Source organism: Mesorhizobium sp. f-mel (assembly GCF_053850215.1).
Window position 1 is genome coordinate 1 of sequence record NZ_JBSPTO010000026.1, and the last position, 56974, is coordinate 56974.

Below are 56974 nucleotides of genomic sequence, written 5' to 3' on the forward strand. Positions count from 1 at the left end.
TATCCTCAGGGTTTTCGATCAAGCGCGCCCAGGTTTCGGGCGTATAGCTGAATTGCGTGAGATACATCGGCATGGTTCGTCTCCTCCCAGAGCTGCCCCCAACGAATGTAGTAAAGCGCCCGATACAGGGAGAGGCGAGTCGTTTCCGAGGCTTAGTACCGCTGGCTTAGTTGCGGGGCCGCTAATGGAGCTGCTTCACTGGCTTTCTTCAGGGAGTAAGGCCAATGGCAGCGTATCTCATTGCTGATGTAGACATAACCGATGCCGCCGTTTTCGAGGAATACCGCCGGGATGTGCCAGCAACCGAAGCGCGCTATGGGGACGGTACATCGCTCGTGGCGGAGCCACCAAAGTGCTGGAAGGCGATTGGGAACCTCATCGCCTGGTCATTGTCGAGTTTCCGGACATGGCCTCCCTCATGGCATGGTACGGCTCTCCAGAGTACAGCCGGCTCAAAGCTATCCGTGAACGCTGCGCAAAGACGAGGATCATTGCTCTGGAGGGCGTGATCCCCGTTGGTTGAAGGCCGGGTTTGCTAACCGGATAATCGGCTTAAGAAAACGGGTTCAAACCGTGAACAAAGTCTGGCATGGTGCTCCCATGCCAATCATCTCGCCTATCTCTCTCAACCCCCTTATCGACGGCCGTCAGTCGGAGCGCGCCATGCTCGTGCGGCGCGGCGTGCAGCGGCTGCTCAAGGAGATGGGCGCGCATGTGCTGCCCGAACTGTCACTGGCGACCGGGCGTCGCGCCGACCTCGTCGCGCTGACCCGGCAGGGCGACATCTGGATCATCGAGATCAAATCCTCGATCGAGGATTTCAGGGTCGACCGCAAATGGCCGGACTACCGGCTGCATTCGGACCGCTTCTTCTTCGCCACGCATCCCGGCGTGCCCTCGGAGATCTTTCCCGAGGAATGCGGTTTTATCCTTTCCGACGGCTATGGCGCCGAAATCCTGCGCGATGCGCCCGAGCACCGCATGGCGGCGGCGACACGCAAGGCGCTGATGCTGAGGATCGCGCGGGCCGGTGCATCGAGGCTGCTCGCGGCGGAACTCGCCGGCGTCTCGGTGCCGGCGCTGGAGGGGGAGAGTGAGTAGGGTTTCAACGTCGGGCGCCTGTCCCTCACCGGCTCTGACTTCGCGGATGTCGCGCCCCCTCTCCGTCCCGGCTTCGCCGGGCCACCTCTCCCCCGCTTCGCAGGGGCGAGGAACCCAAGAGCTGCAAACCGTCTCTACTCTTCTTCCTCGTCCGCCCCATTCGCCGCCGGCGCGACCAGCAGCACGGCGGCGCCGAGTATCGCGGCGATGAAGGAGCCGGCGAGGATGCCGACCTTGACCGCGTCCTGCAGCTCGACATTGCTGGCGAAGGCGAGCAGGCCGATGAACAGGCTCATGGTGAAGCCGATGCCGCAGAGCAGCGAAATGCCGATCATGTGCAGCCAGCCAGCATTGACCGGCAGGTCGGCGAAGCCGAGCCGGATGGCAAGCGCGGAAGAACCGAACACGCCGACCAGCTTGCCGGCGACGAGGCCGGCGGCGACTCCCAGCGTCAGCGGCTCGACCAGGGCGGCTGCGCTCAGGCCGGCGAGCGAAACGCCGGCATTGGCGAAGCCGAAGATCGGGATGACGACGAACGGCACTATTCTGTGCAGGCCGTGCTCGAGCCGGTGCAGCGGCGAATGGTCGAGATCATGCCCGATGCCCGGGGAGACTTTCAAAGGTATGGTCAAGGCCAGCGCCACGCCGGCGAGCGTGGCATGGACGCCCGATTTCAGCACCAGCACCCACAGGACGACACCGAGCAGGATGTAGGGCACCAGCGTCAGCACCTTCATGCGGTTGAGCACGATCAGCAGAGCGATGACCGCGAAGGCGGCGCCGAGATAGGCGAGCGACAGGCCGGTCGTGTAGAACACCGCGATGATGATGACCGCGCCGAGGTCGTCGATGATGGCGAGCGCGGTGAGGAATACCTTCAGCGACCCCGGCACGCGGCTGCCGAGCAGCGACAGCACGCCGAGCGCAAACGCGATGTCGGTGGCGGTCGGGATCGCCCAGCCGGACAGAGCGGCCGGGTTGTCGCGGTTGATGGCGACATAGACAAGTGCCGGCACCAGCATGCCGCCGGCGGCGGCGATGCCGGGAAGGGCGCGCCGTGGCCAGGTCGAGAGCTGGCCATCCAGCATCTCGCGCTTGATCTCCAGGCCGACCAGCAGGAAGAACACGGCCATCAGGCCGTCATTGATCCAGTGCGATACGCTGAGCGGTCCGAGATAGGCGTGAAGGGCGTCGAAATAGGCTTCGGCCAGCGGCGAATTGGCGACGATCAGGGCCAGTGCCGCGGCTGCCATCAGGACGATGCCGCCTGCCGCCTCGCTGTCGAGGAATTCGCGAAGAATGGAGACCGGCCGTTGCTTCTGGTCCTGCATGTCGTCTCCGTCGCGTCGCCTACCCGCCGGCAGGGCCAACATCACCCGATGCGATGATGCGCAAACACCAATGACAGGGGCAAGACTCTACAGCGCTGCGTATCCTTTGGGGCGCGCAAAGCACGCTGTAGCACTTTGAGTTTGCGCGTGATCCCCAGCGAAAACCGATTCCGCCATTCGCCGACACGAACCTTCGGTTCGGTCAGGCGTCAGCGCGGCGCGCGCTTGGCCAGTATCCGCTGCAGCGTGCGGCGATGCATATTAAGCCGGCGCGCGGTCTCGGAGACGTTGCGGTCGCACATTTCGTAGACGCGCTGGATGTGCTCCCAGCGCACGCGGTCGGCCGACATCGGGTTTTCAGGCGGTGCGGCGCGTTCGCCCGCCGTGCGGGTGAGTGCGGCGAAAATGTCGTCGGCATCGGCCGGCTTCGACAGGTAGTCGATGGCCCCCAGCTTCACCGCCGTCACTGCGGTGGCGATGTTGCCGTAGCCGGTGAGGATGATGGCGCGGGCGTCGTCGCGCTTCTCGCGGATGGCGGCGACGACGTCGAGGCCGTTGCCGTCGGCGAGCCGCATGTCGACCACGGCATAGGCGGGCGGGTTGGCGCGCGCCTTGGCCACCGCCTCCTCGACGCTCTCGGCGGTCTCGACTACGAAACCCCTGGTTTCCATGGCGCGGGCAAGGCGCGTGAGGAACGGCTTGTCGTCGTCGACGATCAGCAGCGAGGTGTCCTCGCCTTCAACCATTGCGCCAATCGTTTCGTCGCCGTTCATCGTCTTCTAAATTCCTGCTGCCCGATTTTTACGCAGATATAGTTTTGGAGCGCTATTGTCCAATTCAAGCCGTGTCAAACATGGTGGCCGAAGCCGATTCAGGGTTGAGGAAGACGCTGCGCGGCCACGATATCTGCACGACGGCGCCCTCGCCCGGTTCGTTGGAATTGCGGAAATCAAGCGTGGCCCCCGAGCGTTCAAGCAAGGTCTTGGCGATGAAAAGCCCCAGTCCGAGGCCGCCGCCGGCCTCGGTGCCCTGGCGCGTCGACATATAGGGCTCGCCGATGCGGTCGATGATTTCGGGAGGGAAACCCGGTCCGTCGTCGGTGATCGAGAAGGTGACGGCGGCCTCGTTCCAGCTCCAGCGCACGGTGACGCTCTTACGGGCAAAATCGACGGCATTCTCGACCAGATTGCCGAGGCCGTAGATGACGCCGGGATTGCGCCGCCCGACGGGTTCGGGGCCAATGCGCTCGCCAGGGCGAAGCTTGATCGAGATGCCGAAATCGCGGTGCGGGGCAGTCATCTCCTCGACCAGCGAAGTTAGCGGCATGCGGGAGAGATGCGCCTCGCCCTCGGACGACAGGCTGGTCAGGCGCTTGAGGATTTCCCGGCAACGCTCGCTCTGCGAGCGCAGCAGCGTCACGTCCTCGCCGTATTTTGGATCGTTGCGGAGCGCCTTCTCCATCTCCTTGGCGACAAGCGTGATGGTGGCAAGCGGCGTGCCCAGCTCATGCGCGGCGGCGGCGGCAAGGCCGTCCAGTGCCGACAAATGCTGCTCGCGCTGCAGCACCAGCTCGGTGGCGGCAAGCGCGTTGGCGAGCAGCCGGGCTTCCTCGGCCACGCGGAAGGCATAGATCGCGGTGAAGGCGATCGAGGAAAACACCGCCATCCACATGCCGGCGACATAAATGAACGGCATCTCCAGCGGCGCGCCCTCGTACCAGGGCAGCGGCAGATGGAAGAACACCAGCAGGCTCGCCGCCACCATCACCAGCGCGCCGAGGATGGCGGTCAGGCGCAGCGGCAGCGACGTCGCCGAGATGACCACGGGCACGGTGACCAGCACTGAAAACGGATTGGTGAGGCCGCCCGTCAGGTAAAGCAGGCCGGCAAGCTGCAGGCTGTCGATGGTCAGGATGGCGAAAGCCGGCAGCGGGGTCAGCCGATGCGCCGCCGGATAGCGGAAGGTCAGCAACAGGTTCATCCAGGCAGAACAGGCGATCAGCGCGAAGCAGGGACTGACGGGCAGCGGGAACTTCAGCCCATAGGCAACGACGATAACCGCCAGGCTCTGGCCCACGATGGCAAGCCAGCGCAGCCTGATCAGCGTGTTAAGGCGCAGCCGCTGGCTTTGCTGGAAGTCGTGCGCCCGCAGGATGTTTATCATGGCCAAGGATTTATAGCTGGAAAAGGATAAAGGCTAGGTCCCCCGCGGTTTGGCGCGGCTGGTGGCTGTGGCGAGAAGCGGGTTCTCCGGCCAGACGTGCTTTGGGTAACGACCACGCATGTCGGCCCGCACATCGGCCCAGGAGCCGCGCCAGAAACCGGGCAGGTCGCGGGTCGTCTGGATCGGCCGGTGCGCCGGCGATAAAAGCTCGAGCGTCAGCGGCACGGTGCCACTGGCGATCGCGGGATGCCGGTCGAGACCGAACAATTCCTGGACGCGGATCGCCAGCACCGGCCATTCGCCATCATAGCGGATCGGAACGCGGCTGCCGGACGGAGCGTCGAAATGGGTCGGCGCCAGTGCCTCGATCCTGCGCTGGAGATCGTGCGGCACCAATGCCATAAGGCCGGCCGAAAGCATGCCCGGATCGATCGCCGCAAAGGACGCCGCGCCGGAGAGGTACGGCAGCAGCCAGTCGTCGAGGCTGTCAATGAGCGCGGCGTCGGAAACATCGGGCCAGGGCGGGCCGAGGCCGCGATGCAGCCAGCCGAGCCGTTGACGCAGCGTTTCAGCCTCCTTGCCCCACGGCAAAAGCGACAGCCCGTGTTGGCGCAAGGCGTCGAGGATGGCGCGATCCGCCTCAGTGCCGGCCGGCGGCGGCAGCATGCGTTCGGACAGCGTGATGGCGCCGAGGCGAACGGTTTCGCGCACGCGCACCGCGCGCCTGTCGCGGTCGAAGCTGGTTTCGCGGCTTGTCTCGATTTTTTGCGCAAGCGTAGCGCTAATGTCGGTCTCATCTATCGCCGCTGCTGCCGTGATGCGGGCGTTCTGCGCCTTGCCCTGCAGATCGGCGACGACGAGCCAGGCCGCGCCCGCCAGCGGGTCGGCGGCGTCGAGCATGGCGCCCGAACCGTTGGCCAGCACAAAACGGCCGCGCTCGCCGCGCGCCTTGGCGACGCGATCCGGCCAGGCATGGATGAGGAGCGCGCCGGCCCTACGCTCCCCCTCGAGGGGAGGGTCGATCCGCGAAGCGGAGCGGGGTGGGGTCGGATCGGGCACGCCATCGGCGATCCCACCCCGTCTCCCTCGCTTCGCTGCGCTCGGCTCGCTCGCCGGCCCTCCCCTCGAGGGGGAGGCTGAGGCCTGTTTCGCCAATCGCTCGGCGAGCTGCCGCGCGGCGGTGGCGCGCGGCGATCTTTCGGATCGGAACCGCATCAGCCGCCGTTCGAGGTCGGCGCCATCGCCGCCAAGGCCACGCTCGGTGAGCAGCACGGCGAGCATGGCCGCTTCGAACGCCTGGCCGGTCTTTGCCGCGTCGGCGACCATGTGGGCCAGCCGCACCGGCAGCGCGAGCCTGCGCATCGCAGCACCCGATTCCGTCAGGCGCCCTGCCTCGTCGATGGCGTCGAGCGCACGAAGCAGCGACCTTGCCTCGTTGAGTGCTGGGGCCGGCGGCGGATCGAGGAACGAAAGGCTCACCGGGTCGACGACACCGAAGGCGGCGCAATCGAGCATCAACCCCGACAGATCGGCTTCGAGGATTTCCGGCGGGGTGAAGGCGGGAAGCGCCGCCGTCTGCTCGGCCCGCCACAGCCGGATGGCGACGCCCGGCTGCGTGCGCCCGGCGCGGCCGGCGCGCTGGTCGGCCGAGGCTTTGCTGACCCGCACCGTCTCCAGCCGCGTCAGGCCGCTGGCCGGTTCGTAGCGCGGCAGGCGCGACAGGCCGGAATCGATGACGACGCGCACGCCGTCGATGGTGATCGAGGTCTCGGCGATCGAGGTCGCCAGCACCACGTTGCGGCGGCCGGACGGCGCCGGCTTGATCGCGGCGTCCTGCGCCTTGTTGTCGAGCATGCCGTAGAGCGGCACGATATCGGTGTCGGCACTGACGCGGCCTTGCAGCCGCCCGGCGGTGCGCTCGATCTCGCGCTGGCCGGGCAGGAAAGCGAGCACGCTGCCGCTCTCATCGGCAAGGGCCGTGCGGATCGCCTTGGCCATGGCGTCTTCGATGGCGATGCCGGCCGGCCGCTCGTCGTAGCGGATGTCGACGGGAAAGGCGCGGCCTTCGCTCTCGATCACCGGGGCGCCGGAAAGCAGCCGCGAGACTCGCCCGCCGTCAAGCGTCGCCGACATGACCAGCAATCGCAGCTCGGGCCTCAGCGCACCTTGCACGTCGAGCGCCAGCGCCAGCCCGAAATCGCCGTCGAGCGAACGCTCATGGAACTCGTCGAAGAATACCGCCGAGACACCGGGCAACTCCGGATCGTCGAGGATCATCCGCGACAGCACGCCTTCTGTCACGACGAGGATTTTGGTCCTCGCAGAAGTGCGGTTTTCCATGCGCATGGCGTAGCCGACTGTTTCGCCGGGTTCCTCGCCGAGCAGTTCGGCCATGCGGCGGGCGGCAGCGCGGGCAGCGAGCCGGCGCGGCTCGAGCAGAATGATCTTTCCCGTGCCGAGCCATGGCGCGTCGAGCAGCGCCAGCGGCACCAGCGTCGTCTTGCCGGCGCCGGGCGGCGCCACCAGCACGGCGCTGTTGCCTTGGCCGAGCGCTTCGCTGAGCGCCGGCAGCACGGCGGAGACCGGAAGCTCCGGCAAGGGTTTTCTGGTCATTGTTCCAAGGATGCATCCATCCAATTGCGGCGGATCCGCAGCGCCCGCATATCAGCGGTGGCGGTCGCCGCGCAACTCAAAGCCGGGTCCGCGAGAACGGTTCCAGCGCACCGTGCCGAGCCTCACATCCTCGCGCACCATCCTCAAAAGGCCGAAGCCGCCAATGACGGCGAGGCCGACAAGCGACAGAAGATCTGGCGACAGAAGATCTGGCGACTGAAGATCTGGATATTTCTGGAGAACGCGCCCAGGATCACTGGCCCGAGTATCTGCGAATAATGCGTCGGCGCGATCCGCCCAGGCTTTTGACAACGGCATCGTTGCATGAACAGCTTGCATAGGGGAGCTGGGCGAGCAGAATTCCGTTCGTCCACGTTATTCCAGTTCCAGGGAGAATGCAGAGTGAAGATACTGGCGCTCGGTGCGCATCCGGACGATATCGAGATCTTCATGTTCGGTACGATGGCGGCCTATGCCGCACAAGGCGCAGAATTGGTTTTTGCGATAGCCACGGATGGCGCCAAGGGCGGGAAGGGCGATCCGGAATTACTCGCCCGCGCCCGCCGCGAGGAAGCGGCTGTGGCGGCGGACCTGATTGGCGCGATGCCGCACTTCCTCGGCTTTCCGGATGGCGCGCTGGTTGCCGATGCCGCGCTAATCGCGGCGCTGAAGGCGCTGATTGGCGACGTGAAGCCAGATCTGGCGATCACCCATGCGCCGAACGACTACCATGGCGACCACCGTGCGCTGTCGGATGGCCTGCGCATCGCGGCATCCTTCACTGTCCCGGTGCTGCATGCCGATACGCTCGGTGGCACCGGCTTTTCGCCGACGCATTATGTCGATATCTCCGGGCATTTCGAGCTCAAGGCGATGGCGATCCGGGCGCACCAGTCGCAGGATCCCGAACGTTTCGTCGATGCGGCGCGCACGCAGAACGCGTTTCGCGCCGGCCAGTGCAATGGCGCGGCCGGTTCCTTCGCTGAGGCCTTCCGCTTCGAACCGATCTTCCCCTTCGCCGATATCCGCGCCCTGCTGCCGCCGGCCCCAGTGATCCGGCCGGTGACGGTAAGCACCAAAACGGTCAAATGAGCCGGCGCCCGCGCGCCGGACGATCTGACACCCGCCTTTCCTGAACCAAGCGACCCATGCGCCATGCTGCAGCGCAGCGACGAATTCGCTTGCCTTGTTTAGTAAAAATTGCATCACTAAACAAATTACTAAACACCCGACGCTCAACCGCGTCGCCATGTTTGGACCCCTGGGGAGGGGGTTGAGGTTTTGAAACCGTCATCCGGACGCGTTTCGTAAATGGGAGGAAGGCATGAAATCGACCTTGAAACTGACGTTGGGACTGACCTCGGCGATGTTTGCGTCGACCGCCGTTTCGAACGTCGCGCAGGCGGAAGATCTGACGCTTTGCTGGGCAGCTTGGGACCCGGCCAACGCGCTTGTCGAATTGTCCAAGGATTTTACCAAGGAAACCGGCATCGGCATGAAATTCGAGTTCGTGCCGTGGACCAACTATGCCGATCGCTTCCTCAACGAGTTGAATTCCAAGGGCAAGCTGTGCGACCTGATCATCGGCGACAGCCAGTGGATCGGCGGCTCAGCCGAGAACGGCCACTACGTCAAGCTGAACGACTTCTTCGATAAGGAGAAGATCAGCATGGACGACTTCGTGCCGGCGACCGTCGTCGGCTATTCGGAATGGCCGAAGAACTCGCCGAACTACTGGGCGCTGCCGGCCATGGGCGATGTCGTCGGCTGGACCTACCGCAAGGACTGGTTCTCCAAGCCGGAACTGCAGAAGGAATTCAAGGAAAAATACGGCTGGGATCTCGCCGCGCCGACGACCTTCGACCAGTTGAAGCAGATCGCCGAGTTTTTCCAGAAGCGCGAGATCGATGGCAAGACGGTCTATGGCGCGTCGATCTATACCGAGCGCGGCTCCGAAGGCATCACCATGGGCGCCATGGACGTGCTCTACAGCTTCGGCTTCAACTATGAGAATCCCGACAAGCCCTACGAGATGGACGGCTTTGTCAACTCCGAGAAATCGGTGAAGGGCCTGGAGTTTTACAAGGCGCTCTATGACTGCTGCACGCCTCCCGGGGCCTCGAACAGCTACATGGGCGAAGGCGTCGACGCCTTCAAATCCGGCCAGGTGGCGATGCACATGAATTTCGCCTTTACCTGGCCCGGCCTGCAGAAAGACGAGAATGTCGGCGGCGACAAGATCGGTTATTTCGCCAATCCCAAGGGACCCGACGGCGATCAATTCGCCCAGCTCGGCGGCCAGGGCATTTCGGTGGTGTCCTATTCCGACAAGCAGGAGGCCGCGCTCAAATACATCAAGTGGTTCGCCAACAAGGACGTGCAGGCCAAATGGTGGTCGCTCGGCGGCTTTTCCTGCCTCAACGCAGTCGTCAAGGATCCAGGCTTCCCGGCCAGCCAGCCTTACGCGCAGACCTTCCTCGACTCCATGGCCATCGTGAAGGATTTTTGGGCAGAGCCCAGCTATGCGCCGCTGCTGCAGGCGTCGCAGAAGCGCTTCCATGACTATGTCGTCGCCGGCCAGGGTTCGGCCAAGGATGCGCTCGACGGCCTGGTCAAGGACTGGACCGAGGTCTTCCAGGACGATGGCAAGATGTAGTTGGGGCAGATGTAATCGGCTCCTCCCGAGCCATGCCGCGTGTCCCGTGCCGCGCTTGGCACGGGACACAGTTCAGATAAATTTCCATTGTCGAGACGACCAAGTGACCGAAGCGGGACTGACCATGCTCAATCGGACTGCGGACAGCGTTGCCCGGGCTACGCCTGAGCCGTTGGCCCGCAAGGTCCGGGGCATCAGCGACAAGGGCCTCGCCTGGCTGTTCATCTCGCCGACGATCCTGTTGCTGCTCGCCATCAACATCTTCCCGCTGTTCTGGGCGATCTATCTCTCCTTCACCAATTACCGCGCCAATCGCCCCAACGAGGTGGTCAGGAACGTCGGCCTTGCCAATTACAAACGCATCCTCGGTGACCAGGACATCTGGATCGCCATGCAGACGACGGCGCATTTCGTGTTCTGGACCATCCTGCTGCAGACGCTGATCGGCTTCACGCTGGCTTGGCTGATAGACCGGAAGTTTCGCGGCCACGCCTTCTGGACGACCATCATTCTCGTGCCGATGATGCTGTCGCCGGCAGTTGTCGGCAATTTCTGGCGCTTCCTCTACGAGCCGCAGATCGGTCTCTTCGCCTATGCCGTCTCGTTCGTCACCGGCATTCCGGCAACGCAGATCGGCATGCTCTCCAACGTGTCGCTGGCGCCGTGGTCGATCGTCATCGTCGACACCTGGATGTGGACGCCTTACGTGATGCTGATCTGTCTCGCCGGGCTGCGCTCGATCCCCGAATACATCTATGAGGCGGCCGAGGTCGATCGCGCCTCCAACTGGCGGCAGTTCTGGTCGATCACGCTGCCGATGGCGCTGCCCTTTATCATGCTGGCGGTGCTGTTCCGCGGCATCGAGAACTTCAAGATGTTCGACATGGTCAACCTGCTCACCGGCGGCGGACCGGGCTCGACCACCGAAGTCGCCTCGATAACGCTGAAGCGGCAGGCCTTTGAAAGCTGGCGGACGGGTTATTCCTCAGCCTTCGCCATCATTCTCTTCGTCGCGGTGTTCGGGCTGGCCAATATCTACGTCAAGGCGCTCAACAAGGTGAAGCAGAGATGAGCCTGACGTCAGCCCATTCGGTCGTCGCACCCTCGGCCACGTCGAAGCGCGTCGCCGGCACGATCATCGTGCTTTACGCGCTGATCTCGATCGTGCCGCTGCTGTGGATCTTCGCCACCAGCTTCAAGACGCCGCCGGATTCGATCGCCTATCCGCCGAAGATCCTGTTCCAGCCGAGCCTCGAGGGCTACTGCAATCTGTTCTCGACCCGCACCCGGCAGACACCGGAATACATCAACTCGCTGGGACCGGCGACGGACGTCTGCGACGAGACAGTGCGCAAGCGCAACATGGTGATCGCCGGGCCGTCCAACTTCATGCCGCGCTTCATAAACTCGCTGATCATCGCCTTCGGCTCGACCTTCTGCGCGGTGTTCCTCGGCACAATGTCGGCCTATGGCTTCTCGCGCTTCAAGGTGCCGTTGGCCGACGATCTGCTGTTCTTCATCCTGTCGACGCGGATGATGCCGCCGATCGCGGTCGCTATTCCCATCTACCTGATGTACCGCGAGCTCGGCCTGTCGGACACCGCACTCGGCATGATCCTGCTCTACACGGCGGTCAACGTGTCGCTGGCCGTGTGGCTGCTGAAGGGCTTCATCGACGAGATCCCGCGCGAATACGAAGAAGCGGCGATGATCGACGGCTATACGCGGCTGCAGGCCTTCTGGCGCACCGTGCTGCCGCAGGCGACCACCGGCATTGCCGCGACGGCCATCTTCTGCCTGATCTTCGCCTGGAACGAGTATGCGTTCGCCGCACTGCTGACCTCGGGCACGGCGCAGACCGCACCGCCCTTTATCCCGACCATCATCGGCGAAGGCGGCCAGGACTGGCCGGCGGTCGCCGCGGGCACGACGATCTTCCTGGTGCCGATCCTGGTGTTCACCATCCTGCTCCGCAAGCAGTTGCTGCGTGGCATCACCTTCGGCGCGGTGCGCAAATGAGCCTGACCCAACCCGCAAAACGCAAGTCGCGCTGGCCGGCATGGGCGAGGCGCGGCCTGATGGAGAATATCGCGACGGTGATCATAGCCATTGGCTTCCTGATGTTGTTCCAGCCCTTCGCGCTGTCGCTCTATACTTATTCGTTCATCACCATGCTGGCCGGCACGGCGATGTTCATAATCGTCTCGAAATTTCCGGAGTAGACGATGGCGGAGATCGGGGTCGAGCATCTGAGAAAGGCATTCGGCGATTTCGTCGCCGTGCAGGATTCCAGCTTCGTCGTTAGAGATGGCGAGTTCTTCGTCATGCTGGGACCGTCGGGTTGCGGCAAGACGACGACCTTGCGCATGATCGCCGGCCTGGAATTGCCGACCGGCGGCAAGATCCTGCTTGGCGGCGAGGACGTCACCATGCGGCGTGCCCGCGAGCGCGACATCGCCTTCGTCTTCCAGCTGTTCGCGCTCTATCCGCATATGAATGTGCGCAGGAACATCGGCTTCCCGCTGCTGGCGCAAGGCATGCCAGGCATCGAAATCCGCCAGCGCGTCGAGGAGACGGCGAAGCTGTTGCGCATCGACCATCTGCTCAACAAATCAGTCTCCGGCCTTGCCGGCGGCGACCGCCAGCGCGTGGCGCTCGGCCGCGCCATCGTGCGGCGGCCAAAATGCTTCCTTATGGACGAGCCGCTCGGCACGCTCGACACCGAATTCCGCGATCTCATGGTCCATGAGCTGCGCGAACTGCACAACCGCATCCATGCCACCACCGTCTACGTCACGCATGACCAGATGGAAGCGATGTCGATGGCCGACAAGATCGCGGTGATGAACCACGGCGTCATCGAACAATTCGGCACGCCACGCGAAATCTACGATCGGCCGGCGACGATGTTCGTCGCCGATTTCATCGGCTCGCCGCCGATGAATTTTCTCGGCTTTGGCGGCGGGCTTTCAAAGGGCGCCAGGGAGATCGTGGTGCAAGGCGCCAAGGTGGCAGTGCCGGAGGTCCGCGAGGATATCGCGTCGACCGACATGGCGCTCGGCATCCGGCCGGAACACATCCGCTTCGACGACGGCTCGAAGCTGCGCGGCGCCATCTATGGCACCGAATATCTCGGCACCACGCAGATCGTTGCGGTGGAGACGTCAGGCGGCATCATCAAGGCGCGGGTGCCGGCCGAAATCCGGCTCAATGCGGGCGACCATGTCGGCCTGGCGCTGAGCAGCGCACGGCTGTCGCTGTTCGAGAAGGGATCCGGCCGCGCGGTGCGAACCGCAATCCATGAGGGGGCCTCCCAGGGAAAAGCGCATCATGGCTGACGTGCACATCAAAGGCGTGACAAAAGCCTTCGGCGAGGATGTCGCCGTGGACACTCTCGATCTGCACGTCGCCGATGGCGAATTCGTCGTGCTGCTCGGCCCGACCGGGGCCGGCAAGACGACGACGCTCCGGCTTGTCGCAGGATTGGAACGGCCGGATATGGGCTCAATCCATATCGGCGGCCGTGATGCGACAATGTTGTCGCCGGCCGAGCGCGACACCGCCTTCGTCTTCCAGCAATATTCGCTCTATCCGCATCTGTCAGTCTACGACAACCTGGCCTTTCCGCTGCGCTCGCCGGCGCGGCGGCTGAGCGAGGACGAGGTGCGCCGCCGCGTCGAGGATGTGGCCAAGATGGTGCGTATCCACCACAAGCTCTCCAACCGCTCCACCAAACTTTCCGGCGGCGAGATGCAGCGCGTCGCCATCGGACGCGCCCTAGTGCGCAAGCCCTCGATCTACCTGATGGACGAGCCGCTGTCGTCGCTCGATGCCAAGCTGCGCGCCGATCTCCGGCTTGAGCTGAAGCGCATTCAGGCCGAGGTCGGCGCTACCATGCTTTATGTCACGCACGACCAGATCGAAGCGATGACGATGGCCGATCGGATCGGGATTCTCGCCGATGGCGTTCTGGTGCAGATCGGCACGCCGCGGACGATCTATTCCGAGCCGGCAAACCTTCATGTCGCCGCAAGGCTCGGCCAGCCGGCGATCAATCTGTTGCCGACCGGCCTGCTGCCCGATGGCGACATGCCGGCGGGAACCAGGACGATCGGTGCGCGTACAGAACATCTGTCGATCGGCAAGGCATCGAACGGCCCCGCCGACGGCGTTGTTGACTGGGTCGAACATCTGGGCGACCAGAATCACCTGCATGTGACGGTGGGAAGCAAAAAGCTGGTGACGCTGACCGACCCCGACACGCAATTGGAAAGAGGCGACAGGGTGGCTATTCGTTACCGGGCGCCGCTGTTCTTCGACCAGGCCGGCAACAGGATTGCAAACCGATGAGCCTTGGGACGCTGGACAAGACTTGGACGATGGACAAGGTTGACCTGAATACGCTGATACCAGCCACCGCCGATACGATTGCAGCTCACGCGGACGAGTTGACCGCGCTCGACCAGGCGATCGGCGACGGCGACCATGGGCTCAATATGAAGCGCGGCTTTGAGGCGGTGCGGGCTGAGGCCGAGGCGTTCGCGGCAAAGCCATTGCCGGAGGCGCTGAAGGCGATCGGCACCAAGCTGGTGATGACGGTCGGCGGGGCATCGGGACCGCTGTTCGGGACGCTGTTCATGGCGCTCGGCAAGGAGATTTCCGCTGAGCCGGATCACGCCAATCTGGCGGCGGCTTTCGGTAAGGCAATCGAGGCGGTGGCAGCCAGGGGCAAGTCGCAGGTCGGGCAAAAGACCATGCTCGACGTGCTGAAGCCGGTGCATGATGCCCTGCTGCAGGGAAAAACCGGGGCGGAAATCGCCGATGTCGCGGACGTTGCGGCCGCTGCCACCGTGCCGATGAAAGCCTTGCGCGGACGCGCCTCGTTTCTCGGCGACCGCTCGATTGGCCATATGGATGCCGGCGGGCGCTCGGTCGCGCTTTTGGTGCGGGCCGTCGTCGAAAGCATCGAGGGGCAAGCATGAGCAATGTCGGCATCGTCATCGTATCGCATTCACCGCTGGTCGCCGAAGGCACGGCCGATATGGTGCGCCAGATGGTCGGCGACGAAGTGCCGCTTGCATGGTGCGGCGGAAACGGCCATGGCGGGCTGGGAACCAATGTCGAGGCGATCATGGGCGCCATCGACAAGGCCTGGTCGGAGGCGGGTGTCGCCATACTTGTCGATCTTGGCGGCGCCGAGACCAACAGCGAGATGGCGGTCGAGATGATCGGCGAGCCGCGCGCGCACAAGATCATCGTCTGCAATGCGCCGATCGTCGAAGGCGCGGTGATGGCGGCGACGGAGGCGTCCGGCGGCGCCTCGCTCAGGGAAGTGGTGGCGACGGCACACGAATTGTCGCCATCGTGAATGAACAGGAATTTTGACAGCATGTCCGCATCCGCCGAAGCCACAGTCCTGATTACCCATGAGGTCGGCCTGCATGCGCGCCCTTCGGTGAAGTTTACCAAGCTCGCCAAGACATTTTCAGCCAAAGTCGAAGTGGCGCTCGCCGCCAACGGGCCTTGGTTCGACGCCAAGAGCATCGTCAAGGTGATGGCGGCCAAGGCGCCGAAAGGCACGGTGCTGCATATCCGAGCGAGGGGTGACGGCGCCGGCGAGGCGGTCGGCGCGCTGGTCGAGCTGGTGCGGCGCGACTTCGACGAGGGCGTGGACCATGCCCGAACCGCTTAGGCTGAAGGGGATTTCGGCTTCGGCCGGCTATGCCGAAGGGCCGCTGTTCAACCTCGATCCGGTTGTCGCGCGCTATAACCGTAAAGCGACCGCCGCTGACGAGAGGCTCGCGCTCGGAACGGCAATCAAGGCAGCGACAGGCCGACTTGCCACGCTCGTCGAAGCGACCGAGGGCGATGCAGCCGAAATTCTCGAATTCCAGCTCGCCATGCTGGAGGACGATGCACTGACCGGCCCGGCCTTTGCCGCGATTGCCGTCGGCCAGCCGGCCGATACGGCATGGCGGCAGGCGCTCGACGCCGAAATTGTGGGCTACGAGACGTCCGATCAAGACTATTTCCGGGCGCGCGCCGCCGACATGCGCGACATACGCGACCAGGTGCTGCGTACACTGACCGAAGAGAGCGAGGCTGCGGCGCCGGCAGGAGCCATCTTCTATGGCGAGGACATCGCGCCGACGCGCTTTCTCGAAACCGACTGGAGTTCCGGCGGCGGCATTGCGCTGAAAGCGGGCAGTGCCGCCAGCCATGTCGCCATGCTGGCGCGCTCGCGCGGCGTGCCGATGATCGTGGGGCTCGGTGCTTCGCCGGCTCATCTTGCCGGCGTCGCCCTGCTTGATGCCGAGCATGGCGGCATCATATTGGCGCCATCAAGGGCAGAGGTCGAGGCGTTCCGGCGAAAATCGTCCTCTTTCGCGGCACGTCGCGACCGGGCGGAAACTTTTTTGACCCGGCCGGCAGTGACGAATGCCGGCACGGCGGTGAGGGTGCAGGTCAACATCGCCGATCCGTCCGATGTCGACAGCATCGATGTCTCGACCTGCGACGGCGTCGGGCTAATGCGGACCGAATTCCTGTTCGGCAAGAGGCTGCCGGATGAGGAAACGCAATATCGAGCCTACCGCAAAGTGCTCGAATGGGCTGAAGACAGACCGGTGACAATTCGTACCGTCGACGCCGGCGGCGACAAGCCGGTGCCGGGGTTCACCGTCGAGGAGGGCAATCCTTTTCTCGGCCTGCGCGGCATCAGGCTATCGCTGGCAAGGCCGGAGGTTTTTCGGGTACAGATCCGGGCGCTGCTGCGCGCCGCCATTCATGGCAATCTCAAGGTGATGTTCCCGATGATCGCCGTTGTGGACGAATATCAGCGTGCCGCCGCCCTGTTCGCGGAAGAGAAGGCCGCGCTTGCCGCGCGCGGCGTCGCGCAAAAAATGCCGCCGCTCGGCATCATGGTCGAGGTGCCATCGGTGGCGATCGCTCCCGAGGCTTTTGCCGAGGTCGCTTTCTTGTCGATCGGCTCGAACGACCTGACCCAGTATGTAATGGCGGCGGCGCGCGACAATGCTTCAGTTGCGCATCTCAATTCGATCAGGCATCCGGCCGTGCTTCGGCTGATCGCCTCGGTTGCGGCGTTCGGCCGCGCGCAAAAGATTCCGGTCAGCTTGTGCGGCGACGCCGGCGGCGATCCGGCGGCGATCCCGGCGCTGATCGAGGCCGGCCTGCGTGACCTTTCCGTGGTTCCCGCCCAACTCGCAATGGCCAAGGCGGCCATTGCGGACGTTTCGATCTAGGCGCGGGCATGGCCGAGAAGACACCCGAACCCGGCTCCGAAGAGGCGATCCGCGCCTATAAGATGATCCTGTCGCAGGTCCTCGACCAGCGCCCGTCCGGCATGCGCCAGCGCTTGGCCGATGCGCTCGGCAAGCACCGCAGCTTCGTCACGCAGATTTCCAGCCCGGCCTATTCGATCCCGATCCCGTCGAAACATTTGCCGGCTATTTTCTCCGTCTGCCATTTCAGCCCGGCCGAACGCGACCATTTTCTTGCCGCCTACCATCAGGCGCATCCCGGAAAAATGTCGGTGGCATCAGGCATGCGCAAGACGCGGCATGTCTCGCTGATCGTTCCCGATTTCGGCGACGACAAGCAGAATGCAGCGCTCGACCGGGCGGTCAACGATTTCATCCAGAAAATCACCAGCATCGCCGGCAAGGGCGGGACATAGTCGCGCCACGCCTGGCCATTTCGGAAGGACGGTCATGAAGAAATTTCTGAATTCGGTCGACACGGTGCTGGCCGAAAGCCTCGACGGCTTCGTCGCCGCGCACTCCGACATACTGGTGCTGGGCGACGATCACAAATTCGTTCGCCGCAAGGCGCTCAAGCCCGGCAAGGTGGCGCTGATTTCCGGCGGCGGCTCTGGCCACGAACCGCTGCATGGCGGGCTGGTCGGCCATGGAATGCTGGACGCCGCCTGCCCCGGTCAGGTGTTCACCTCGCCGACGCCGGACCAGATGCTGGCGGCTGCGGAGGCGGTCAACACCGGCGCCGGTTGCCTGTTTATCGTCAAGAACTACGAGGGGGATGTGATGAATTTCGAGATGGCCGCCGAAATGTCGGAGGGGGTCATGCAAGTGGTGACCAATGACGACGTCGCGGTCGAGAACTCGTCCTACACCACTGGCCGGCGCGGCGTTGCCGGCACACTGGTGGTCGAGAAGATCGTCGGCGCCGCAGCCGAGCAAGGCATGGCACTGAAGCCGTTGAAGGCGCTTGGCGAACGCGTCAATACCGCAACGCGGTCTATGGGCGTTGCGCTGACCAGCTGCACCGTACCGGCGGCCGGCAAGCCGACCTTCGATATCGGCGACGGCGAGATGGAGTTCGGCGTCGGCATTCATGGCGAGCCCGGCCGCCGCCGCGACACGTTGAAGAGCGCCGATGCCATCGCCGAGGAGATCTGCGCGGCAATCCTGGGCGATCTGCGCGACAGGGCGAAAGGCCCGGCGCTGCTTTTCGTCAACGGCTTCGGCGGCACGCCGCTGATGGAGCTCTATCTGATGTACAACAGCGCCCGGAAAATCTTCGGGAACAACGTGACGGTCACTCGCTCACTGGTCGGGTCCTATGTGACATCGCTCGACATGGCCGGCTGCTCGATCACGCTGACCATGGTCGACGACGAGACGACCGCATTGTGGGACGCACCGGTGCATACGGCTGCGCTGCGGTGGGGGATGTAGAACCGCCAACACCGCGCTGCCGCTTACGACAAAAAAGCGGCAGTCAAAAAGCAAAGCCCGCTTCAGTCTGCGAAGTGGGCCTTCGCAAAGACTCCCAACAAAAGTCGGTGACAAAACTGTCGTGCGCTATCCCGAGCATTATCAGGCCAGTGTGGTGAAGTTAGGCACAATGTTGCTTTGTTTACCTTTGGTAAGGTAAGGAATCCGGTGGTTTTGGGAGGGCAGAACATGCGTTACAATTGGGATCGAGCGCCGACGAGTTTCGAACGTCACAGAAAGGCGCTGGCCGCTGCCTTGCTGATCGCCGGCGGTGTCGGCCTCATGCTCGCGGCGCTGCCGCTTTAGAACCGTATTTGAGCGCAAGCAGGCGCTTTTCAACGCAGCTGGCCGGTCACGGCGATAAAGCGGCGGTCCAGTCCTTCAAATCCCTGGCTGAAGCGTTGCACGAGCACGGCAAGCACTGCCGGTTTGCCGTCCGGAGTGAATGCATAGGATTCCGACAGGCTGTAGGAGGTCGGGCAATTCCTCGAGGCGGGCACGGTCTTGTCCTCATGCAGCAGTTGGAACGGCCTGCCATCCTGTGCCTGCAGCGTCAGGCGGAAACCGAACGCCTTGCCGGCCGTGGCGCCTTGCTGCTCGTCGAAACTCGACGAGCAATCCATCGTGCTGTCGGCAAGTATCTGGTCGAGCTGGATGATCGAGATGCCGAGCTCGTCATAGGTCGGCGAAAGCCATTTCTGCGAGACCTGATCGAGGCGCGCAATGTCTTGGTAAGCGACCATGTGGTCCGGAAAGGTGAACCTGTCCAAGGCCGTCCGCTCGCCGCGCGCCGCTATGGCATAGTGGGCGAGGATCGGCGCCGCCTGCGCGGCAGCCTGTGCCCTCGCCTGATCGAGAGTGAGCGTCGCCTCCTCGGTTTCGTCGACGATGCGGATCGGTTTGCCGCCGACGAACTCATCGGTGCGCGTGTCGATGATGTCGATCTCCGACCAGCCAGAATCCGAAGCGCCGGCATCGAGCGTGCCGTACTGTTCGAAGGCGAAGTAGGTACCGTCCGGCGAAAAGCCGATAATGCGCCGTGCCGCCGCATCGCCGGCCTGAGCGGCGGAAGCGACCATCAACAGCATCGCGGCCAATAAGGCAGATCCAACCTTGCATCGCAACTCCATTGCGCCTTGCCCCAATTATGACCCCAGACCCCAATTATGACCCGAGACCATCGTGCCGGGTATTTGCGACGCCAAAAGACGAAATTGCATATGCTTGCAAAAACAGCATACGCTATTTCAAAGACAGCAGACATTCCTGGGGAGGAAGCCGGATGGCGTCACGCTACCACGAGGTCTATGACGGCTGGAAACGCGACCCGGAAAAATTCTGGGCGAATGCGGCCAAAGCCATCGACTGGTTCACACCGTTCGACACGGTCTTCGATCCGAATGCCGGCGTCTATGGGCGCTGGTTTGGCGGCGCCTCCTGCAACACCTGCTTCAACGCCGTCGACCGCCACGTGGCGGGTGGCCGCGCCGATCAGATCGCGCTGATCCATGACAGCGCGATTTCCGGCACGATCAGGAAATTCACCTATGCCGAACTGAAACGCGAGGTGGTCGCGCTGACGTCGGTGCTGAAGAACCGCGGCGTCCAGAAAGGCGATCGGGTCATCATCTATATGCCGATGGTGCCGGAAGCGGCGTTTGCCATGCTTGCCTGCGCCCGCATCGGCGCCGTGCATTCGGTCGTCTTCGGCGGCTTTGCCTCGCACGAGCTCGCCACGCGCATCGACGATGCCAGGCCGAAGCTGATCATTTCCGCCTCTTGCGGCCTGGAACCCGGGCGCGTCGTCGCCTACAAGCCGCTGCTCGACAAGGCGATCGAGATGTCGCGGCACAAGCCCGAGGCCTGCCTCATCCTCCAGCGCGACCAGCTGCCCTGCCAGTTCAGGGAAAACCACGACATCGACTATGCCGACGCCGTCGCCCGCGAGCGGGCCGCAGGCGCCAATGTCGACTGCGTTCCAGTGCTCGCCACCGATCCGCTCTACATCATCTACACCTCCGGAACGACCGGCCAGCCCAAGGGCATCGTGCGCGACAATGGCGGCCACATGGTTGCGCTGAAATGGTCGATGGAGAACGAGTTCGGCGTCAAGCCGGGCGAGGTGTTCTGGGCGGCTTCCGATGTCGGCTGGGTGGTCGGCCATTCCTACATCGTCTACGGCCCGCTGCTGCATGGCTGCACGACCGTCATGTTCGAAGGCAAGCCGGTCGGCACGCCCGACGCCGGCACCTACTGGCGGGTGATCGCGGAGCATGGCGTCGTCGCGCTGTTTACCGCGCCGACCGCCTTCCGCGCCATCAAGGGACAGGATCCCAAGGGCGAATTCGTCCCGAAATACGACCTGTCGAAATTCCGCACACTGTTCCTCGCCGGCGAGCGCGCCGATCCGGAAACCATTAAATGGGCGGAGCAGAAACTGAGCGTGCCGGTGATCGACCATTGGTGGCAGACCGAGACCGGCTCGCCGATGACGATCAACCCAGCCGGATTGGGCCTGCTGCCGGTGAAATACGGCTCGCCCGGGGTGCCGATGCCCGGCTACGACATCCGTGTGCTCGACGATGCCGGCCACGAAGTGCCGCGCGGCACGTTGGGCAATGTCGTGGTCAAGCTGCCGCTGCCGGCCGGCTGTCTGCCGACGCTGTGGAATGCCGATGACCGGTTTCGCCAAGCCTATCTCGATGAATTCCCCGGTTTCTACAAAACGGCGGATGCCGGCATGATGGACGAGGACGGCTATTTGTTCGTCATGGCCCGAACCGACGACATCATCAATGTCGCCGGCCACCGGCTTTCGACCGGCGCCATGGAGGAGGTGCTGGCCGGGCATCCAGACGTTGCCGAATGCGCCGTCATCGGCATCGCCGACGCGATGAAGGGCCAGGTTCCGCTCGGCTTCGTCGTGCTGAATGCGGGTGTCGCGCGTGACACCGGCACTATTGAGACCGAGGTGGTCACGCTGGTGCGCGAGCGGATCGGCCCGGTCGCCGCCTTCAAGACGGTGGTGACGATCAAGCGCCTGCCAAAGACGCGCTCCGGCAAGATCCTGCGCGGCACCATGCAGAAGATTGCCGACAAGGAAGAATGGACGATGCCGGCGACCATCGACGATCCGATCATTCTCGACGAAATCACCGCAGCGCTCAAGGGACGCGGAATCGGCCTGTAAAGACATCGGAGCATCGACAGCGCGGCAGCCAATTGACCATTGTGCAATGCAGCAAATCGCCATACAGTTTTGCCGGGTCGCCCACCGACGATTACGGCATGGCTCAGCAAAAAACCACATTTGGCGGCGTCGACATACTTCGATTTCTCGCCGCAGTCCTCGTGATGTTCTACCACTATGGTTACTGGGTGTGGGCCTTTCCCGCCGGCGTTTCGGCACGGGCCACCGGCGGCATCCCGCCGCATCCGGAACTGGAGATGCTCGGCTCCGGATGGGGGCGTACAGGTGTTTTTCGTCATCAGCGGCTTCGTCATCGCCTTCAGCGCCGAAAACTCGACCGCCTTGCGGTTTTTCGAGGCAAGGGTAAGGCGGCTGGCGCCGGCGGTCTGGATCTGCGCGCCGGTCACCGCGGCGGTGCTGCTCCTCGTCGGGCTCAGCTGGCCCACGGATGCCGTGACCCACGGCATTGTTCGCTCCCTACTCCCCCTGGGTCGACAGCGTCTATTGGACGCTCGGCATCGAGATCGCCTTTTACGCCGTCGTCTGGACCTTGCTATGGCTGGGCCGCTTCCATGTGATGGAGGTGGTGGCCATCGTGATCGGCCTGATCAGCACGCTCTTCTGGTGCCTGTATTATCCGCTCGACTGGTCGGAGTTTGCCGAGACGCGTTGGCTAGCCCTGCTGCTGGTGCATCATGGATGCTTCTTTGCGACGGGCGTGATGATCTGGCTGATGCGCTTCAAGGCGGTGACGCCGTTCCGTCTTGTCCTCTGCGCGCTGTTTCGTCCTGCAGATCGCCAGTTCGGTCGATGTTCACACCGTAGGTCGAAGAGCAGATGCCATACGCGCCACCGATCGTCTTCTTCCTGGTTGCCATAGCCCTGATGGCATGGTCGTTGCGGCTCGACCTGTCCTGGCGCGGCTGGCGCCGGATTGGCCTGATGACCTATCCTCTCTATCTGATCGATGATGTCGTCGGCGCGGCCATTCTCGGCGCCCTGATGCGTGCGGGAGTGCCGTACCTGCTTTCGGTGGTCATCGTCGGCGCGACCATGATCGCCGCGAGCTGGCTGATTGCGATCGAGGCCGAACCGCGAATCCGGCTTCTGCTCGACCACACGATCGTCCGCTACCGTCTCAAGGCGGCGTAAGCGGGCCCGGTTCCTGGCTGCAAACGTCCTGCGGTGGGAATGTGCGGCGCGAAGCATAGTGCCCACGCCTTTTGCGCGACCCGTTGCGGCTCGGCGACCTCTACTGGTCAAGCGAGGAGATCGACCCGCACCTAAGAGACATCATTCCCCGCCGATCTTACCGGCTCATGCGCAGGGCTGCCGGTCATGGTCTGTTCGAGGGGGGCATTCGTGTTCGCTCACGCCGGCTCAGGCCCGGTATCGGCCTGGCCGCGCAGGAAGCCACGATCTGCTCAACATCCCTTCCTAATATACCGGCCTCAGGTGTTTGCTTTCGTCCGCGCTTCCGATTTTTCCAGATAGTAGGACGAATATCTGTCGAAGAATTTTTCCGAGCCGCCGATCGATCCATACTTCGCCAGCTTCTTCAAATCGACCTTGTTGAGGACCACGCCGACGATCTTGTTGGCGATATAGGGTTCCGAACTCAGTATGGATTGCACCATCGCACGCGGTGTGCGCCCCCATTCGGTTACGAGCACGAAGCCGTCGGCAAGCGGAGCAAAGGCCTTGGCATCGACCACGGGGCCGAGCGGCGGCAGATCAACGATGATGTACTCGAAGGTCTCCTTGGCATTGTCGATGAAACGCCGCATCCCGGCCGACGATAGAAGCTCGCTGGTGTGCGAGAAATGACCGCGCGGCACAGCCGGGACAATCGCCAGCTTGGTCTGCCGGTCGATCTTGCCGACGGACTGCCAGGTCTGCCCGCTCACTACCGCCTCCATCAGGCCTTGCTCGGCCTCCATGCCAAGGCTGCGGCTGAGGCCGGGTTTGCGCAGGTCGCCGTCCACCAGCAGGGTTTTCGACCCGTTGGCAGCAAGCAGTCCGGCCAGATTCGCCGCCACGGTCGACTTGCCCTCACCGGGAAGAACCGAGATCACGCCAATGACCCGGCTGCCTTGCCCTTCCATCACGACGTCGAAGGCGATCTTGGCGCTGCGAAGCGTTTCGGAAAACATCGATGCCGGGGCGTCGATGCTCACCCGCATGCGCGCGCGTCTTTCAGCGGCCGACGGTGATTGGGCCGTTTTGATGTCCGCCTGACCGTCATCGCGCTTGTCGTCCTTGGCGACCTTGCTGCCAATGATCGGCAGGTAGCCGAGGAATTTGAGGCCGACGCGATCGCGAACGTCTTCGCCGGTCCTGAAGAACCGCTCCCTGAATTCATTCAGGCCACCAACCCCGGCCCCCATCATCACGCCAAGCACAAGCGAAAGTCCCAGCACTATGGACGTGCGCGGGGTTGCCGCGGACTGCGGCAGCGTCGCGTCCGAGATGACGCGGATCTTGCCAACCGGGAAGGATTGCTGCTGGGAGGCTTCTTCGTAGCGGCCAAGGAAGGTCTGATAGAGCGTCGAGAGCGCCGTTGCCTTTTGCTCGAGTTCGCGCAGCTTGACCTGCGACTGGTTGTCGATGGAACTCTTGCCCGCCGCTAACGCGACATTTGCGCGGAGCGCGGTCTCGCGCGCGAGAGCAACTTCGTATTCGTTGCGGTAGCTTTCGGTCAACTGCTTCAGCTCGCCGAAAATCTGCGCTGATATGTCGGCCTTTTCCTTGGCAAGTGCGACCGCCTGGGGATGCTCAGCCCCGAAATTGGTTTCGATATCCTGCTGCCGCTTTGCGACAGTGAGATAGCGGGTCTTGAGCGTTGAAATGATCGAGTTGCTTGGCTGGTCGGCGGATATGGCGGCATCCCTGAATGCGTTGTCCGAACCGCTTTCGACGATCGACTTGTATTGCTGGTAGCGGGCGCTGGCGCGGGCGGTATCGGCCTGCGCCTCAATGAGCTGGCCATTGAGGTCCGACAGTTGCTTGTCGCTGATCAACTGGCCGTCATCGACGGCCAATCCGTGTTCGGCCCTGAACTTCTCGACGGCGAGCGACGCTGCCTGGGAACTTTCACGAAGCTCCGTCAGCCGGCCTTGCAGCCAGACCGCCGCGCGCTCGGTCGCATCGAAGCTCGCATCGAGCTGATCCGCGAGGTAGGCGTCTGCGTAGGCTTTGGTGATCGCGGTCGCAAGTGCGGGATCCGTCGCTTGATAAGCGATGGAGATCACATAGCTTCGACCGATGCGCTCGGCCTGCACTTCGTTTTGCAGTTTGAGGATCGCGTAATCGCGGCGTGACGAGGCAATCATCGCGTCACGCGTCGCCGGATCAAGCTGGGTGACGTCGGTGGTGCCCACGGCGGGGCTGGGACGGAAGTACCGGATCACGCCGCGCACAAAGCCGGCCGCCTTCGACACGGCCGATGTGGGTGGATACAAGAAAGCGTCGTTCTGATCGAGCTTCTGCTTGTCGACGACCACCGCCGCCAACCTCGCCGAGTGAAGAATTTCGATCTGGCTCAGAATGGCGGAATCGGTCTGCATGCTGACCGACGCCGCCGACACCTCGTCAACGACCTTATTCAAGCCTTCGTCGATAAGCACGCGGCTGGTCGCCATGTAGGTGGGAGGCGTGGTCTGCAAATAGAGCACGCCCAGAAAAAGACCGATGGCAGCGCATGCCGCAACCACCTTTGCCTGCCTTGCTGCCATGCTGAGCAAGCGCTCGACATCGATGAAGTCGTCGGCGCTGACTGCGTCCGAACTCGGCAATGGTTTCCTCTTGTCGAGAGGAAAATTGGCATAATTCATCTTCGGTCCAATTCTACTTTGCATCTAGAGCGGCGGTCCCTCAAGTCGACCTGTGCCGCCGCTCTATCTCTTGTTTGAGCATCGGATTTCCCAAAACCGCCTCTACTTTTGGGTCCGATGCTCTCGTTTGCAGGCGCTGAAGCAAGATCGGGAGCATCAGCACATATACGACGCAAGCTTCATGCCAGACAACGCGAAACCCGGGCGGCCAAGCGCATCGGCATGTCTTGTGTCACCGTCCATATGCTAATGCTCCCAAAAAATGGGCATTATGCGGCTTCCACCCGGCGCTCATGCGACCGGACAAACTCCTGAAGCATCTCGAAGATCGGCCCCTTCATGTCGTCACGCGCCAGCGCGAAGGCGACATTGGCCTGGATGAACCCCTCCTTCGAGCCGCAGTCGAACATGCGGCCGTTGAAGGGCTGGGCAAAGAAAGCCTGGCTCTGCGCAAGGCGGACCATGGCGTCGGTCAGCTGGATCTCATTGCCGGCGCCGCGCTGCTGATTGCCGAGCAGCGCAAATATCTCGGGCTGCAGGATGTAGCGGCCGTTGATGTAGTAGTTCGACGGTGCATTGGCCGGAGCGGGCTTTTCGACCATGGCGTTGACTTCGAAGCCCGAGCCAACATCGGCGCCGCAGCCGACGATGCCGTATTTGCTGGTTTCGGTCGGGTCGCAGCGCTCGACGGCGATGACGTTTCCGCCGGTCTGCGCATAGAGGTCGGCAATTTCGGCGAGACATCCGCGCCCACCGAAGGACACCATGTCCGGTAGCAGCAGCGCGAAGGGCTCATCGCCGATGACCTCCCGAGCGCACCATACCGCATGGCCGAGACCTTGCGGCGACTGCTGCCGGATGAAGCTCGTGGCACCAGCTACGGGAAGCAGGCTTTCGAGCGCCTGAAGCTGCGCCGTCTTGCCGGTCTGCTCCAAAGTCCCGATCAATTCTGGATGCAGGTCGAAATAATCCTCTATGACTGCCTTGTTGCGGCCCGTCACGAAGACAATGTGCTCGATGCCGGCTTCGAACGCCTCGTCCACCGCATATTGCACGACAGGTCTGTCGACGACCGGCAGCATTTCCTTCGGCATCGACTTGGTCGCCGGCAGGAATCGCGTTCCAAGCCCCGCTACCGGTATGACTGCCTTCCTGACTTTTTTCATTGCATATTCCTTCTGAGGAGATCGACTTCAACCTGTCGCAGGCCGCGAAAACTGTTTTCACCTGCCTGCACCTTTCACCTCCCCCGCACCCACGGCAAATTGTGCCGCCACCCTTCGCAGCCGAACGGCGATCGGCATGCTCATATGCCGAACGGCCGCCGGATCGCTGAGCGCCGTCCACACCGCCTTGAGCGGGGACCGCGCCTTGATGTGCTGGACTAGCGACAGGAACGACGCCGCCTTGCGCAGGCTGCGTGTGCGCCTTGCGAAAGCGGCCTCGGCCTTGGCGTCCATCGAATGGGTTCTGGCGAAGGCGAGATCGGCCTTGCGCATCGCCTCGACGTGATGAAGTTCGAGCACGCGGGAAATGGAGCCGGTCCGGATATGGTAGACGTAGCCGGTCGTCGGCTCGACCACACATTTGCCGCCCTTGGCCAGAGCACTGGCCAGCAGGATGTAATCTTCGCCGATGATCAGGCCTTCGTCATAGCGAAGCCCGTTTTCGTTCAGGAAGCGTCGCTGGAAGATCGGCTTGAGATAGCCGAGATTGAACCTGGATTCGAAGACCACATTGCCGGCGATATAGTCCGCTAGCGAGATTTCACTTAAGCCCTCGAGATAGTCGGCCGGGAACATCGTCTCTTCGGCAACGCCGTCCTCGCGAACGACCTGGAGATTGTCGACCGCGATCTCGGCGCCCGCTTTCTCCGCGCGGTCAATCATGGTGCAGATCCGCCCGGGATAGATCGCGTCATCGGAATCGAGGACCGCGACCCACCGGCCGCGGGCAAGCTCAAGGCCGGCATTCCTGGCGCCGCCGGGACCACGGTTCTGTGCAAGGGCGACGACGCGCACGATATCCTCGGGGTAGGATCGCGCCAGATCGAGCGTCCGGTCGCGCGACTGATCGTCGACGACGATCACCTCAACGCTGACATCGCGCTGAGCGATGGCGCTGGCGATCGCCCGCTCGATGGTCAGCTCCGCATTGTAGGCGGCAATGACAAAGGTGACGTCAGGCTGCACGCTTGCCCCCTTCCTGCGGCGATGGCAGGCCGTATTGGCGGATTTCACGCACACCGACGAGACCGCTCACGACGCCGACATGCATGATGCCGCGAAGCACGCTGCGGTTCCTGCGCACGGGATTGATGGCGACCGGGATTGCCAATGCGAAACAGTAGACCGCCTTTGCCGAGGCGAGGCCGACTTGCCTGACCAGCGCGAGGCCACTCGCGTCGCGCCCCAGGAGGTGCCCATGCGTCTGCCCGACGCGGAACCGGCGGCGGCGGAGCCAGTCGAATGCGGCTCTGGCGCGCGGCACCACTTCATCGACCCAGGCTTGCGGCGAAAAGGCGATGCGACCGCCGGCCTTGACCATATGGTCGAAGAATTCGGTGTCCTCGCCGCCGGTCTGGCCACGCGCCAGGCTGAATCGCCGGCCGCGGAGGCTGTCGGCGCCCATCCTGAGCAGGACGTTGCAGGTGTAGCCGGTGCGGATCTCGCCGCCCACCCAGACCGGCAGGGTGGAGTGAAAATCGCCGCGGCGCATCCAGGCGGGCGCATCGGGCCGATAGCGCGCCCGCACCGGTCCGAGCACGGCGGCAGCGCCACTCACTTCCGCCGTCGCAACCAGTTCGGCGAGCCATCTGGACGATGCCGTTTCGTCATCGTCGAGGAAGGCGACGAAATCCGCCATGCTGGCGTCGAGGCAGGCGTTGCGGGCGATCGAGATGTTGCGCGCCGGGCAATGACGATAGCTGATCGGCAGCTTCAACGTCTCCGCCAACGTCGCCACCAGCAACTCGGCCGTCGGCCCGTCATCATTGTCGGCGACGATGACGCGGATGTCGAATCCCGAAGGCACCTCCAGGGCGGCTATGGAGCGAAGCGTGTCGGCAAGCTCCGGCCGCCGAAACGTGCAGACGCAGATGTCGATGCTGCGGTTTTTTTCGGCCACACCCATCACGCTACCCTCCTACTCTGTGATCGCGGTCCAAGCAGTTGCAGCCAGAAGCCAACGGACCAGCCGAAATGCATGACCATCGCCGAAATCCCAGCAAGCGCATTGTCCGGATTGCGCTGGCTGAGGGCAGTCCACACGCCATAGCCGAGACAAACCGACGCCCACACCAGAAGCGGCACGACCGCCAACCAATGCACGAAGAAAAAGGCAGAGAGAAGGACAACGGGGAACACCAGAAGCGGCACCATCTGCCGGACCTTCGGTATCATGCGGTGCTTGAGAACGTTCTTTGCGCGGCCGCGGCCATAGCCGAGATACTGGAAATACAGGCCGGCGAGCGACGCGCGCGGGTAATAGATCATTTGCGTCTTGCCGCTCATCCAGATTCGGTAACCGGCCTGACGGAGCCGATAGTCGAACTCCGCATCCTCGTTGTGGCTGAACGTCTCGTCATAGCCGCCCACCGCCTTGAAGGCCGATATCCGCATCAGCGCATGGTGGCCGTGATCGACCCACTCGCCCACTGAGAGATGCCGGTGCTTCGAGCCGCCCGTGCCGAGCTTGGAATTCTGTGCAGCCGCCACCGCTTTCTGCACCGTGCCGCTGCCGCTGGTCAGCATGGAGACGACGACCGAATCGGCGCCGGTGGCCAGCGCCTCCTCGACCAGCCGATCGCAATAGTCGGGGGGATAGCCGCCATGCGCGTCGATGCGAATGAGATATTCAGCCCCCTCGCCGTAACTGGCAACGGCGAGATTGATCGCCGCGCTCTGGAGGCGCTTTTCATTGTGAAGAAGGATGATCCGCGGATCTTTCCCGGCAATCTCCTCGACGATTGCCCTCGTGCCGTCCGTGCTGCCGCCATCGGCAACGACGATCCGGGCACCGAGCCTCTCGGCCGACGGTCGAAGCTCATGAACAAGCGCACCGATGTGAGCCGCTTCGTTCAGGCACGGAATCACGATCAGGCTGGGCGCAAGCTTTTCGGTTGGCATCATCGGCCCATGTCCATCGATAGCCATCCTAAGCCAGTGCCTGGGCAGCATACGGATCCTGCACAACCGTCAACCCGCGAAGCTTTTCGACGAGCGCCCGGCAATCGCTGCGATCATGGCTCCAGGTTCGCGGATTGCGGGCAAGAACACGCGCCCGCAATTTCCCGAAACGATGCTCGTCCATATCCCCCAGGGCGGCTTCGAGGGCCTCAGGCGTGGCTTGAGGCAAAAGAACGCCTATACCCTGCCCGTCGAGGAACCGGCCGGTTTCGGTGTTGGCCATCGAGATCGGCACGGCGCCGAAGCGGCAGCCCTCGTAGAGACGGTTGGGCAGCAGCCATTCGGAATTCAGCCCCTGCTCGAAAAAATCGATGGCCCAGGAGAAATGGACCTCGCGGTAGATCGTCGCCATATCCTCGGGGTTCCGATAGGGCCCGCCAAACGAAAGCCAGGGCTCGGCTTCGACAAAACCGTGAAAATCCGGAAATTCGGAAAGCGCCGGGCGGCCCCTGAGGATGATTTCGAAGCGACCGTCGAGCCGTCGGGAAAATTCGGCCAGAAGCTCCAGGGAGCGGCGGCACCGGAGCGCACCGAACCAGCCGATCCGCCAAGGCGGAGCGACGGGATCATCCGCCACCATGCGATCATCCAGCGCAACCGCGGCAGGCTCGAAATATTTGTTCTCGAGCAGCTCGACCGGCGCGGCAATCTGCCCAAACGGCTTGAAATAGTTGGCGATAAACGCCGGCGAACTGGTCACCAGCAGCATTACATCCCTGGCCAGATAGCGTTCCGCGCCGCGCATCGCCTTGCCCAAAAAGTCGTCGCGAAGCACAAGGCGATGAATGTCGAGGCACTCGTAGACGATCGGCACCGTCGCCTGGAAAGCCGATCTGGCACGCCGGGCAAGCGCCAGCATTTCCAGATTGCGCGCGATGATGAGGTCGGGTCTTGGCATCGAGCCGAGCTTCGAGCCGATCGAGACCGCCGCCTTTGTGACTGCTGCCAGCCGCTGGGCGAATCGGCCGTCGCGCGTCGCCCCAAGGTCGATCGGGCGCAAGCCTTCGACGTCGGCGACCGGGCTTGCTATCCGACGGAAGCCCGCCAGTGTGACCTGGGCGCCGCCTGCCTTAAGCATTATGATCCGCCGGCGCACTGCCGGGTCGGAGACGTCGTGTACCAAGTACAAGACATGCAGCATGAAAACTCGACCGCTGTTGGCCCGCCCGCAGGGATGCTAGTACAGCTCTTGCTGCATCGCAACATTTTTGGTGCTATGTAGCGGATTTAGCGGTTGTCGCGCACCCACAAACATTAGGCCGCGCGAATGTTCTATTGCGTTGCAGCAAAAAATCGGTTTTCATATGACGAGAAGTTGGTGAGAATTGGGGCCGGGGGGTTCATGCGCTTGTACTTGGTTCCAGTGGAATTGCAGGATTTGGCAGTTCTGCGCCCATAGGGCAGTTCGCTAAAATCCCCTATCCCGCTGTTTGGATACGGTGGTTAGGCATGGCCAAATCTCTTCGTATTGCCGTCTATAACGACAAATATCCGACCAGTTTCGTTACGCCGCGCGTCTCCAGACATACAATCCTGCGCAAGCGGTTCCTACCGTTCAACCTGGTCTCGTCGAAGTTGGAAGGTGTGACGTTGATCGAGCCTGCCCTGTCCGTCGACGTGGTGCATGCGTTCAACCGGATCCCGGTCAATTCTTCGAAATTCATCATCTCGTTCGAATCCCATTTGCCGCGTCAGTTCGCCCTTCGCAAGCGCGGGCCGATGGCTCGTTACCTGGCGTCGCGGATTGCGAACCCCGGCTGCCGCCGCATTATTGCCTTGTCGCATTTTGCCCGCAGGTGTTTTCTGGGTCAGCACGCCGACAATCCGAACGTAAGCCTTCTGACGGAGAAGCTGATGGTCCGCCATCCGAACATCGTCGTGCCTGCCGTGGAAGATGCGATGCTTGAGAACACCGCGGAGGAACTTGTGCTGACGTTCGTCGGCGCCCATTTTGGCCGTAAGGGCGGCTGCGTCGCGGTCAAGATCGCGGAAAAAGCAATAGAGCAGAATTTGCCTATCCGAGTGAACATCGTTTCGAGTCTGCAGGTAGGCGGCGGCATATGGACGGATCCGACAACTCCAGGATTCTTTGACCAGTATATCAAGTTGCTCGACCTGAAGAATGTCCAGCATTATAGCGCGTTGCCAAACCATTCGGTGCGACGATTGTTGCGCCATTCGCATTTTGGCATCCTAGCCACCTTCGGCGATACATTTGGATACTCGGCGATAGAATCGATGTCGGAACACACCCCGGTTCTCGGAACGGGGGTCTGTGCCCTGCCTGAATTCCTGGAGGATGGTGTTAACGGAATCTCATTACCCATGAGACTCAACGATCTCGGCAATTGCTGGAATCCGGGATACAACTCGCGCGGCGAGGCGAAATTTGCCCAATATTTCCAGGATGAGGTCGAGCGCCTCGCTTGCCTGTCCATCGAACGATTGAAGACATATATCGGTCAGCCGAAGCTGATGGCGCCACTGCGACGTCAAGCCCGGTGGACGGCAGAGATCATGTTTGCCGCGGAACCGGCGGGCGCATTCCTCGATGCGCTTTACGACCGTGTGGCGTTGGAGCGAACCAAAGAACCTGTGCAACTCGACCCGGCCCTTGATGCTTCATCTCCGGAAGCCTTGCCGCTTGAACCCGACAAGCAGAAGATATCCCCGCGCCACGGTGGCACGCCGGCAGCATCGCTCAGCGTCTTGCCACCCCGGATGGCCTGGCGTGCATGAACGCTCGACGGCTATCGCAGTCGTACCTCACGAGAGCGTGAGAATCGGATTGGGTTGCCATTGTAATTGGCGTGCTGAGCGGCGGAGATCGTGCTCCTTCCTGGGATTCGGATAGCCTACTGTCGCTCCGAATTTCCGGGCTGTTTTGTTGCGTTGCAACATTTTGATGCGGTGTCGGGAAAATGGCCATATCGTTGTGGGAAGCTGTGAAGCTACTGCCGGCGCGGACGCCGCCCGCGCCGGCACCGAGCGAGGTGAAGTGAATGCGCGCACCGGCAAAATCACCGCTCTGCACACTGAAAAACCAGGTCGACGACGGACCCGCATACGAGAAATTCCTGAGCGAGGCGCTGCCGCTGTTTGGCCCGACCCGCAAGATCGGATGGCTGGTCACCAGCCGGCTTGAGAAATACCGCAACCACACGGAAGCATGGCTCCAAAAGCACGACATCAGATACGACAAGCTGATCATGCTCGAACTGCCGAGCAAGGCGGAGCGGCAGCGGCTTGGCGTGCATGGCAATTTCAAGGCCGATTTCTAGCGCAAGTCCGATGCCATGCTGTTCATCGAAAGCGAGCACCAGCAGGCCCTCAAGATCGCCGAGCTTTCCGGCAAACCGGTGCTGTGCGTGGAAACGCATCTGGTCATTTATCCCGACTCGCTGTCGCTGCCTGCACTTGGACGGATCGCCCGCAACTTTCCAGGCAGTTTGAAACAGATGAATTCGCAGGAAGGGCGCAAGACGGCCATCAAGATCGTCGCGCGCAGGCTGCTTGGCGAACGCGGCTATGAGACACTGAAGAGCCGGGTCAAACGACCGGCTTAGATGTCGAGCCAAAACTGTGGCCAAGGGACATCATGCCGCCGATTTCACCATTTACGGTGTGGTTCGCCGGTCACCACGAACGGCCATCATGAGCCGTCGGGAAAGCTGGAATCTGCCATCGGAGATAGACGCATGAATTTCACACGCAGACAACTGTCGGCTCTTCTTGCTACCTCGGCAGCATTGCAACTGGTTCATAGGCGAGCCGTGGCAGAGAGTGTTGCCGCAGGAGACGCGGAAGCTGCCGTTGACAAGCTTCCGGATTGGTCAGCGGTCAAGCTCCAACTTTGGAAGTATAACAATCCCTTCGTGCCATCGCAGTGGGGCGAGCCCAAGCTCGGAGGTTATGACTGGAAGGCGGCGAACGCCAAAATCGTTGACGGCGCGCTTCAGCTTACTGTCAGCGAGAAAGCTTCCGCACAGGTCGTAGCCGGCGGTAAATCGGACTTTTCATCGGCAAGGTGGGAAGTGGATGTCACTCTCCCGACGATGAAGCCAGGGCTTGTTGCAGCTCCGCTTTGGACTTTTAACGACAAAGCCCATGAGGAAATCGATTTTGAATTCGTGGGCACGAAAGGACTACAGCTCAATGTTTGGGCAAACGTCGACAATCAGCACAAGAGCGTTTGGCTAAAGTGGATCCAACTCGGCGACCTCTCGGGGAAAAGATACCGCCTTGGCATAGAATACGAGGCGGGAAAACGGGTTGCTTTCCTCATTGACGGCAAAGAAGCTGCCGTGGTTACGCCGGCTGACACTCTGGGCGGTGCCTTTCCGAACAAGCCCATGAAGGCGTACTTCGATCTATGGGTTGCGGCAGGCGCGGTGATGGACGCAGGTTGGGCCGGCAAATGGGAGCCGATGCCGGCGTCGGACAAACTGGTCATGACAATTCATGGCTACAGGCGAACTGATGTCGATCAGTGAGATTGCAATTCATCCGACCGCTGCGCAACCTCGGTTCAAGCCTCAAGGGCATGCTTTTGGGCGACATGCATTAATCAGGCGGCTTGGCGCGAACCCTGCTGGGCCGCCCGGTCGAGCATCGAAAAGAAGGTCGCGAACTGACGTTCAGGATGCAGCGCCGGCCGCTCGGAAAATTCACGTGCCGCCGCCGAGAGCCGTTCATATTCCTGGCTGTCGTTCCACAGCCGCCTGATCGCCGCGACCCAGTCGTCGAGCGGTGCGTCATAATCGAGCACCACGCCGCCGGCGCCAATCGCTTCCGGCAGGCCGCCGCGCCGGGACCCGACGACCGGAATGCCGCTGCAATGGGCCTCGGATGCCACGCGCCCCCAGGCCTCTTCCCATTTGCTGGGCGCCAGCAGGATCTTGGTCCGGCTATAGACCGTCTTCATGTCGCTGGTGCGGCTTTCCAGCCTAACATTGCGCAGCGGCGCGATGGTCCGTTCGATCTGTGCCCGGTGGTCGTCGTCGAGCTTCCAGCTTTCGACGAACAGGAACGGAATTTCGGAGCATTGGCCGGCAATGCGCACCGCGAGTTCGAACCCTTTTTCATTGTAAGGGTTGATCAGCGTAACAAACTCGCCTGTCGTCGGCGTGCTGTAGAGCTCGGGATTGATGGTCGGCGGTATGACCGTCGAATCGATGTCGAATTTTGCCTTGTAGGTGCGCGCCGTGAACTCGGAATTGGCGATATAAAGCGCCGAATGCAGCTCTCGCAGATCCCCGCCCAATTCGTGGAATTCGACGTTCCGCAGATAGACGACCAGCGGCACGCCAAGCGCCTGCAGCGCCTTTCCGATCGGCACCGATTTGTGGCACTGCACGACGGCGACGTCGGGATCGAGCCTTTCGACGGCAAAGCGCGCCGCTTCCCAGGGAAACCACGCCCGCACCACAGGGTAACCGGGATAGCTGTCGATGACGGCGCGCTGCCTCAGAAGCTTCATCTTGGCGCGCGCCTTGTAGCCAAAGACGCCCTGGCCGAACAGCGCGGCAAGCACTGATGCCTCGTGGCCATGTTCAAGCAACTGTTCGGCCAGATGGTGGGTGCTGGATTGGACACCGCCGCTGAACTGGGGAGTGTAACCGTTGCCACCTGCAAAAAGGACTTTCATGGGTCCGGCTCCTTGTCGCATTCTGGGTTTGTTCAAAAGCGGTTTACGAAGGCAGAAGATATCCATCAGTTCCCGCCAGCCTCCGTCGTGTCCCGCTGTCATGGCAACAGGCTTTCCCGCATGATCTCACGCCGCCATCCTGCCGATGCTGTGATATTCGATGCCGTAGCGAGCGATGACCTTGGGGTCGTAGAGATTTCGGCCGTCGAAGATGATCGGCGTGATCAGCGCATCCTTCATCGCGTCGAACGACGGCGCCTGGAAGTTCTTCCACTCGGTTGCGATCATGAGCGCATCGGCGCCACGCAGCGCTGCCTCCTTGGTCCCGCACAAAAGCAGATCCTCGCGCAGTCCGTAGATGGCCTGGCATTCCTGCATCGCCTCGGGATCGTAAGCCTGCACTTTGGCACCGGCCTTCCAGAGCGCTTCCATCAAGACACGCGCCGGCGCCTCGCGCATGTCGTCGGTATTGGGCTTGAAAGCGAGGCCCCACAGCGCAAAGGTCTTGCCCTTCAGATTGCCCTTGAAATAGCGGTTCACCTTGTCGAACAGGACCGACTTCTGTTCGTTGTTGCGTTCCTCGACCGCGCGCAGCAGCTTGGCATCGAATTTGACGCCTTCGGCGGTCTTGATCAGGGCGCGCACGTCCTTGGGGAAGCATGAGCCGCCATAGCCGAGGCCCGGATAGATGAAGTGGTAGCCGATGCGCGGATCGCTGCCGATGCCCTTGCGGACCTCCTCGATGTCGGCGCCGAGTTCCTCGGCCAGGTTGGCCATTTCGTTCATAAAGCTGATCTTGGTCGCCAGCATGCAATTGGCCGCGTATTTGGTGAACTCGGCGCTGCGCACATCCATCACGATCATCTTTTCGTGGTTGCGGTTGAACGGAGCGTAAAGCTCTCGCATCACCGCCTCGGTATCCTCGCTGTCGGTGCCGACGATGATGCGGTCCGGCTTCATGCAGTCGGCCACCGCGGAGCCTTCCTTGAGGAATTCCGGGTTGGAGGCGACGTCGAAACCCAGATCCTCGCGGCCGCGCGCCTTCAGCGTCGCGGCGATCCTGGCCTTTATCTTTTCGCAGGTGCCGACCGGCACGGTCGACTTACCGACGACGATCTTGGGCGCGTCCATCTCCCGGCCGATGGCCTCGGCAACGGCCAGCACATATTTGAGGTCGGCCGAACCATCCTCGCCCGGAGGCGTGCCGACAGCGATCATCTGTATCTGGCCATGCTTGACGGCGGCCGCGGCATCGGTGGTGAACTTGATGCGGCCGGCCGCGTGGTTCTCCTTGACGAGGTTTTCGAGCCCGGGCTCGAAAATCGGGATGAGGCCCTGATTGAGCCGCTCGACCTTTTTCACGTCGATGTCGACGCACACCACCTGGTGTCCGACTTCGGCAAGCACCGCCGCCTGCACGAGACCGACATAGCCAATTCCAAAGACCGTCAAATTCATTTGGTTTCATTCCTGTTCAAGACTTCGGAGCGCTTTCGGTCCGGCCGGTTCAGATTAGTCTTTACTTTATGCTGCATGCCAGCGATTCCGGAAACTGGCATGGCTGACCTAGCGCCGTGAATGCGACACGGTCCACTTGCATGATGAGTTTTCGACCCGGATCCGAAAACGGTCCCATCCAGTTCTTCAGCGTGTCGCTGCCCCACAGGCTGAAGAATATCTTTTGCGCATGAGTGGGCAGCTTTGCCGGATCTTTGATCGTGTTCACCAGTTGGCCGTTGACGTACCAGCGCAGCCTGTCCTTCTCCCAGACGAAGGCGTAGTCGTTAAAAGCCTTGTCGGTACCGCCAGCTACATCCACCAATTTCTCGTTCTTGCCCTTGCCGGCTATGTAGGCGTTGACCTGCACCTTGGAGGTGTGCTTCGTCAGCACCTCGAAGTCGATTTCGTCATGCGGCTGCTTGTCAGTGGGGCCGATGTAGGTGAAGAAGGCGGCATTGATGCCGGAGCCCGCATCGGTTTTCATCCGCGCCTCATAGGTGCCATAGCCGAAGCGCTGCTTGGTCTGGACCTCGCCGCAGGCAAAGTCGCGATCCTTTAGCTTCCGCTTTTCGAAACCGAGCGTCAGCATGCCGTCGGAAAGCCGGACCTGGCTTTTGGACCAGGTGCAGTTCTGGTGCTTGCCGTTCGTCCAGCCGTCGGCAATGTACCAACGCGCACGATCGAAGCTGGTGAAATCGTCGACGAACGATGGCGCAGTCGGGATGTCCTGCGAATGGGAAGGGGTCGGGCCTGCAACCAGGCTGCCGAGTGCGAGCAGCAGAAACGCGCCCCCCGAACATAGCTGCCTCAGGTTCCCTTGCCTGATCGAGCGCGTGAGCGGCCTGCCGCCGGTTGCTCGGGTGGACGTGCTTTTCGGATCCGCGTTCATACCAAACTCACCTTTGTGCTGCGCCCCCAACCCAAAGTCGACGTTCAAACCATGACGAAACGAGCTGACCTTGACCTTCTGCCAGTACCTTCCTTGTGCTTGCCTTAACTTGCCCAGTGACACCAAACCTCCTGCCTGTAGGCCCATCCAGGGATCTTGAAGTTCACCCCGTGCCGTCGGCCGGCTTGGCGAAATCTGCCTTGGCGGTCGAGCTACGCTGGGCGCTTTCGTCGAAGATTGCATCCAGCGAATGACGGAGATCCTTCATCAATTCGTTCTGGCGCGCGAGCGCCGCGATGCGCCGCTCGTAGTTCAGGATCGACTTCGTCAGCTCGCTGACCTCGGAGGATCTGCTGGAGGAGGCCGCCCCATTCTCCATCGCCTCGACCAGGAAGGCCGCGTTGGTGGCCTTTGTCCGGTAGCGATTCTCAAGGCCGTTTTTCTCCGCCTCGACCTCGGCTGCGATCTGGTCTAGCAGCTTTGCCAGGCGGTCAAGGCGCGAGATGTCGGTCTGCCTGTCTCGAGCCGGATCCCTTGATCTGAAGCCAAATATCGAGGCCATGCGCTTAGTTTCCTGTCATAGCCAGCCTAAGGCTGTCCCTGTGCCCGTCCGGCCAAAAAAGTCTTGTCGCATCGTCCAGCTCCTCTGACAGGAGGACATTTTCGTGCCGATTCAAACAGCCAATCAAAATTGCTGCACCGCAACATACATGCCATCCCCAAAGCGAGTAGGCAACCACCTATCCGGCGAATCGGCAATTCGCATCACTTTGAAGCGTGGTAAGGCCCTGTTGACATGATCGGCATGGCGCCGGTTGCGGACCAGCTCAAGGCTTGCCGACCGGGCTGGTTGCGGCCATGAGAAAGCGCAGCGGCGGCACAGGCTGCTTCGAGGCAAAGCCGGCGCGGCGAAACAGCGCATCCAGCTTGTCGGCGGCCACGCCGCGAAGGATGGGGATGAGGTTGGATTGGCTGGCCAGGGCGTAGGCCGCAGCCGATGTCAGCCCCTGCTCGTTCTTCACGTCGAGGAAGTTTCGCAACCGATATTTGTCGCGTACCTGCCGTTCGTGCCTTCTGAGCACGGCCTTAGAGCCTTCCGGCAAACTATCGATCGTCAGCAGCGCCAGATCCGCGTCGGCCAGACGCTTGAGGTCCTGCGTCTTGTGCTGGCCGCTCAGCGAGTCCGCGCGAACGATCGCGCCATAGCCGCAGGACCTGATGACTTTGAAGCGCGCCCCGCAAGCAACCGCGCGCGCGTAGAGTTCATAGTCTTCGCCCAGCCGCAGGTTTTCGTCATAGCGCAGTCCATGTCGGTCAAGAAAAGCGCGGCTGATCACCGGTTTGAGGAACCCCAACTCACCTCTCTGCACACGGCGACTGGAGATGTTGCCTTCGATGAAACGCTCGAAATCGAGAAATTCCGGATCGGCCGAAAACCGCGGAGCGGTGATTTTCGAGATGTCGGTCGCCGCATCGTCCCTGATCATCATGATGTTGTCGGCAGCGAAATCCCAATCGGCGCTGGCGAACAACTCGCGAAATCTGCCCTCGAGAAAAAAATCGTCGGCGTCCAGAATGCTGATGAACGGCGATTTGGAGCTGGCGATCGCGGCGTTGCGGGCGAAAGAAGGACCACCGTTGACGTCGAACCGGATGACGGAAAGCCTGCCGCTGCCATCGTCGGCCGCCCGAGCGACTTTCGCGGTATCGTCAGTGGAGGCGTCATCGACGACGACGAGTTCGGCCACCTCCCGCTCGCGCAATGCCGATGCAATGGCAACTGGAATTGTCCGCGCCGCGTTGCGGGCGGCGATGATCACGCAGACCCGGGGTTCTGTCATCAATTCGCCTCTCGACTGCACAGGTAGCTCCGAATTTCTCGCCGCCCCCGGTTTGATGTCCAATGCAGCTCTCGTTCTCACTGACTGTCCGGCTGTTCGAAAAAAAGCGCCAGCCGGCCCTTATGCTGCAAATGCGAAGCAAAGCATCGTTAAAATCATTCGCGCCGTCCAGTCTTTCCTGTCGTGTCGTCATGGCGCAAATCGATAGAGCGGTGAAATGCCCGCGGATAGACGGACCGCTTCGCAAACCGTCCCTGCCCATTCTGGATGGAGCCGTCAGCGCAATCGAATCGCTGATCACCAAGTCGATCGACAGAGTTTAGACAATATTAGGATCCGCGGCTGAAGGAAAAATCCGGAAGCCGGTTGTCCAGGATGCTGTCGGGCGAGCAGTCCGCCAGCAATCCGGCCGACGCTTTCTGTCGTCAGGTCAGTGCAGGCTTCTCCTGGCACTGAACTTCTCGCCGTCGGCCACTTCGGTCGAACTCAGCGTTCGCTCGGCATCGCGAATCTTAGCAGCCGAGGTCGGGGAATTTCTGACAACCATCACGAAAACCAGCAGAAAGTAGCCCAGCTGGATGACAATGGCGCAGGCTATAGCGCGAAAAAGCGTTGTGCCTAGCGAAGCGCCGTCGAGATAAGACCAGGCGACCACAATCGCCAGAGCGAAAATCATGCCGACAATGAATTTTGGTAGCGACATACCCGACAGCCCGTCACCGTGCTCGGGCAAAAATCGATGATCGACCCGCCCGAGCCCCCTTCGCCATGCGAGCTTGTTGAGGCCGCTCGCTTATTTGGCCGGTTGCTTCCGGCCTTCCCACGCTGTCCATACTCTGACAGAAACAATTTGCAACTCTATTAAGGTGTGCAATAGCGGGCAAGGCCAACCGCAAATTATTTTGGATAAGTTCGCGGGATCGACTCTGCCATGTTGCGATGCACACATCGGCATCGCGACCAATCACTCGGTATGGACTCAATCCAGTAAGAGCTACAATATTAATCAGTACTTTACTTTAAAGTCGCTCTATAATTTACAAAACTACAGCACGACAATGCTCAAAGACGCGGCACAAAGAGCGATACGCCGCAAATCAGCCTCAAAAAGGCACTAAATTTTTCAATATTGCCCAAAATTTGCCTCGAACTCGCCACAAAGGCCAAAATTTGTGCAGGATCGGTTTATTATTTAGTCAATTCATGACGTGATTATTTCAGGCGCTCAAGAAATTGTGTGTTGCGATGCAGCATTTTTTTGATATCGTGCGGTAAACCATCCGTTCAACGTATGGAGTTTACGCATGAGGGACGCAGCCAAGCCGGCCGACGCGAATTTTTCGCAGGCCGGTATCGATTTTCCACCGATCGGCGGCCTGCTCAAACGCAGCTTCGATATCGCCGGTTCACTGATTGGCCTGGTTGCTCTCAGTCCACTGTTTGTAATGGTCGCGCTGCTTGTCAAATTTTCCGACGGCGGGCCGATTTTCTACGGTCACAGCCGGATCGGTCGGGGAGGACGGATTTTCCCGTGCCTCAAGTTTCGCACCATGGTTCAGGATGGCGAACGGGTGCTGGCGGCATATCTTGCCGCCAACCCGGAAGCCAACGCCGAATGGGTAGCCACCCGCAAGCTCAAGAACGACCCGCGCGTCACGCGCGTCGGGGCCGTGCTGAGGAAGCTCAGCCTCGATGAACTGCCGCAGATCATCAACATCCTCCAGGGTGACATGAGCCTTGTCGGTCCTCGCCCCGTGGTGCGAGACGAGCTCGAAATTTATGGCAGTTCGGCCGTTTATTACCTGAAATCGCGCCCCGGACTGACCGGACTCTGGCAGGTCAGCGGCCGCAATGACGTTTCCTATGACAGCCGCGTCGCATTCGATCGACACTATGTCGAGAACTGGTCGCTGGTAGAGGACATTCGCATCATCATCAAGACCGTGCCTGCCGTCTGGATGTCGCGGGGCTGCTACTGACCGGCCGGGAGCCGGTTCTGTGTGGAAGAGTGACTGTCCAGATGCCAACCATTCTGCAGCAAGTTTCATCGGGCGGGGCTAAAGCGGATCGGAAAACGTACAGTTGAAAACAGATATCTTCGAAATCTCCTGCGCCGGCATTGCTAGCAATCGCATGCGGCGGATGCGGCTTATGACCATTTGCCTCGCGCTGGCGCTCACCATTCCCCAACTCGCCGCCGCCGATGAGTATCGCCTCGGATCGCAGGACAAGCTGACCATCCGCGTGGCCGAATGGCAGACCGTTGAAGGCACGTTCCGAGACTGGACGGCCGTCAACGGAGAGTACACAGTCGGCCCGGCCGGAACATTGTCCGTGCCGTTCGTCGGCGAAATGCCGGCATCCGGCAAGACCACCTCCGAGATCGCGGCAGCGATCGGCCAGGCGCTCCAGCGCAAGCTCGCCCTGGCGGACCGGCCGGAAGCCTCCGTCGAAATGGCGGAGTACAGGCCATTCTACATTTCCGGGGAGGTCCAGACGCCTGGCCAGTATCCCTACGTGCCTGGTCTGACCGTCCTGAGGGCGATGAGCATCGCCGGCGGTGTCCGGCGGGCCCCCGAAGGACAGCGGTACGACCGCGACATGATCAATGCCAAGGGCGATTTTGACGTTCTCGAAGACCAACGGGTCCGGCTGATCGTCAGGCGCGCGCGCATCGAAGCGGAGATGGCGGACAAGCCGACATTCGACGTGCCGAAGGAGGTGGCCAACGATCCGAAGGTGGCAAGCGTCGTCGCGGACGAGATGGCGATCCTGACGGCCGATCAAAAGAAGCTTAAACTGCGCCTTCAGGCGCTCGACGATTTGAAGAAGCTACTGCAGAGCGAGATCGATTCGCTGCAGAAAAAGATCGTCAACCAGCAGCGGCAGGTCGACCTGGCAAAGGAACAGCTCAGCGGCATCGGCTCGCTGGCGCAGAAAGGCCTTGTCGTCAACACGCGGGTTCTGACTTCGCAACAAACGATCGCCGACCTGGAAGGCCAGATCCTGGATTACGACACGGCCATCCTTACCGCCAAGCAGTCGATCAGCAAGGCCAATCAGGATGCCATCGACCTGGAAAACACTCAGAATGCGAGCCTCGCCGCCGACCGGCAACAGGTAGAAGCCGATCTCAGTGCGACGATGCTCAAGATGAACATGCAAACCGGCCTGATGGCCGAAGCCATGTCGGGGAACCCGGCGTTACAACGCTATCGCGACGGCGAAGAGCCAACGATGTCCTTTGCCCTGGTTCGGGTGGTCGACGGCAAGACCAGCGAAATTGCCGCCAGTGAAGACACGCCCGTGCTGCCCGGGGACGTGATCAAGGTGAAGCTGGCGCCAATGGCTAGCCAATAGAACTCGAGCGATCGAATACCCCAACGTCAGCTGACGCTCAAAGGGAGCGTCATGCCGAGGCCGTCCGCATAGATGCACGCTTCTCGGCGAGAAGTGCCAATCGGTGGGGGAAGCGTGGTGAATATCTATCGTGCTAGAAGGTATATTAAAGGCGCAATAATTACATTCATTTGGGCAGTGAGGGGTATCGAAATATCCGATCGAGTTTCGGTACTTGGTGTCTCGCCTCATATAGCAGGAAAAGGCAATTTTAGATTTGGCTCTCGCGTTTCGTTTCGAGGGCTTGGGTCACGTTCCTGGTTTCATGCACGCCGGAACGCAAGTCTGTCAATTGGCTCTAGATCTTTTATAAACAGCGGAGTTACGATCGACGCATCTGTCGCAGTAAGCATCGGAAAAGGATGCCTTATTGGCGATTCGGTTGTAATCCAAGACTCAAACTATCATGAGGTCGAAGAGGGTGCCGGTGTTAAAGCGAAAGCTGTCCTGATTGGGGATAATGTTTGGATAGGCCGAAATTCAATAATCCTGCCTGGGGTCGAAATCGGGGATCATAGCGTAATTGGAGCCGGCTCTGTGGTCACCAAAAGTGCACCCCCGCGAAGCCTGGTTGCAGGAAATCCCGCCCGAATAATTCGCGAAATTGTGGCGCCCCAAGATTACATTCGTTTTTGACGGTAATTTTAACGAACGAAATCAAGGTGACATTCTGCGCTTTTCTTAGCCCTTTGCGGTTTCTGGTTCCGCGAGGCTCGCCGCCGTCCACCGAGGGCGGGCGACAGGCACCTTCACCAGTTTGAAGTAGCTGTAATACAGAAGGAAGGAGCCCATAATGTAGGGGTTGAGGGTCTCGACCTCGACGAAGGACCGGATGAACAAAAGCACCATCACGCCGGCAAGAATCACAGATTCGGCCTGCCACGTCCTGAATATCAACGCCGATATGTGGCCCCACAGCGTGCGCACGATGATCAGCGAAATCAGCGTCGCCCCGACATAGCCAAGCTCGACGAGCGCTTCGACATAGGTGTTGTGGAAGTGGAAGCCGCTTCGGGTCGTGATGTAGAATTCGTTCCAAAGCCGTTCGGCCTCCGCGAAACCCTGCACCCAGTAGCCCGCGTAGCCGACGCCGAGGATCGGCGCTTGCTGCGCCGCACGCCAGCCCTGCTCCCAGAGATAGGTCCGTCCGGTGAGCGTGGAGTCTTTTCCGAAGACGCCAAGGACGAAATCCAGAAGCCCCGCAAAGGCAACCGCGGTGACCGCGACCAGCCCGCATGCGCCGACCAGGAAAATCACCCGTCGGTAGCGGAGCGAAAGCTTCTTCGCCATGGCAAGCAGAGCGACCAGAGCGAGAACTGCCGGTATCGAAGCCATCGAGGTGGCTGAATGCGAAATGACCAGCAGATAGGCCGACAGGACGAGGACGGGCGCCGTCAAGAAAAGGCTGATCCGGCCGCGCCTGAGAAAGGTCAGCAAGACAACGCAAAAATAGATGCCAAGGGAGGCGACAAAGCCGATCTGGTTCTTGGAGCTGAATGCGCCGACGAAATTATACGTCCCGTCGAGGCCATCATACGAATAACCCCCGACCATAAGCGAGTAGAGCAGGACGAGAAAGATCCCGATCAGTGAGCCTATTGTCAACGTCCGAACGCTGACGGTGCGCGCGGCGATATAGGCGCAGGCGATATGGGAGCAATACTGGATCGCCGTCCTCAACGTGATGCCGGGAGCATCCGACCAGAACACCGAGAGGCAGACGTAGATTGCAAACGCCAGTGGCAGCCACGCGCTGGAGGCATGTCGCAACAGCCGCCGGTAATCTACCATGATCAGGGGAAGCCAGACCGCATAATAGGCCAGGATCAGGATCTGGCCGAAAAGGGAGGAGTAGGAGAACGCCCAAATGGAGATGGCGACAGCAAATGTGCCATAGACCGTGCTCTTCTCCGGGTCGACCAACAGAGATTTTGGTATCTTCATCTCGGTAGCGAATTCCCGTCCATGCAGTTCAATGCCGATTCGCCGCCGCGCCAGGCGCGAACGCTTCCATTGTGCAGTGCAATATAACCCATCCCCTGCAGCCTGTCACCCAAATGAGGCAAAAACAGCCAAAAGGACGCCCCGGGAAGGCGGTAAAAGGCCGCGACAGGCCGTGTGGCAAGAACCGAGCATCCAGGCCGGCTTCTGGCTCCAAACATTGTGAGCGCCTCGGCATCACGGTCAAGAGCCATCGCCGCCGGATTCATGAGAAGCTCGGCATCGCCACCGCGCGGAGCTGTTTTCGCAGTTCTTTCAGCACCGGACCGAAAAATAGCAGCCGGCATTCCTTGCATCCGTTGCAATGAATGAGGCCCTCCGCGTACGCTATGGCGGAGACAACCAGACGATGGCCGCAGGGATAATTGCAGACGCTGGTGGTCCCGATCTGCTGGGCTGGAGCAAACGGATGGACAAACCTCGAATCTTCCTGGGCTCGTCGGGGAAGCAGAAAAAACTGCTGCAGGCGCTGACACGCGGTCTTGAAGACATCGCGTATGTGGAACCCTGGACGACATCCTTCAATCCCGGGACAACCACACTGGAGCGCCTCCTTGAGCTTACGCGTGAAGTCGACTTCGCTGCTTTTGTGTTCGCCCAGGACGACTGGACGAGTGCAAGCCTGACGGCATCACCTGCTCCTGTATCCGCTCAAGCTTCTCCGCGAGACAATGTGGTCTTCGAAGCCGGCCTTTTCGGCGGTGTCCTCGGAATGCGCCGAACGTTTATCCTCCATGCCAACGGCTCCAAGCTTCCAAGCGATCTCCTCGGCCTGACGTCCGTGAGGTACGGCGAAGCGACAACCGCCGCCGAGATGAGAGCGGTCAACCAAAAGCTGCGAAAAGCGATCGAAAATGAGGGCCGCGCCGCCCGAATAGAGGGTCTTTGGTGGCAGTTTTCCCTGTCGGAGCGGACCGTGAAGGAACCTTCCGCGGTGAGCCTCCTGCGTATCTCGCGAGACCGCGATGGTGCGCTGGAGCTAGCCGGCCGCTCATGGCAAGAGAATGGCAGTCTGTCCGCGAGATACTGGAGCGAAGCAGTAAAGGAGAGAAAGGAGCCTGCCGGCATCTTCTATTTTTGGAATGGAGAACGGCCCTTGGACGCGAACGCGTCGCAGTTGTACGGGACAGGAGAGATCCGGCTGGAGTCCGCCGATCGCGCGTCCGGGTACTTCACCACACGAGCCGACACACAGCCAAAACTGAACGCCCGCACCTCCGGTGTCTATCTGCGCGCCGAGCCGGAGGACTTGAGCATCCTGGACGGGCGCGACAACCAGCGACGAGTAGAGCTGATCGCGGAGCGGCTGAACCATTGGAAATCGATCAAGAACGTCTGAACCCGGTGCGCGCGGCGTAACTCCAGCTAGCCCGACCCTCTAGCCCTGCCGCGGCTTTTCCTACCGCCTCGTGGCCCACCATGAACCTGTTCGGAGCTTCAGCCTCTGGCTTGAACTTCTCCGCCATTGACTTCACATTCGCCGCCGATTGGGAGGAAGAGCACATGCCGATGAGTTTTGCGGGACGGTTTGCCGGGCGGTCGGCCGTGATCACTGGTGGCGCGTCCGGAATCGGCCTGGCTGTCGCGCTAAGAATCGCTGAAGAGGGCGGGCGCGTTTGCGTCTGGGATCGCGACCCCACCCAGATCGAGCAGGCCAAGGCTGTCATTGCCGATTTGCATAGCGTGACTGTCGACGTCGCCGATGCCGTGGCGGTCGAACAGGCCGCCCGGCAGACGATCGATGCCCTTGGCGCGGTCGATATCCTGGTCACCAGTGCGGCCATCACCGGACCGAACATGACGACCTGGGACTATTCGGTGGAGGATTGGCTCCGGGTCATCGACATCAACGTCAACGGCGTCTTCTACTGCAACAAGGCGCTGGTTCCGCACATGCTCGAGCGCGATTACGGCAGGATCGTCAACATCGCTTCGATCGCCGGCAAAGAGGGAAACCCGAATGCCTCTGCCTACAGCACCTCCAAGGCGGCGGTGATCGGCCTGACCAAGTCTCTGGGCAAGGAACTGGCCAAGACCAAGGTGACGGTGAACTGCGTCACGCCGGCGGCGGTGCGCACCGCGATTTTCCAGCAGATGAGCCAGCAGCACATCGATTTCATGCTGTCGAAGATACCGATGGCGCGGTTTGGCGAGGTCGAGGAGGTGGCGGCGCTGATCTCGTGGATCGCTTCCGAGGAATGCTCCTTCACCACGGCCGCCGTTTTCGACGTTTCCGGCGGCCGGGCCACCTATTGAAGCAAGTCGGGCGATCTACCGCCAAGGCCGCCAGACTGGAGTTCCCGTCGCTTGCTTAGGGTCGTACCTCGACTGTCCGACGAAGACCTGCTCGACCGCTTCCAGTGCGCGGCCTTCGGCTATTTTCTGGAAACCGTGAATCCGGAGAACGGGCTGGTTGCCGACACCTCGCGGCCAAATTGGCCGGCAAGCATCGCGGTCGTCGGCTTCGCCCTGTCCTGCTATCCGGTCGGGGTCGAGCGTGGCTGGATGACTCGAGATGCAGCCGTAAAGCTGACGCTTGCCGCACTGCGCTTCTTCTGGAACAGCCGGCAAGGCAATGGCGACGACGTCACCGGCCACAAGGGTTTCTATTACCATTTCCTCGACATCCGGACCGGCCTGCGCACCTGGCGATGCGAATTGTCGATGGTTGACACTGCGCTTTTGATGGCTGGCGTGCTCGTGGCTGGCGCCTATTTCACGGGCGACAATGACGAAGAAACCGAAGTCCGCGAACTGGCGGAAGTCCTCTACCGGCGCGTCGACTGGCGATGGGCGCAAGGCAGCAATTCGACCTTGCGACAGGGCTGGAAGCCGAAGAGCGGCTTTCTGCGTTATGGCTGGGAAGGCTACAACGAAGCGACCATGCTCTACGTTCTGGCAATGGCCTCCCCGGACAAGCCAGCCTCGGACGACAGTTATGCCGGCTGGACGGCGACATATCGATGGGAAAACATCTACGGCTACGACGTGCTCTATGGCGGTCCGCTGTTCATGCACCAGTTCTCGCATGCCTGGATTGACTTCGACGGCATCCGGGATGCGTTCATGCGGGAGAAGAACTCGGACTATTTCGAAAACAGCCGCCGCGCGACCTACCTTCATCGGGATTATGCGCGGCACAACCCCTCTGGCTACGACGGCTACGGCGAAGGACTTTGGGGCCTTTCGGCGGGTGACGGACCCGGCAACTTCCGCGCGAAGATCGAGCGGCGACCGCGCAAATTTTCCGGCTACGCGGCGCGCGGCGCACCGTTCGGCCCCGACGACGGAACGATAGCGCCGTGGTCGTATCTCGCATCGCTGCCCTTCGCGCCGGAAATCTGCCTGCCGGCGCTGCGCCACCTCAGAGAACGCCACCCTGAGGTGGTCGACAGTTTCAGGGTGCCGAGCGGTTTCAACCCGACGCTGGCGAACCGGCGGAAGTTCGGGCCGAGCGGCTGGATATCGGATGCGCATTACGGACTGGACCAGGGTATCGTCGTGCTGATGATCGAAAACCACCGCTCGCGCCTGATCTGGGACCTGATGCGGTCGAGCCCGCACATCCGTCGCGGCCTGTGCAAGGCCGGGTTCAGCGGCGGCTGGCTATCGCAGCCGGCGAACCCTAAGGACCGTGCTGAATGACGGCTACCGCCCAGCTGTCGCTGTCGTGTCGGACACTAAGATGTCGCCCTTCCCAGCAACTCGCGCTTGCTGGGAAGTGCGTCACTGGCCTGCTCGCATGTTCGATTTCATTTGGCCCGGCAAGTCACCGTCATGATTAGCCGGCGAACGTGTAGGCGGTCTTCACCGTGGTGTAGAACTCCGCCGCGTAGCGGCCCTGCTCGCGCGGGCCGTAGCTCGATCCCTTGCGGCCGCCGAAAGGCACATGGAAATCGACGCCCGCCGTCGGCAGATTGACCATCACCATGCCGGCCTCCGAGTTGCGCTTGAAATGCGTGGCGTGCTTGAGGCTCGACGTGCAGATGCCCGACGTCAGCCCGAACGGCGTGTCGTTGGCCACCGCCAGCGCCTCGTCATAGTCCTTGACGCGGATGACGTTGGCCACGGGCCCGAAGATCTCCTCGCGCGAGATGCGCATGGCGTTGGTGGCTTGCGTAAACAGCGCCGGTTGCAGGTAGAAGCCGCGGGTTTCGCGATCGAGCCGCTCGCCACCGAAGGCCAGGTCGGCGCCTTCCTGGCGGCCGATGGCGATATAGTCTTCGTCCTGTTTCAACTGGCTCTGGTCGACCACCGGTCCGATCTGGGTTTTGGCATCGAGAGCGTCGCCGACGGCCAGCTTGCCCAGGCGATCTTTCATCGCGTCGACGAAGCGGTCATGGATGCCGTCCGTCACCACCAAGCGGGACGATGCCGTGCAGCGCTGGCCGGTCGAGAAGTATGCGCCATTGATCGCGCAGTCGACGGCGACGGCAAGATCTGCATCGTCGAGCACGACAAGCGGGTTCTTGCCGCCCATTTCGAGCTGGAACTTGCGCATGTGCTCTACGCTGGCGGCAGCTACGCGCTTGCCGGTGCCGACCGAGCCGGTGAAGGTGATGGCATTGAGGTCAGGGCTATCGAGCATGGCCTGGCCGACCACCGAACCCTTGCCCATGACGAGGTTGAGCACACCCTTAGGCAGGCCGGCGCGGTGCAGGATGTCGACAATGGTCCAGGCGCTCTCCGGAACCAGCTCGGCCGGCTTGAAGACGATGGTGTTGCCGTAGGCCAGGGCTGGTGCGATTTTCCACGCCGGGATGGCGATCGGGAAATTCCACGGCGTGATGATGCCAACGACGCCGACCGCCTCCCGTGTGATCTCGACACCGACGCCGGGCCGCACGCTTGGAACCAGCTCGCCAGACAGGCGCAGCGCCTCACCAGCAAAGAAATCGAAGATCTGGGCGGCCCGCACGGTCTCGCCAATGCCCTCGACCAGCGTCTTGCCTTCCTCGCGCGCCAACGCCCGGCCGATTTCGTCTTTTCGCGCCGTGATCTCGTCCGACGCCTTCTTCAGCACCGCATGGCGTGCCAGCAGGCCCGATCGGGACCATGCCGGAAATGCCGCTTTCGCCGCCGCTATTGCCTGCCGGGCCTGCTCGGCGTCCCCCGACGCATATTCGCCGACCACGTCGTCGAGATTGGACGGGTTGATGTTGCGGGAGCCGGCATCGCCCACCCACTCGCCATCGATGAGGTTCTTTCGAAACGGGATCATGTCGCTGTCTTCCTTGTCGTCCTTCGATTGGCGTCTATCTGGACCACCGGCCGCCACATCGCAAGGCCGCCGGCGGCAAAGTTCTCCTCCTCGACAGGCATGTGCTAAGCAGGTTTCGGAAAAAGTGTCGCGCGGTTTTCCGAATAAAACCTGCGACAAACAAGAACCTAGGCAGGCGAAGCCCCCAAGCCTGCTTAGGTGTCGAGGCGATAGAAGTTGATTCTAGTGTGGTGCGACGTGGATCGTGCCAGGAGGAACTGCCATGTCCGACAGCGCGTTGCCGCTGGTGATCAGCGCGCCCGAGCCACGCACGCTGGACCTGATTTTTACGCCCGAGGCACTGGCGAGATTCCGCGCCAGATACCGTATCGTCGAAACGTCGCCCGAAGGCGTCGCGGCCCTGCCGGCTGATGTGCTCGCCGAGGCGCGCTACATTGTCGGCCAGCCGCCGATCGCGCCGGAGACGCTCGACAAGATGCGAACGCTGCGCTGCGTCTTCAATGTCGAGAGCAACCTCATCAACAACATGCCGTATGACACGCTTTTTTCGCGTGGCATCCATGTCGTCACTACCGGCCTCGTCTTTGCCGAGCCGGTGGCCGAGCTAGGCCTTGCCATGGCGCTCAATCTCGCCCGCGACATCGTCGACGCCGATCTCGCCTTCCGGCAGGGCAAGGAACTTTGGGGCGGCGACAGCAACCGGACGGCGCGACTTCTCTCCGGCGCAGATGTCGGCATCATCGGCTTCGGCGACCTCGGCCGCGCGCTCAACCGGCTGCTGTCAGGCTTTCGCACGCGGACCAAGGTCTTCGATCCGTGGCTGCCTCCATCAATCCTGATCGAGAACGGCGTCGAGCCGGCTTCGCTCGACACGGTTTTGTCGACCAGCGATTTCGTCTTCGTCGTCGCTTCGGTGACCAGCGAAAACCAGGGTTTTCTCGGCGCCGAAGCCTTTGCCAGAATGCGCAAGGGAGCCGCCTTCATCCTGCTCAGCCGTGCCGGCGTGGTCGATTTTCCGGCGCTGATGGACGCCGTTCGCAGCGGCCGCATCGTCGCCGCCAGCGACGTATTTCCGGAGGAGCCGTTGGCGCAGGATCATCCCGTGCGCGCCCTGCCCGGCTTCCTGCGCTCCGCCCACAGGGCCGGCGCGCTCGACATCGCCTTCAAGCGCATGGGAGACATGGTGCTGGAAGACATGGACCTGATCGACCGCGGCCTGCCGCCGATGCGTTCGAAGCGGGCCGAACGTGAGACCGTTTCGCGCATGCGTTCGAAGCCGGTCGACAAGAATTGAGCCGTTAAATCCAGCGCCTGCATCGGTTTCTCAGATTGTGAACGACCAAAACAGGCAGGCCAGCGTCGCTGCGGCGAAGACCGCGAAAAACAGGCTTCTCAGCAGGACGTTACGGCGCAGCTCGTTCATGAAGAGATGGCAGCCGACGATGGCGACGACAAACAGGAACCGCCAGTTCAGCGCCGGCAAGATGTTGCCCCGATCGAAAGCCCATCTGGCGGCGAGACAGCCAATGATGGCCGCGAACAACACGATGACTGTCCAGAAGATCGCATCCGCGGCGTTCGTCAGGACGACGCTGGCGGCTCTGATCGGCAGGATCATCATGAGCAGCGCGCTGAAGAAGTAGACTGATGCAAGCGGGATAAACGTTCCGGCATCGGCGACGTCGTCCAGGCGTTTTGCGCCGATCGCACCATAGGGATAGCCATGCCTGGCCACTGCCAGGCTGAGCGCCATCAGCAAAGCCGTCAATATGGCGACCAATGCGAATGAAGTGAGGGCTTTGCTCATAAGGGTCCTGTTCGGAACGAATCGAATAAGGACGTTGGTAGCCCATGGTTTGTAAATTGCTGGTAAGCGTCGAGGCTCGGCGTGACAGAGTTTCTCGACGCCCTCACTCCGCCGCTTGAAGGCGTCGCGCCTCAATGATGGTCCTGATCTCGGCGCGGCAAGAGCCGCAGTTGGTGCCGGCATGCAGGGTGGCGCCGATCGCCTCGACGCTGGTGCAGCCGCCGCGTACCGCCTCCGCGATCTGATTGGCGCCGACCCCGAAACAGGAGCAGACGACGGCGCCACGATCGACGGTATTGCCGCCCGGCCGCCCGGCTACGATCGCCAGCCGCCCGCGCCGATCGGCATGGTCCACACTCAACTGCTCCACCGCCCAGCTGCGCGACACCGCGACCGGCTTGGGCGCAAGATAGAGCGCGCCAGCCAGCCGGCTGCCGGCGAAGCGGGCAAAGCGATAGTGCCCGCCGGCGACATCATGATAGGCGAGCGTCTCGCCTTGCGCGTCCGCGCCAAAAAGCGAAGCTGCGAAAATCGACCAATCCCGGCCAGCTTCCAGTGCAAGCTCGAGACGCCAGCCGGCGGCGCAACGGGCGAGGCTCCAATAGTCGGCGTCGATCGAACCCGGCCGTTCGGCAAGCACGGCGAAGCCGAAGGCGGCGGCAGCAAAGCGTTCCACGCGGGCGGCAACATTCTTCGAGGCCGGCTGGCCTGAAATCGCATCGGTGATGGGCGCCACCAGTGCATCGACGCGAGCACGCGCTGAGAACTGGTCCGTCCAGTGCATCGGCACGAAGACTGATCCCGGCCGCTGCCGCGCTGTCACCAGCGCACGAACCAGCACCTCGCCGTGCACAGTCGAGACGCGCACGATGTCGGCATCGCCGATGGCGAGGTGCTGCGCATCCAGCGGATGGATTTCGGCGAAGGGCTCGGCCATGTGCTGCGACAGCCGCTGGCTCTTGCCGGTCCGCGTCATGGTGTGCCAATGGTCGCGAACCCGCCCGGTGTTGAGGATCAGCGGATAGTCCGGGCTGGTGCGGATGTGTGCGGTCGGGTGGATGGCGATGAAACGCGCCTTGCGGTCGGGCGTGTAGTAGCCGCCATTGGCGAAGAAGCGGATACCCTCCCCCTTGAGGGGAGGGTCGGCGAGCGAGCTTTGCGCAGCAAGGCGAGAGAGCCGGGGTGGGGTCGGAGAGGCTCCACGGACCCCACCCCGTCCCGCTTGTTTCGCTTCGCTCAACGCGCGCCCCGACCCTCCCCTCGAGGGGGAGGGTGAGGCCGGTGCTGGCCATTGGAATGGCGCCAACTCCTCGTAGGTCTCCGCGTCAACACCGGCGTACGCGCCTATATCAAAATCGCGGGCGCCGTCATTCTCGAAGGCCGACAGCGCTGCATGTTCAGCGAAAATCGCGGCCGGCGACGCATACGAAAACGCCTCGGCGATCCCCATCCGCTTGGCCACTTCGGCGATGATCCACCAATCGGCTCTTGCCTCGCCCGGCACCGGCAAAAAGGCGCGTTGGCGCGAGATGCGGCGCTCCGAATTGGTTACGCTGCCGTCCTTCTCGCCCCATGCGGCGGCGGGCAGCCGGACATGGGCGTGGCGGACCGTGTCGGTCATGGCCAGCACGTCCGACACCACGACAAAAGGGCAGGCCTTGATCGCCGCCTCGACGACATCGGCATCCGGCATCGAATCGACCGGGTTGGTCGCCATGATCCACAGCGCCCGGACACGCCCGTCGGCCACCGCCTGGAACATCTCGACCGCCTTCAAGCCGGGTTTTTCGGCGATGGCCGGCGCGCTCCAGAAGCGCTGCACGCGGCTGCGGTGTTCGGGGTTTTCGATCTCCATATGGGCGGCCAGCATGTTGGCCAGGCCGCCAACCTCGCGGCCGCCCATGGCGTTGGGCTGGCCGGTCACCGAAAACGGCCCGGTGCCGGGCTTGCCGATGCGGCCGGTGGCGAGATGGCAATTGATGATGGCGTTGACCTTGTCGGTGCCCGAGGACGACTGGTTCACGCCCTGGCTATAGACGGTCACCGTTTTCGCCGTCGCGGCAAACAGGCTGTAGAAGCGGACAAGCTCGTCCTCGCCGAGGCCCGTGGCAGCGGCGATGCCGGCAAGGTCGAGCGCGGAAGCGGCAATCGCGTCGTCAAAGCCGGTCGTGTGCGCTGCGATATAGGCGCGGTCCAGTACGCCGTGTTCGCCAAGATAGGCGAGCAGGCCCGTGAACAACGCGACGTCGCCATCGGGCGCGATCGCCAGATGCATGTCGGCGATATCGGCGGTCATGGTGCGGCGCGGGTCGATCAGCACCACCTTCATCTCGGGCCGCTTTTCCCGGGCCGCGGCGATGCGCTGGTAGAGCACGGGGTGACACCAGGCGAGATTGGAGCCGACCAGCACGATGAGGTCGGCGACTTCCAGATCCTCATAGCTGCCCGGCACCGTGTCGGAGCCGAAGGCGCGACGGTGGCCGGCAACTGACGAGGCCATGCACAGGCGCGAATTGGTGTCGATATTGGCCGAGCAGATGAAGCCTTTCATCAGCTTGTTGGCGACATAGTAATCCTCGGTCAGCAACTGGCCGGAGACGTAGAAGGCGACCGAATCAGGGCCGTGCTCGGCAATAGTTTGCGAGAAAGTCGAGGCGACGAGGTCGAGCGCCTCGTCCCAGCCGGTGCGGCGACCGTGGATCTCCGGGTAGAGCAGCCTGCCGTCGAGATCGATCGTCTCGGCCAGTGCCGAGCCTTTGGAACAGAGCCTGCCGAAATTCGCCGGATGGTCAGGGTCGCCGCGGACGGTCACCCCGCCATCCGCGGCAACCTTCGCCAGCACGCCGCAGCCCACCCCGCAATAGGGGCAGGAGGTCCTCACCTCGCGTGCTTGGTCGATCTTCATGCTCAGGCCGCGCGGCTGGCCAGCGCTTCCAGCGCAATGAACAGACGCTCGCCCTCGATGCGCACCGGGATGGTGCGCACCGCGCCTTCGTCGGCGCCGAGCGCCTTGCCAGTCTCCAGCGAGATCACCCAATTGTGCAAGGGGCAGGTCACGGCCGCGCCATGGACGATGCCCTGGCTCAGCGGCCCGCCCTTGTGCGGGCAATGGTCCTCGATGGCGAAGACCTGGTCCTCCGCCGTGCGGAAGACGGCGACCTTGCCTTGAGGCGTGGCGACGCAGCGCGCGCCGCGGCGCGGGATATCTGAGAGGGAGCCGATTGATACCCAGTTCATCTGCCTCATCCTTTGCGCGTGTTCTTAACCGAAAACCGGTTTCCACTTTTCGGGAACACGCGCCTACTCCGCCGCCTGCGCAAAGCCGACCGAAGCCATCGGCCGGAACTCGTGCTTGTCCTTGCCGGAAACGCGTTCCGACCACGGGTCGACCTGCGCGAATTTCTGCGAAAAGACGAAGCGGTCGAAATAGGCCTTGCGCTTCTCGCCATCGTCCATGATCTGGCGCTTGATCTCGGCAACGCCGATGCGCTTGGCCCATTTGTAGATGCGCTCGAGATAGCGGCCCTGTTCGCGATACATCTGCGTCAGCGCCACGATATGCTCCAGCGCCTCGTCTTCGGTCTTGACCAGGCCGAGCACCTCGGTGCCCTTAATGTCGAGGCCGGCGGCACCGGCGAAATGGATCTCGTAGCCTGATTCGACGCAGATCACGCCGACATCCTTGCAGGTTGCTTCCGCACAGTTCCTAGGACAGCCCGAGACCGCCATCTTGACCTTGGCGGGCGTCCATGACCCCCACATGAATTTTTCGATGCGGACGCCGAATCCCGTCGAATCCTGCGTGCCGAAGCGGCACCAGTCCGAACCGACGCAGGTCTTCACCGTGCGCAATCCCTTGGCATAGGCGTGACCGGAGACGAAGCCGGCCTGGCCGAGATCGGCCCACACCGCAGGCAGGTCTTCCTTGCGGATCCCCAGCATGTCGATGCGCTGCCCGCCGGTGACCTTGACCATCGGGATCTCGAACTTGTCTACGACGTCGGCAATGGCGCGCAGTTCGGCGGCATTCGTGACGCCACCCCACATGCGCGGCACCACCGAATAGGTGCCGTCCTTCTGGATGTTGGCGTGGACGCGCTCGTTGATGAAGCGCGACTGGTAGTCGTCGGCATACTCGTCCGGCCAGTCGCAGACGAGATAGTAATTGAGCGCCGGCCGGCATTTGGCGCAGCCGCAGGAGGTGGTCCATTCCAGTTCCTGCATGACGGCGGGAATGGTCTTCAGGCTCTTGGCCTTGATCAGCCGACGGACTTCGTCATGGCCGAGCGTGGTGCAGCCGCACATCGGTTGCACGGCCGCCGGATTGTATTTGTCGCCGATGGTCAGCACCATCAGCTTCTCGACCAGACCGGTGCAGGAGCCGCAGGAAGCGGAAGCCTTGGTGTGGGCACGCACGTCGTCGAGCGAGGTCAGGCCCTTGGCCGTGATCGCGCCGCTGATCTTTCCCTTGCAAACGCCGTTGCAGCCGCAGATTTCCGCATCATCCGGCAAGGCTGCAACGGCCGCCATAGGGTCCAGGGAGGCGCCTCCCTGGTATGACTGGCCGAAGATAAGCGTGTCGCGCATTTGCGATATGTCGGTCTGCTTCTTCTTGAGGTCGTTGAACCAGGCACCGTCCGCCGTCTCGCCGTAGAGCACGGTGCCGATGATGCGGTCATCCCTGAGCACCAACCGCTTGTAGACGCCGGCGGCGGCATCGCGCAGCACAATCTCCTGGCGATCCTCGCCCTCGGCGAAGTCGCCGAGCGAGAACAATTCGATACCGGTGACCTTGAGCTTGGTCGGCGTGTCCGAATGGACGAAGGCAGCAGCCTCGTTGCC

General features: G+C 62.0%; 52 protein-coding genes and 2 pseudogenes (1 of these 54 cut by a window edge). 30 read left to right on the plus strand and 24 right to left on the minus strand.

The window, feature by feature from the left end; genetic code table 11:
• A pseudogene (locus ACWUKX_RS24485) lies at window positions 1–73 on the minus strand (GYD domain-containing protein); the annotation flags it as partial.
• A 279-nt stretch (window positions 74–352) separates the two neighbouring features.
• Here ACWUKX_RS24485 and ACWUKX_RS24490 point away from each other — a divergent pair.
• A complete protein-coding gene (locus tag ACWUKX_RS24490; RefSeq protein ID WP_456009444.1) occupies window positions 353–523 on the plus strand; it encodes a DUF1330 domain-containing protein in 171 nt (56 codons plus the stop codon).
• A gap of 77 nt (window positions 524–600) precedes the next feature.
• Complete coding sequence (locus tag ACWUKX_RS24495; RefSeq protein ID WP_456009445.1) at window positions 601–1101, plus strand: MmcB family DNA repair protein; 501 nt, start codon at window positions 601–603, stop codon at window positions 1099–1101.
• Between the two features lie 134 nt (window positions 1102–1235).
• Here the strand turns inward: ACWUKX_RS24495 and nhaA are convergent, their stop codons facing one another.
• The 4 genes from nhaA to hrpB all read right to left on the minus strand — a co-directional run bounded on the left by nhaA (window position 1236) and on the right by hrpB (window position 7208).
• Window positions 1236–2432 (minus strand): Na+/H+ antiporter NhaA, encoded by a 1197-nt coding sequence (gene nhaA / locus ACWUKX_RS24500; RefSeq protein ID WP_456009446.1) that lies wholly within the window; start codon window positions 2430–2432, stop codon window positions 1236–1238.
• A gap of 209 nt (window positions 2433–2641) precedes the next feature.
• A complete protein-coding gene (locus ACWUKX_RS24505; protein ID WP_082982096.1) occupies window positions 2642–3205 on the minus strand; it encodes an ActR/PrrA/RegA family redox response regulator transcription factor in 564 nt (187 codons plus the stop codon).
• Between the two features lie 64 nt (window positions 3206–3269).
• Window positions 3270–4595, minus strand: coding sequence for an ActS/PrrB/RegB family redox-sensitive histidine kinase (locus ACWUKX_RS24510; RefSeq protein WP_456009447.1), 1326 nt, complete (start codon window positions 4593–4595; stop codon window positions 3270–3272).
• A 33-nt stretch (window positions 4596–4628) separates the two neighbouring features.
• On the minus strand, window positions 4629–7208 hold the full coding sequence (gene hrpB / locus ACWUKX_RS24515; RefSeq protein WP_456009448.1) for an ATP-dependent helicase HrpB: 2580 nt from the start codon (window positions 7206–7208) through the stop codon (window positions 4629–4631).
• Between the two features lie 57 nt (window positions 7209–7265).
• Here hrpB and ACWUKX_RS24520 point away from each other — a divergent pair, with 57 nt between their 5' ends.
• The 14 genes from ACWUKX_RS24520 (at window position 7266) to dhaK (ending at window position 18578) form a co-directional block, all read left to right on the plus strand.
• Window positions 7266–7487, plus strand: a complete 222-nt coding sequence (locus tag ACWUKX_RS24520; protein WP_456009449.1) for a hypothetical protein — start codon at window positions 7266–7268, stop codon at window positions 7485–7487.
• A 123-nt stretch (window positions 7488–7610) separates the two neighbouring features.
• Window positions 7611–8300 carry a PIG-L deacetylase family protein gene (locus ACWUKX_RS24525; RefSeq protein ID WP_456009450.1) on the plus strand — a complete coding sequence of 230 codons (690 nt, stop codon included), beginning with the start codon at window positions 7611–7613 and terminating at the stop codon, window positions 8298–8300.
• Window positions 8301–8532: 232 nt separating this feature from the next.
• Window positions 8533–9864 carry an ABC transporter substrate-binding protein gene (locus tag ACWUKX_RS24530; protein WP_029347721.1) on the plus strand — a complete coding sequence of 444 codons (1332 nt, stop codon included), beginning with the start codon at window positions 8533–8535 and terminating at the stop codon, window positions 9862–9864.
• A 124-nt stretch (window positions 9865–9988) separates the two neighbouring features.
• Window positions 9989–10936: a carbohydrate ABC transporter permease gene (locus tag ACWUKX_RS24535; RefSeq protein WP_036267555.1), complete on the plus strand. Its 948-nt coding sequence runs from the start codon at window positions 9989–9991 to the stop codon at window positions 10934–10936.
• Complete coding sequence (locus ACWUKX_RS24540) at window positions 10933–11883, plus strand: carbohydrate ABC transporter permease (RefSeq protein ID WP_456009451.1); 951 nt, start codon at window positions 10933–10935, stop codon at window positions 11881–11883. The genes ACWUKX_RS24535 and ACWUKX_RS24540 overlap by 4 nt, the downstream gene beginning before the upstream one ends.
• Complete coding sequence (locus ACWUKX_RS24545) at window positions 11880–12086, plus strand: hypothetical protein (protein ID WP_029347717.1); 207 nt, start codon at window positions 11880–11882, stop codon at window positions 12084–12086. Before ACWUKX_RS24540 ends, ACWUKX_RS24545 begins: the two co-directional genes overlap by 4 nt.
• Before the next feature lie 3 nt (window positions 12087–12089).
• Window positions 12090–13202 (plus strand): ABC transporter ATP-binding protein, encoded by a 1113-nt coding sequence (locus tag ACWUKX_RS24550; RefSeq protein ID WP_456009452.1) that lies wholly within the window; start codon window positions 12090–12092, stop codon window positions 13200–13202.
• Window positions 13195–14214 (plus strand): ABC transporter ATP-binding protein, encoded by a 1020-nt coding sequence (locus ACWUKX_RS24555; protein ID WP_456009453.1) that lies wholly within the window; start codon window positions 13195–13197, stop codon window positions 14212–14214. The genes ACWUKX_RS24550 and ACWUKX_RS24555 overlap by 8 nt, the downstream gene beginning before the upstream one ends.
• Window positions 14211–14846, plus strand: a complete 636-nt coding sequence (dhaL, locus tag ACWUKX_RS24560) for a dihydroxyacetone kinase subunit DhaL (protein WP_456009454.1) — start codon at window positions 14211–14213, stop codon at window positions 14844–14846. Before ACWUKX_RS24555 ends, dhaL begins: the two co-directional genes overlap by 4 nt.
• A complete protein-coding gene (gene dhaM, locus ACWUKX_RS24565) occupies window positions 14843–15232 on the plus strand; it encodes a dihydroxyacetone kinase phosphoryl donor subunit DhaM (protein ID WP_027151568.1) in 390 nt (129 codons plus the stop codon). The genes dhaL and dhaM overlap by 4 nt, the downstream gene beginning before the upstream one ends.
• Before the next feature lie 21 nt (window positions 15233–15253).
• Window positions 15254–15556 (plus strand): HPr family phosphocarrier protein, encoded by a 303-nt coding sequence (locus tag ACWUKX_RS24570; RefSeq protein WP_456009455.1) that lies wholly within the window; start codon window positions 15254–15256, stop codon window positions 15554–15556.
• Window positions 15540–17126, plus strand: a complete 1587-nt coding sequence (ptsP, locus tag ACWUKX_RS24575) for a phosphoenolpyruvate--protein phosphotransferase (protein ID WP_456009456.1) — start codon at window positions 15540–15542, stop codon at window positions 17124–17126. The genes ACWUKX_RS24570 and ptsP overlap by 17 nt, the downstream gene beginning before the upstream one ends.
• Window positions 17127–17134: 8 nt before the next feature.
• Window positions 17135–17560, plus strand: coding sequence for a hypothetical protein (locus ACWUKX_RS24580; RefSeq protein ID WP_065006028.1), 426 nt, complete (start codon window positions 17135–17137; stop codon window positions 17558–17560).
• Window positions 17561–17594: 34 nt separating this feature from the next.
• Entirely contained in the window at window positions 17595–18578 is a 984-nt protein-coding gene (gene dhaK, locus ACWUKX_RS24585) for a dihydroxyacetone kinase subunit DhaK (protein WP_456009457.1), read from the plus strand.
• A 374-nt stretch (window positions 18579–18952) separates the two neighbouring features.
• On the opposite strand, the gene ACWUKX_RS24590 is transcribed toward dhaK, so the two are convergent.
• A complete protein-coding gene (locus ACWUKX_RS24590) occupies window positions 18953–19705 on the minus strand; it encodes a DUF2259 domain-containing protein (RefSeq protein ID WP_456009495.1) in 753 nt (250 codons plus the stop codon).
• A gap of 194 nt (window positions 19706–19899) precedes the next feature.
• Here ACWUKX_RS24590 and ACWUKX_RS24595 point away from each other — a divergent pair, with 194 nt between their 5' ends.
• The 3 genes from ACWUKX_RS24595 (at window position 19900) to ACWUKX_RS24605 (ending at window position 22959) form a co-directional block, all read left to right on the plus strand.
• Window positions 19900–21807: a propionyl-CoA synthetase gene (locus tag ACWUKX_RS24595; protein ID WP_456009458.1), complete on the plus strand. Its 1908-nt coding sequence runs from the start codon at window positions 19900–19902 to the stop codon at window positions 21805–21807.
• Window positions 21808–22273: 466 nt separating this feature from the next.
• Window positions 22274–22687, plus strand: coding sequence for a hypothetical protein (locus ACWUKX_RS24600; RefSeq protein WP_456009459.1), 414 nt, complete (start codon window positions 22274–22276; stop codon window positions 22685–22687).
• Window positions 22645–22959, plus strand: coding sequence for a hypothetical protein (locus ACWUKX_RS24605; protein ID WP_456009460.1), 315 nt, complete (start codon window positions 22645–22647; stop codon window positions 22957–22959). The genes ACWUKX_RS24600 and ACWUKX_RS24605 overlap by 43 nt, the downstream gene beginning before the upstream one ends.
• A gap of 299 nt (window positions 22960–23258) precedes the next feature.
• Here ACWUKX_RS24605 and ACWUKX_RS24610 read toward each other — a convergent pair whose 3' ends face one another.
• The 6 genes from ACWUKX_RS24610 to ACWUKX_RS24635 form a co-directional block, all read right to left on the minus strand.
• A complete protein-coding gene (locus tag ACWUKX_RS24610; protein ID WP_456009461.1) occupies window positions 23259–25640 on the minus strand; it encodes a polysaccharide biosynthesis tyrosine autokinase in 2382 nt (793 codons plus the stop codon).
• Between the two features lie 269 nt (window positions 25641–25909).
• Window positions 25910–26806 (minus strand): UTP--glucose-1-phosphate uridylyltransferase, encoded by an 897-nt coding sequence (locus ACWUKX_RS24615; RefSeq protein WP_456009462.1) that lies wholly within the window; start codon window positions 26804–26806, stop codon window positions 25910–25912.
• A 57-nt stretch (window positions 26807–26863) separates the two neighbouring features.
• The gene (locus ACWUKX_RS24620; RefSeq protein WP_029347698.1) at window positions 26864–27832 is read right to left on the minus strand and encodes a glycosyltransferase family 2 protein; all 969 of its coding nucleotides are present in this window, start codon (window positions 27830–27832) and stop codon (window positions 26864–26866) included.
• Window positions 27822–28772 carry a glycosyltransferase gene (locus ACWUKX_RS24625; RefSeq protein ID WP_095517313.1) on the minus strand — a complete coding sequence of 317 codons (951 nt, stop codon included), beginning with the start codon at window positions 28770–28772 and terminating at the stop codon, window positions 27822–27824. The genes ACWUKX_RS24620 and ACWUKX_RS24625 overlap by 11 nt, the downstream gene beginning before the upstream one ends.
• Complete coding sequence (locus tag ACWUKX_RS24630; RefSeq protein WP_456009463.1) at window positions 28772–29770, minus strand: glycosyltransferase family 2 protein; 999 nt, start codon at window positions 29768–29770, stop codon at window positions 28772–28774. Before ACWUKX_RS24630 ends, ACWUKX_RS24625 begins: the two co-directional genes overlap by 1 nt.
• A 25-nt stretch (window positions 29771–29795) precedes the next feature.
• Window positions 29796–30968: a glycosyl transferase family 1 gene (locus ACWUKX_RS24635; RefSeq protein ID WP_456009464.1), complete on the minus strand. Its 1173-nt coding sequence runs from the start codon at window positions 30966–30968 to the stop codon at window positions 29796–29798.
• A 308-nt stretch (window positions 30969–31276) separates the two neighbouring features.
• On the opposite strand from ACWUKX_RS24635, the gene ACWUKX_RS24640 reads away from it, so the two are divergent.
• The 3 genes and pseudogenes from ACWUKX_RS24640 to ACWUKX_RS24650 all read left to right on the plus strand — a co-directional run bounded on the left by ACWUKX_RS24640 (window position 31277) and on the right by ACWUKX_RS24650 (window position 34320).
• Entirely contained in the window at window positions 31277–32566 is a 1290-nt protein-coding gene (locus ACWUKX_RS24640; RefSeq protein WP_095517315.1) for a glycosyltransferase, read from the plus strand.
• Between the two features lie 311 nt (window positions 32567–32877).
• Window positions 32878–33393 (plus strand): annotated as a pseudogene (locus tag ACWUKX_RS24645) (phosphoribosyltransferase); the annotation flags it as partial.
• A gap of 132 nt (window positions 33394–33525) precedes the next feature.
• Window positions 33526–34320, plus strand: a complete 795-nt coding sequence (locus ACWUKX_RS24650) for a family 16 glycosylhydrolase (protein WP_456009465.1) — start codon at window positions 33526–33528, stop codon at window positions 34318–34320.
• A gap of 74 nt (window positions 34321–34394) precedes the next feature.
• Here ACWUKX_RS24650 and ACWUKX_RS24655 read toward each other — a convergent pair whose 3' ends face one another.
• The 5 genes from ACWUKX_RS24655 to ACWUKX_RS24675 all read right to left on the minus strand — a co-directional run bounded on the left by ACWUKX_RS24655 (window position 34395) and on the right by ACWUKX_RS24675 (window position 39704).
• Window positions 34395–35474, minus strand: coding sequence for a glycosyltransferase (locus ACWUKX_RS24655; RefSeq protein WP_456009466.1), 1080 nt, complete (start codon window positions 35472–35474; stop codon window positions 34395–34397).
• A 126-nt stretch (window positions 35475–35600) separates the two neighbouring features.
• Window positions 35601–36932: a UDP-glucose dehydrogenase family protein gene (locus ACWUKX_RS24660; protein ID WP_456009467.1), complete on the minus strand. Its 1332-nt coding sequence runs from the start codon at window positions 36930–36932 to the stop codon at window positions 35601–35603.
• Between the two features lie 61 nt (window positions 36933–36993).
• Window positions 36994–37863: an endo-1,3-1,4-beta-glycanase ExoK gene (exoK, locus tag ACWUKX_RS24665; protein WP_456009496.1), complete on the minus strand. Its 870-nt coding sequence runs from the start codon at window positions 37861–37863 to the stop codon at window positions 36994–36996.
• 163 nt (window positions 37864–38026) lie between these two features.
• Entirely contained in the window at window positions 38027–38425 is a 399-nt protein-coding gene (locus tag ACWUKX_RS24670; RefSeq protein WP_455839872.1) for a hypothetical protein, read from the minus strand.
• A gap of 265 nt (window positions 38426–38690) precedes the next feature.
• Window positions 38691–39704, minus strand: coding sequence for a glycosyltransferase family 2 protein (locus ACWUKX_RS24675; RefSeq protein WP_456009468.1), 1014 nt, complete (start codon window positions 39702–39704; stop codon window positions 38691–38693).
• A 62-nt stretch (window positions 39705–39766) separates the two neighbouring features.
• Here ACWUKX_RS24675 and ACWUKX_RS24680 point away from each other — a divergent pair, with 62 nt between their 5' ends.
• A complete protein-coding gene (locus tag ACWUKX_RS24680; protein WP_456009469.1) occupies window positions 39767–40027 on the plus strand; it encodes a hypothetical protein in 261 nt (86 codons plus the stop codon).
• A 107-nt stretch (window positions 40028–40134) separates the two neighbouring features.
• On the opposite strand, the gene ACWUKX_RS24685 is transcribed toward ACWUKX_RS24680, so the two are convergent.
• Window positions 40135–40407 carry an exopolysaccharide production repressor exox gene (locus tag ACWUKX_RS24685; protein ID WP_287335776.1) on the minus strand — a complete coding sequence of 91 codons (273 nt, stop codon included), beginning with the start codon at window positions 40405–40407 and terminating at the stop codon, window positions 40135–40137.
• A gap of 601 nt (window positions 40408–41008) precedes the next feature.
• Between ACWUKX_RS24685 and ACWUKX_RS24690 the strand changes: the two genes are divergently transcribed.
• The 3 genes from ACWUKX_RS24690 (at window position 41009) to ACWUKX_RS24700 (ending at window position 43739) form a co-directional block, all read left to right on the plus strand.
• Window positions 41009–41683 carry a sugar transferase gene (locus ACWUKX_RS24690; RefSeq protein ID WP_455839870.1) on the plus strand — a complete coding sequence of 225 codons (675 nt, stop codon included), beginning with the start codon at window positions 41009–41011 and terminating at the stop codon, window positions 41681–41683.
• A 172-nt stretch (window positions 41684–41855) separates the two neighbouring features.
• Complete coding sequence (locus tag ACWUKX_RS24695; protein ID WP_456009470.1) at window positions 41856–43064, plus strand: polysaccharide biosynthesis/export family protein; 1209 nt, start codon at window positions 41856–41858, stop codon at window positions 43062–43064.
• Between the two features lie 72 nt (window positions 43065–43136).
• On the plus strand, window positions 43137–43739 hold the full coding sequence (locus tag ACWUKX_RS24700) for an acyltransferase (protein ID WP_456009471.1): 603 nt from the start codon (window positions 43137–43139) through the stop codon (window positions 43737–43739).
• A gap of 45 nt (window positions 43740–43784) precedes the next feature.
• Here ACWUKX_RS24700 and ACWUKX_RS24705 read toward each other — a convergent pair whose 3' ends face one another.
• Window positions 43785–45047, minus strand: coding sequence for an O-antigen ligase family protein (locus tag ACWUKX_RS24705; protein ID WP_029347674.1), 1263 nt, complete (start codon window positions 45045–45047; stop codon window positions 43785–43787).
• Window positions 45048–45453: 406 nt separating this feature from the next.
• On the opposite strand from ACWUKX_RS24705, the gene ACWUKX_RS24710 reads away from it, so the two are divergent.
• The 3 genes from ACWUKX_RS24710 (at window position 45454) to ACWUKX_RS24720 (ending at window position 48749) form a co-directional block, all read left to right on the plus strand.
• Window positions 45454–46443: a TIR domain-containing protein gene (locus ACWUKX_RS24710; protein WP_456009472.1), complete on the plus strand. Its 990-nt coding sequence runs from the start codon at window positions 45454–45456 to the stop codon at window positions 46441–46443.
• A 164-nt stretch (window positions 46444–46607) separates the two neighbouring features.
• Window positions 46608–47360 carry an SDR family NAD(P)-dependent oxidoreductase gene (locus tag ACWUKX_RS24715; RefSeq protein WP_456009473.1) on the plus strand — a complete coding sequence of 251 codons (753 nt, stop codon included), beginning with the start codon at window positions 46608–46610 and terminating at the stop codon, window positions 47358–47360.
• A gap of 51 nt (window positions 47361–47411) precedes the next feature.
• Window positions 47412–48749, plus strand: coding sequence for a glucoamylase family protein (locus ACWUKX_RS24720; RefSeq protein ID WP_456009474.1), 1338 nt, complete (start codon window positions 47412–47414; stop codon window positions 48747–48749).
• A 136-nt stretch (window positions 48750–48885) separates the two neighbouring features.
• On the opposite strand, the gene ACWUKX_RS24725 is transcribed toward ACWUKX_RS24720, so the two are convergent.
• Entirely contained in the window at window positions 48886–50322 is a 1437-nt protein-coding gene (locus ACWUKX_RS24725) for an aldehyde dehydrogenase family protein (RefSeq protein WP_456009497.1), read from the minus strand.
• 265 nt (window positions 50323–50587) lie between these two features.
• On the opposite strand from ACWUKX_RS24725, the gene ACWUKX_RS24730 reads away from it, so the two are divergent.
• Window positions 50588–51619, plus strand: coding sequence for a hydroxyacid dehydrogenase (locus ACWUKX_RS24730; RefSeq protein ID WP_456009475.1), 1032 nt, complete (start codon window positions 50588–50590; stop codon window positions 51617–51619).
• A 30-nt stretch (window positions 51620–51649) separates the two neighbouring features.
• Here the strand turns inward: ACWUKX_RS24730 and ACWUKX_RS24735 are convergent, their stop codons facing one another.
• The 4 genes from ACWUKX_RS24735 to nirB form a co-directional block, all read right to left on the minus strand.
• The gene (locus ACWUKX_RS24735; RefSeq protein ID WP_456009476.1) at window positions 51650–52132 is read right to left on the minus strand and encodes a hypothetical protein; all 483 of its coding nucleotides are present in this window, start codon (window positions 52130–52132) and stop codon (window positions 51650–51652) included.
• Between the two features lie 103 nt (window positions 52133–52235).
• The gene (locus tag ACWUKX_RS24740; protein WP_456009477.1) at window positions 52236–55037 is read right to left on the minus strand and encodes a nitrate reductase; all 2802 of its coding nucleotides are present in this window, start codon (window positions 55035–55037) and stop codon (window positions 52236–52238) included.
• Between the two features lie 2 nt (window positions 55038–55039).
• Window positions 55040–55369, minus strand: a complete 330-nt coding sequence (gene nirD, locus ACWUKX_RS24745) for a nitrite reductase small subunit NirD (RefSeq protein ID WP_029347662.1) — start codon at window positions 55367–55369, stop codon at window positions 55040–55042.
• A gap of 63 nt (window positions 55370–55432) precedes the next feature.
• A protein-coding gene (nirB, locus tag ACWUKX_RS24750) for a nitrite reductase large subunit NirB (protein ID WP_456009478.1) crosses the window boundary here: on the minus strand, window positions 55433–56974 show its 3' portion. It continues 909 nt past the right edge of the window; 1542 of the gene's 2451 nt are visible here — the last part of the coding sequence; its start codon lies off the right edge, out of view — the gene reads right to left on this strand; the stop codon is at window positions 55433–55435.

Bases quoted from the DNA above. Each gene is read 5' to 3' on its own strand.
- ACWUKX_RS24495 (WP_456009445.1), top strand. From the start codon at position 601: ATGCCAATCATCTCGCCTATCTCTCTCAACCCCCTTATCGACGGCCGT.
- nhaA (WP_456009446.1), bottom strand. From the start codon at position 2,432: ATGCAGGACCAGAAGCAACGGCCGGTCTCCATTCTTCGCGAATTCCTC.
- ACWUKX_RS24505 (WP_082982096.1), bottom strand. From the start codon at position 3,205: ATGAACGGCGACGAAACGATTGGCGCAATGGTTGAAGGCGAGGACACC.
- ACWUKX_RS24510 (WP_456009447.1), bottom strand. From the start codon at position 4,595: ATGATAAACATCCTGCGGGCGCACGACTTCCAGCAAAGCCAGCGGCTG.
- hrpB (WP_456009448.1), bottom strand. From the start codon at position 7,208: ATGACCAGAAAACCCTTGCCGGAGCTTCCGGTCTCCGCCGTGCTGCCG.
- ACWUKX_RS24530 (WP_029347721.1), top strand. From the start codon at position 8,533: ATGAAATCGACCTTGAAACTGACGTTGGGACTGACCTCGGCGATGTTT.
- ACWUKX_RS24535 (WP_036267555.1), top strand. From the start codon at position 9,989: ATGCTCAATCGGACTGCGGACAGCGTTGCCCGGGCTACGCCTGAGCCG.
- ACWUKX_RS24540 (WP_456009451.1), top strand. From the start codon at position 10,933: ATGAGCCTGACGTCAGCCCATTCGGTCGTCGCACCCTCGGCCACGTCG.
- ACWUKX_RS24545 (WP_029347717.1), top strand. From the start codon at position 11,880: ATGAGCCTGACCCAACCCGCAAAACGCAAGTCGCGCTGGCCGGCATGG.
- ACWUKX_RS24550 (WP_456009452.1), top strand. From the start codon at position 12,090: ATGGCGGAGATCGGGGTCGAGCATCTGAGAAAGGCATTCGGCGATTTC.
- ACWUKX_RS24555 (WP_456009453.1), top strand. From the start codon at position 13,195: ATGGCTGACGTGCACATCAAAGGCGTGACAAAAGCCTTCGGCGAGGAT.
- dhaL (WP_456009454.1), top strand. From the start codon at position 14,211: ATGAGCCTTGGGACGCTGGACAAGACTTGGACGATGGACAAGGTTGAC.
- dhaM (WP_027151568.1), top strand. From the start codon at position 14,843: ATGAGCAATGTCGGCATCGTCATCGTATCGCATTCACCGCTGGTCGCC.
- ACWUKX_RS24570 (WP_456009455.1), top strand. From the start codon at position 15,254: ATGTCCGCATCCGCCGAAGCCACAGTCCTGATTACCCATGAGGTCGGC.
- ptsP (WP_456009456.1), top strand. From the start codon at position 15,540: ATGCCCGAACCGCTTAGGCTGAAGGGGATTTCGGCTTCGGCCGGCTAT.
- ACWUKX_RS24580 (WP_065006028.1), top strand. From the start codon at position 17,135: ATGGCCGAGAAGACACCCGAACCCGGCTCCGAAGAGGCGATCCGCGCC.
- dhaK (WP_456009457.1), top strand. From the start codon at position 17,595: ATGAAGAAATTTCTGAATTCGGTCGACACGGTGCTGGCCGAAAGCCTC.
- ACWUKX_RS24590 (WP_456009495.1), bottom strand. From the start codon at position 19,705: ATGCTGTTGATGGTCGCTTCCGCCGCTCAGGCCGGCGATGCGGCGGCA.
- ACWUKX_RS24595 (WP_456009458.1), top strand. From the start codon at position 19,900: ATGGCGTCACGCTACCACGAGGTCTATGACGGCTGGAAACGCGACCCG.
- ACWUKX_RS24605 (WP_456009460.1), top strand. From the start codon at position 22,645: ATGCCATACGCGCCACCGATCGTCTTCTTCCTGGTTGCCATAGCCCTG.
- ACWUKX_RS24610 (WP_456009461.1), bottom strand. From the start codon at position 25,640: ATGAATTATGCCAATTTTCCTCTCGACAAGAGGAAACCATTGCCGAGT.
- ACWUKX_RS24615 (WP_456009462.1), bottom strand. From the start codon at position 26,806: ATGAAAAAAGTCAGGAAGGCAGTCATACCGGTAGCGGGGCTTGGAACG.
- ACWUKX_RS24625 (WP_095517313.1), bottom strand. From the start codon at position 28,772: ATGGGTGTGGCCGAAAAAAACCGCAGCATCGACATCTGCGTCTGCACG.
- ACWUKX_RS24630 (WP_456009463.1), bottom strand. From the start codon at position 29,770: ATGATGCCAACCGAAAAGCTTGCGCCCAGCCTGATCGTGATTCCGTGC.
- ACWUKX_RS24635 (WP_456009464.1), bottom strand. From the start codon at position 30,968: ATGCTGCATGTCTTGTACTTGGTACACGACGTCTCCGACCCGGCAGTG.
- ACWUKX_RS24640 (WP_095517315.1), top strand. From the start codon at position 31,277: ATGGCCAAATCTCTTCGTATTGCCGTCTATAACGACAAATATCCGACC.
- ACWUKX_RS24650 (WP_456009465.1), top strand. From the start codon at position 33,526: ATGAATTTCACACGCAGACAACTGTCGGCTCTTCTTGCTACCTCGGCA.
- ACWUKX_RS24655 (WP_456009466.1), bottom strand. From the start codon at position 35,474: ATGAAAGTCCTTTTTGCAGGTGGCAACGGTTACACTCCCCAGTTCAGC.
- ACWUKX_RS24660 (WP_456009467.1), bottom strand. From the start codon at position 36,932: ATGAATTTGACGGTCTTTGGAATTGGCTATGTCGGTCTCGTGCAGGCG.
- exoK (WP_456009496.1), bottom strand. From the start codon at position 37,863: ATGAACGCGGATCCGAAAAGCACGTCCACCCGAGCAACCGGCGGCAGG.
- ACWUKX_RS24670 (WP_455839872.1), bottom strand. From the start codon at position 38,425: ATGGCCTCGATATTTGGCTTCAGATCAAGGGATCCGGCTCGAGACAGG.
- ACWUKX_RS24675 (WP_456009468.1), bottom strand. From the start codon at position 39,704: ATGACAGAACCCCGGGTCTGCGTGATCATCGCCGCCCGCAACGCGGCG.
- ACWUKX_RS24680 (WP_456009469.1), top strand. From the start codon at position 39,767: ATGCAGCTCTCGTTCTCACTGACTGTCCGGCTGTTCGAAAAAAAGCGC.
- ACWUKX_RS24685 (WP_287335776.1), bottom strand. From the start codon at position 40,407: ATGTCGCTACCAAAATTCATTGTCGGCATGATTTTCGCTCTGGCGATT.
- ACWUKX_RS24690 (WP_455839870.1), top strand. From the start codon at position 41,009: ATGAGGGACGCAGCCAAGCCGGCCGACGCGAATTTTTCGCAGGCCGGT.
- ACWUKX_RS24695 (WP_456009470.1), top strand. From the start codon at position 41,856: ATGACCATTTGCCTCGCGCTGGCGCTCACCATTCCCCAACTCGCCGCC.
- ACWUKX_RS24700 (WP_456009471.1), top strand. From the start codon at position 43,137: ATGCACGCTTCTCGGCGAGAAGTGCCAATCGGTGGGGGAAGCGTGGTG.
- ACWUKX_RS24705 (WP_029347674.1), bottom strand. From the start codon at position 45,047: ATGAAGATACCAAAATCTCTGTTGGTCGACCCGGAGAAGAGCACGGTC.
- ACWUKX_RS24710 (WP_456009472.1), top strand. From the start codon at position 45,454: ATGGCCGCAGGGATAATTGCAGACGCTGGTGGTCCCGATCTGCTGGGC.
- ACWUKX_RS24715 (WP_456009473.1), top strand. From the start codon at position 46,608: ATGCCGATGAGTTTTGCGGGACGGTTTGCCGGGCGGTCGGCCGTGATC.
- ACWUKX_RS24730 (WP_456009475.1), top strand. From the start codon at position 50,588: ATGTCCGACAGCGCGTTGCCGCTGGTGATCAGCGCGCCCGAGCCACGC.
- ACWUKX_RS24735 (WP_456009476.1), bottom strand. From the start codon at position 52,132: ATGAGCAAAGCCCTCACTTCATTCGCATTGGTCGCCATATTGACGGCT.
- ACWUKX_RS24740 (WP_456009477.1), bottom strand. From the start codon at position 55,037: ATGAAGATCGACCAAGCACGCGAGGTGAGGACCTCCTGCCCCTATTGC.
- nirD (WP_029347662.1), bottom strand. From the start codon at position 55,369: ATGAACTGGGTATCAATCGGCTCCCTCTCAGATATCCCGCGCCGCGGC.